General features: G+C 49.9%; 48 protein-coding genes, 2 tRNA genes and 1 other annotated feature. Of the genes, 43 read left to right on the top strand and 7 right to left on the bottom strand.

Translation table 11 applies throughout. The features are described from left to right. The 20 genes from ftsZ to AC1DWB_RS20115 all read left to right on the top strand — a co-directional run. On the top strand, positions 1-989 hold a 989-nt coding region (gene ftsZ / locus AC1DWB_RS20210; protein WP_477542895.1), incomplete at its 5' end, for a cell division protein FtsZ. 330 nt (positions 990-1,319) lie between these two features. Further along, entirely contained in the window at positions 1,320-2,243 is a 924-nt protein-coding gene (gene spoIIGA / locus AC1DWB_RS20205; RefSeq protein ID WP_477542894.1) for a sigma-E processing peptidase SpoIIGA, read from the top strand. A gap of 45 nt (positions 2,244-2,288) precedes the next feature. Continuing rightward, positions 2,289-3,011, top strand: coding sequence for an RNA polymerase sporulation sigma factor SigE (sigE, locus tag AC1DWB_RS20200; RefSeq protein ID WP_477542893.1), 723 nt, complete (start codon positions 2,289-2,291; stop codon positions 3,009-3,011). A 130-nt stretch (positions 3,012-3,141) separates the two neighbouring features. Next, positions 3,142-3,924 (top strand): RNA polymerase sporulation sigma factor SigG, encoded by a 783-nt coding sequence (gene sigG, locus AC1DWB_RS20195; protein WP_477542892.1) that lies wholly within the window; start codon positions 3,142-3,144, stop codon positions 3,922-3,924. Between the two features lie 178 nt (positions 3,925-4,102). Further along, positions 4,103-4,402 carry a YlmC/YmxH family sporulation protein gene (locus AC1DWB_RS20190; RefSeq protein ID WP_477542891.1) on the top strand — a complete coding sequence of 100 codons (300 nt, stop codon included), beginning with the start codon at positions 4,103-4,105 and terminating at the stop codon, positions 4,400-4,402. Between the two features lie 206 nt (positions 4,403-4,608). Then, positions 4,609-5,865 carry a glycosyltransferase family 39 protein gene (locus AC1DWB_RS20185; RefSeq protein ID WP_477542890.1) on the top strand — a complete coding sequence of 419 codons (1,257 nt, stop codon included), beginning with the start codon at positions 4,609-4,611 and terminating at the stop codon, positions 5,863-5,865. Then, positions 5,844-6,551 carry a glycosyltransferase family 2 protein gene (locus tag AC1DWB_RS20180; RefSeq protein ID WP_477542889.1) on the top strand — a complete coding sequence of 236 codons (708 nt, stop codon included), beginning with the start codon at positions 5,844-5,846 and terminating at the stop codon, positions 6,549-6,551. The genes AC1DWB_RS20185 and AC1DWB_RS20180 overlap by 22 nt, the downstream gene beginning before the upstream one ends. Positions 6,552-6,558: 7 nt before the next feature. Further along, on the top strand, positions 6,559-6,939 hold the full coding sequence (locus AC1DWB_RS20175) for a DUF2304 domain-containing protein (RefSeq protein WP_477542888.1): 381 nt from the start codon (positions 6,559-6,561) through the stop codon (positions 6,937-6,939). Between the two features lie 35 nt (positions 6,940-6,974). Further along, on the top strand, positions 6,975-7,292 hold the full coding sequence (locus AC1DWB_RS20170) for an EamA family transporter (protein ID WP_477542887.1): 318 nt from the start codon (positions 6,975-6,977) through the stop codon (positions 7,290-7,292). Positions 7,293-7,299: 7 nt separating this feature from the next. Continuing rightward, positions 7,300-8,343, top strand: coding sequence for a GNAT family N-acetyltransferase (locus tag AC1DWB_RS20165; RefSeq protein WP_477542886.1), 1,044 nt, complete (start codon positions 7,300-7,302; stop codon positions 8,341-8,343). Positions 8,344-8,373: 30 nt separating this feature from the next. Further along, positions 8,374-9,036, top strand: a complete 663-nt coding sequence (locus AC1DWB_RS20160) for a class I SAM-dependent methyltransferase (RefSeq protein WP_477542885.1) — start codon at positions 8,374-8,376, stop codon at positions 9,034-9,036. Then, on the top strand, positions 9,033-9,905 hold the full coding sequence (locus AC1DWB_RS20155; protein ID WP_477542884.1) for a DUF3473 domain-containing protein: 873 nt from the start codon (positions 9,033-9,035) through the stop codon (positions 9,903-9,905). Before AC1DWB_RS20160 ends, AC1DWB_RS20155 begins: the two co-directional genes overlap by 4 nt. Positions 9,906-10,036: 131 nt before the next feature. Next, positions 10,037-10,903 (top strand): peptidoglycan editing factor PgeF, encoded by an 867-nt coding sequence (gene pgeF, locus AC1DWB_RS20150; RefSeq protein ID WP_477542883.1) that lies wholly within the window; start codon positions 10,037-10,039, stop codon positions 10,901-10,903. A 25-nt stretch (positions 10,904-10,928) separates the two neighbouring features. Beyond that, positions 10,929-11,618, top strand: coding sequence for a YggS family pyridoxal phosphate-dependent enzyme (locus AC1DWB_RS20145; protein WP_477542882.1), 690 nt, complete (start codon positions 10,929-10,931; stop codon positions 11,616-11,618). 30 nt (positions 11,619-11,648) lie between these two features. After that, complete coding sequence (locus tag AC1DWB_RS20140) at positions 11,649-12,092, top strand: cell division protein SepF (RefSeq protein WP_477542881.1); 444 nt, start codon at positions 11,649-11,651, stop codon at positions 12,090-12,092. Positions 12,093-12,115: 23 nt separating this feature from the next. Continuing rightward, positions 12,116-12,388 carry a YggT family protein gene (locus AC1DWB_RS20135; protein WP_477542898.1) on the top strand — a complete coding sequence of 91 codons (273 nt, stop codon included), beginning with the start codon at positions 12,116-12,118 and terminating at the stop codon, positions 12,386-12,388. A 15-nt stretch (positions 12,389-12,403) separates the two neighbouring features. After that, complete coding sequence (locus AC1DWB_RS20130) at positions 12,404-13,186, top strand: YlmH family RNA-binding protein (protein WP_477542880.1); 783 nt, start codon at positions 12,404-12,406, stop codon at positions 13,184-13,186. 96 nt (positions 13,187-13,282) lie between these two features. Beyond that, positions 13,283-13,771: a DivIVA domain-containing protein gene (locus AC1DWB_RS20125; RefSeq protein ID WP_477542879.1), complete on the top strand. Its 489-nt coding sequence runs from the start codon at positions 13,283-13,285 to the stop codon at positions 13,769-13,771. Between the two features lie 142 nt (positions 13,772-13,913). Further along, positions 13,914-14,177: a binding site (T-box leader), on the top strand. Positions 14,178-14,248: 71 nt separating this feature from the next. Beyond that, a complete protein-coding gene (gene ileS / locus AC1DWB_RS20120) occupies positions 14,249-17,008 on the top strand; it encodes an isoleucine--tRNA ligase (protein WP_477542897.1) in 2,760 nt (919 codons plus the stop codon). An 81-nt stretch (positions 17,009-17,089) separates the two neighbouring features. Then, positions 17,090-17,425 carry a DUF5665 domain-containing protein gene (locus AC1DWB_RS20115; protein WP_477542878.1) on the top strand — a complete coding sequence of 112 codons (336 nt, stop codon included), beginning with the start codon at positions 17,090-17,092 and terminating at the stop codon, positions 17,423-17,425. Positions 17,426-17,453: 28 nt separating this feature from the next. Here AC1DWB_RS20115 and AC1DWB_RS20110 read toward each other — a convergent pair whose 3' ends face one another. Further along, positions 17,454-18,182 (bottom strand): TraR/DksA C4-type zinc finger protein, encoded by a 729-nt coding sequence (locus AC1DWB_RS20110; RefSeq protein ID WP_477542877.1) that lies wholly within the window; start codon positions 18,180-18,182, stop codon positions 17,454-17,456. Between the two features lie 128 nt (positions 18,183-18,310). Here AC1DWB_RS20110 and lspA point away from each other — a divergent pair, with 128 nt between their 5' ends. The 3 genes from lspA to AC1DWB_RS20095 are packed head-to-tail and all read left to right on the top strand — an operon-like array spanning position 18,311 to position 20,965. Then, positions 18,311-18,832 carry a signal peptidase II gene (gene lspA, locus AC1DWB_RS20105; protein ID WP_477542876.1) on the top strand — a complete coding sequence of 174 codons (522 nt, stop codon included), beginning with the start codon at positions 18,311-18,313 and terminating at the stop codon, positions 18,830-18,832. Beyond that, positions 18,807-19,757: an RluA family pseudouridine synthase gene (locus AC1DWB_RS20100; RefSeq protein ID WP_477542875.1), complete on the top strand. Its 951-nt coding sequence runs from the start codon at positions 18,807-18,809 to the stop codon at positions 19,755-19,757. The genes lspA and AC1DWB_RS20100 overlap by 26 nt, the downstream gene beginning before the upstream one ends. A 50-nt stretch (positions 19,758-19,807) precedes the next feature. Then, positions 19,808-20,965, top strand: a complete 1,158-nt coding sequence (locus AC1DWB_RS20095; RefSeq protein WP_477542896.1) for an aminotransferase A — start codon at positions 19,808-19,810, stop codon at positions 20,963-20,965. Positions 20,966-21,124: 159 nt separating this feature from the next. On the opposite strand, the gene AC1DWB_RS20090 is transcribed toward AC1DWB_RS20095, so the two are convergent. Together AC1DWB_RS20090 and dapD are read right to left on the bottom strand one after the other, a co-directional pair. Further along, the gene (locus AC1DWB_RS20090) at positions 21,125-22,267 is read right to left on the bottom strand and encodes an N-acetyldiaminopimelate deacetylase (protein WP_477542874.1); all 1,143 of its coding nucleotides are present in this window, start codon (positions 22,265-22,267) and stop codon (positions 21,125-21,127) included. A 93-nt stretch (positions 22,268-22,360) separates the two neighbouring features. Next, complete coding sequence (gene dapD / locus AC1DWB_RS20085; RefSeq protein ID WP_477542873.1) at positions 22,361-23,071, bottom strand: 2,3,4,5-tetrahydropyridine-2,6-dicarboxylate N-acetyltransferase; 711 nt, start codon at positions 23,069-23,071, stop codon at positions 22,361-22,363. Between the two features lie 387 nt (positions 23,072-23,458). Between dapD and pyrR the strand changes: the two genes are divergently transcribed. From pyrR to pyrE, 7 genes are all read left to right on the top strand, one after another. After that, on the top strand, positions 23,459-24,010 hold the full coding sequence (pyrR, locus tag AC1DWB_RS20080; protein WP_477542872.1) for a bifunctional pyr operon transcriptional regulator/uracil phosphoribosyltransferase PyrR: 552 nt from the start codon (positions 23,459-23,461) through the stop codon (positions 24,008-24,010). Continuing rightward, on the top strand, positions 24,007-24,918 hold the full coding sequence (locus AC1DWB_RS20075) for an aspartate carbamoyltransferase catalytic subunit (protein WP_477542871.1): 912 nt from the start codon (positions 24,007-24,009) through the stop codon (positions 24,916-24,918). Before pyrR ends, AC1DWB_RS20075 begins: the two co-directional genes overlap by 4 nt. A 42-nt stretch (positions 24,919-24,960) precedes the next feature. Further along, a complete protein-coding gene (locus AC1DWB_RS20070; RefSeq protein WP_477542870.1) occupies positions 24,961-26,244 on the top strand; it encodes a dihydroorotase in 1,284 nt (427 codons plus the stop codon). Positions 26,245-26,264: 20 nt separating this feature from the next. Continuing rightward, positions 26,265-27,434, top strand: coding sequence for a carbamoyl phosphate synthase small subunit (locus AC1DWB_RS20065; protein WP_477542869.1), 1,170 nt, complete (start codon positions 26,265-26,267; stop codon positions 27,432-27,434). Beyond that, entirely contained in the window at positions 27,421-30,636 is a 3,216-nt protein-coding gene (carB, locus tag AC1DWB_RS20060; protein WP_477542868.1) for a carbamoyl-phosphate synthase large subunit, read from the top strand. Before AC1DWB_RS20065 ends, carB begins: the two co-directional genes overlap by 14 nt. Before the next feature lie 87 nt (positions 30,637-30,723). Continuing rightward, positions 30,724-31,473, top strand: coding sequence for an orotidine-5'-phosphate decarboxylase (gene pyrF / locus AC1DWB_RS20055; protein WP_477542867.1), 750 nt, complete (start codon positions 30,724-30,726; stop codon positions 31,471-31,473). 19 nt (positions 31,474-31,492) lie between these two features. Continuing rightward, positions 31,493-32,131 carry an orotate phosphoribosyltransferase gene (pyrE, locus tag AC1DWB_RS20050; RefSeq protein WP_477542866.1) on the top strand — a complete coding sequence of 213 codons (639 nt, stop codon included), beginning with the start codon at positions 31,493-31,495 and terminating at the stop codon, positions 32,129-32,131. 157 nt (positions 32,132-32,288) lie between these two features. On the opposite strand, the gene AC1DWB_RS20045 is transcribed toward pyrE, so the two are convergent. Both AC1DWB_RS20045 and AC1DWB_RS20040 read right to left on the bottom strand, forming a co-directional pair. After that, complete coding sequence (locus AC1DWB_RS20045) at positions 32,289-32,501, bottom strand: hypothetical protein (protein WP_477542865.1); 213 nt, start codon at positions 32,499-32,501, stop codon at positions 32,289-32,291. Positions 32,502-32,851: 350 nt separating this feature from the next. Next, the gene (locus AC1DWB_RS20040; protein WP_477542864.1) at positions 32,852-33,028 is read right to left on the bottom strand and encodes a hypothetical protein; all 177 of its coding nucleotides are present in this window, start codon (positions 33,026-33,028) and stop codon (positions 32,852-32,854) included. 267 nt (positions 33,029-33,295) lie between these two features. Between AC1DWB_RS20040 and AC1DWB_RS20035 the strand changes: the two genes are divergently transcribed. The 11 genes from AC1DWB_RS20035 (at position 33,296) to AC1DWB_RS19985 (ending at position 43,812) form a co-directional block, all read left to right on the top strand. Further along, entirely contained in the window at positions 33,296-34,144 is an 849-nt protein-coding gene (locus AC1DWB_RS20035) for an ABC transporter ATP-binding protein (RefSeq protein WP_477542863.1), read from the top strand. Next, entirely contained in the window at positions 34,104-35,219 is a 1,116-nt protein-coding gene (locus AC1DWB_RS20030) for an efflux RND transporter periplasmic adaptor subunit (RefSeq protein WP_477542862.1), read from the top strand. The genes AC1DWB_RS20035 and AC1DWB_RS20030 overlap by 41 nt, the downstream gene beginning before the upstream one ends. A gap of 3 nt (positions 35,220-35,222) precedes the next feature. Further along, the gene (locus AC1DWB_RS20025) at positions 35,223-38,174 is read left to right on the top strand and encodes an ABC transporter permease (protein WP_477542861.1); all 2,952 of its coding nucleotides are present in this window, start codon (positions 35,223-35,225) and stop codon (positions 38,172-38,174) included. A gap of 3 nt (positions 38,175-38,177) precedes the next feature. Beyond that, a complete protein-coding gene (locus tag AC1DWB_RS20020) occupies positions 38,178-39,059 on the top strand; it encodes an ABC transporter ATP-binding protein (RefSeq protein ID WP_477542860.1) in 882 nt (293 codons plus the stop codon). Positions 39,060-39,063: 4 nt separating this feature from the next. After that, positions 39,064-40,572 carry an ABC transporter substrate-binding protein gene (locus AC1DWB_RS20015; RefSeq protein ID WP_477542859.1) on the top strand — a complete coding sequence of 503 codons (1,509 nt, stop codon included), beginning with the start codon at positions 39,064-39,066 and terminating at the stop codon, positions 40,570-40,572. 27 nt (positions 40,573-40,599) lie between these two features. Next, positions 40,600-41,061 (top strand): NUDIX domain-containing protein, encoded by a 462-nt coding sequence (locus tag AC1DWB_RS20010; protein ID WP_477542858.1) that lies wholly within the window; start codon positions 40,600-40,602, stop codon positions 41,059-41,061. 139 nt (positions 41,062-41,200) lie between these two features. Next, entirely contained in the window at positions 41,201-41,365 is a 165-nt protein-coding gene (locus AC1DWB_RS20005) for a hypothetical protein (RefSeq protein WP_477542857.1), read from the top strand. Positions 41,366-41,477: 112 nt separating this feature from the next. Further along, positions 41,478-42,332, top strand: coding sequence for an AraC family transcriptional regulator (locus tag AC1DWB_RS20000; RefSeq protein ID WP_477542856.1), 855 nt, complete (start codon positions 41,478-41,480; stop codon positions 42,330-42,332). A 100-nt stretch (positions 42,333-42,432) separates the two neighbouring features. Continuing rightward, a complete protein-coding gene (locus AC1DWB_RS19995; protein WP_477542855.1) occupies positions 42,433-43,554 on the top strand; it encodes a Gfo/Idh/MocA family protein in 1,122 nt (373 codons plus the stop codon). Between the two features lie 88 nt (positions 43,555-43,642). Beyond that, positions 43,643-43,719: transfer RNA gene (locus AC1DWB_RS19990), tRNA-Met, on the top strand. 16 nt (positions 43,720-43,735) lie between these two features. Beyond that, positions 43,736-43,812: transfer RNA gene (locus AC1DWB_RS19985), tRNA-Ile, on the top strand. A gap of 168 nt (positions 43,813-43,980) precedes the next feature. On the opposite strand, the gene AC1DWB_RS19980 is transcribed toward AC1DWB_RS19985, so the two are convergent. Together AC1DWB_RS19980 and AC1DWB_RS19975 are read right to left on the bottom strand one after the other, a co-directional pair. Beyond that, a complete protein-coding gene (locus tag AC1DWB_RS19980; RefSeq protein ID WP_477542854.1) occupies positions 43,981-44,901 on the bottom strand; it encodes an S-layer homology domain-containing protein in 921 nt (306 codons plus the stop codon). Between the two features lie 276 nt (positions 44,902-45,177). Next, a complete protein-coding gene (locus tag AC1DWB_RS19975; protein WP_477542853.1) occupies positions 45,178-45,390 on the bottom strand; it encodes a hypothetical protein in 213 nt (70 codons plus the stop codon). A gap of 303 nt (positions 45,391-45,693) precedes the next feature. Between AC1DWB_RS19975 and AC1DWB_RS19970 the strand changes: the two genes are divergently transcribed. Then, positions 45,694-46,383 carry a metal-dependent hydrolase gene (locus tag AC1DWB_RS19970; RefSeq protein WP_477542852.1) on the top strand — a complete coding sequence of 230 codons (690 nt, stop codon included), beginning with the start codon at positions 45,694-45,696 and terminating at the stop codon, positions 46,381-46,383. Positions 46,384-46,486: 103 nt separating this feature from the next. Beyond that, on the top strand, positions 46,487-46,872 hold a 386-nt coding region (ssuE, locus tag AC1DWB_RS19965), incomplete at its 3' end, for an NADPH-dependent FMN reductase (protein WP_477542851.1).

The following is a 46,872-nucleotide window of genomic DNA, read 5'->3' as shown; positions in this document are numbered from 1 at the left end:
CGGATGCTCAAGCGCTGCAGACAGCCAAGTCGCAGATCAAGCTTCAACTGGGTGAGAAATTGACTCGTGGGCTTGGAGCGGGCGCGAATCCGGATGTAGGTAAGAAAGCAGCGGAGGAATCACGCCAACAAATCATCGATGCCTTGAAAGATTCTGATATGGTATTCATAACCGCAGGAATGGGTGGAGGAACAGRCACTGGCGCTGCTCCCATAATCGCTGAGATTGCCAAGGAATGTGGTGCCTTGACAGTGGGAGTCGTAACGCGTCCCTTCACATTCGAAGGTCGCAAGCGTGCATCACAAGCCGATGCTGGCATCCAGGCACTGAAGGAAAAGGTAGATACGCTTATCGTCATTCCTAATGACCGTCTATTAGAAATTATAGATAAGAAGACACCAATGCTCGAAGCGTTCCGTGAAGCGGACAATGTGCTGCGTCAAGGCGTGAAGGGGATTTCTGACCTGATTGCTGTTCCAAGCTTAATCAATCTGGACTTTGCCGACGTCAAGACAATTATGACCGAGCAGCGTGGATCTGCATTAATGGGGATCGGCGTTGCCAAGGGTGAGAATCGTGCCGCAGAAGCTGCGAAGATGGCGATCATGAGCCCGTTGCTGGAAACGTCGATTGACGGAGCACGTGGTGTCTTGATGAACATCACAGGTGGAGTGAACTTGAGCTTGTATGAAGTTAATGAAGCTGCCGATATTGTGGCAACTGCCGCTGATGCTGACGTGCAAATGATCTTCGGAGCTGGTATTGACCCGAACTTGACTGACGAGATCGTAGTTACCGTTATCGCGACTGGATTCGAACATCGTGCGGCAGCGGCACTTCCACCGTCACGCCGTTCGCCGAGCGTTACGGATCAGCCGGAGAAATATGCGAATCCACTGAAACCGTTCGGAGCTCCTCCGTCAAGCGATCAGCTGGACATCCCAACATTTCTGCGTAATCGGGGCAAGAACAACCCTGGTGGACGCTAATCAACACTTCAATCATACCCAATCATGTCACCAAACGCCGCAGCGTCTTGTACGCTTGCGGCGTTTTTTTGTCGATTCAGAAGGTATATCTTCGCTGATTGTTCATCGTCTCGGCAAACGCACGGCGTCAAAGGACGCCGTCGGGCGTTTATCCTTGTCGTGCAGGGAATCTCATTATCAATAGCTAGTCCAACAAAAGGGGAAGCAAATTTCGCTAAAATTAGATGCAAAACACTGACAAGTTTAGACAGACTTCGGAATAGGCTTACTATATACTGAATTCAATCGAGATTCCGACACATATGGCATGAAGAAGCGGAGGAGCCGGCTGTGGTCGTATACTTGGATCTCATCTTCCTCATCAATTTGTTCGTAGATGGCGTTGTGCTGTATTTGACCTCTTGGACGCGCAAACTTCCAGTGAAGCCTTGGAGAATGTCACTCTCGGCCTTCCTGGGCGCCTCCTACGTGCTGATGATGTGGGTTCCCTCCTTATCATTTATGTTTACGATCGTCGTGAAATGCTTACTTTCTTTTGCCATGATTGCCATAGCCTTCGGGTTTGGGGGAATCCAATCCTTTATCCGCAATCTGGGAGCATTCTACCTGATTAACTTCGCGGTAGCTGGCGGAATATTCGCTCTCTATTACTTCACACAATCGTCCAGTGAAGTTATGAACGGAATTCTGGTGACCCGTACCGGGGGTGTCGCGTATCGGATGCAGATCGGCTTCTGGTTTATCGCGATTGGCTTCACCTTCATGATCTGGTTCTACCGCATGGTGTTGACCTCGCTTCGCAGAAGACAGACGATGACACAGTATTTGGCCGAAGTGCGCATTCATATCGGTGACTTCGAATCACAGTGTACAGGCTTGGTAGATACAGGCAACCAACTATACGATCCGTTGACGCGTACACCCGTTATGGTACTAGAAGCCGAACAATGGAGTGAGATGCTCCCGCCGGATTGGATGAAGCGCATTCGTCAGTCGGAAGTGGATCAATTAATCGCTACGATCGGCGCTGATGAATGGATATGGCAAGACAGACTTCGTCTCGTGCCTTATCGAGGAGTTAATCGTGGGACGCAGTTCATGTTAGCCGTGAAGCCGGATAAGGTGGTGGTCATATTCTCCGACAACGAAATCGTGAATGCCAAAGTTCTTGTAGGCCTCGATGGGGGTAAACTTTGCGCAGACGGTTCCTACCACGCCATTATTCACCCGACGCTCGTGCAAGTAGAAGCTTAGCTTCGAACGCCTTAATACCTAGAAAAGTAATCAGGAGGTAACCCCATGCTCTTGAAATGGAAACTGTTGTTGCATTTGTATTATTATCGTCTGTTATTCTTGATCGGATTGAAGAGTGAGGAAATATACTATATTGGTGGCAGCGAAGCGCTACCGCCTCCTCTCACACGAGAGGAAGAGGAATACTTGCTGGAGAAGCTTCCGTCCGGCGATTCGGCTATACGGGCTATGCTGATCGAGCGGAACTTGCGACTCGTCGTCTATATCGCGAGGAAATTCGAGAACACTGGCATTAACATCGAGGACCTTGTATCGATTGGAGCGATCGGTCTGATCAAGGCGGTCAACACCTTCGATCCCGAGAAGAAGATCAAGCTGGCCACCTATGCGTCCCGATGCATCGAGAATGAGATTCTCATGTACCTGCGCCGCAATAGCAAGCTCAGGACTGAGGTGTCGTTCGATGAGCCGCTGAACATCGATTGGGACGGGAACGAGCTGCTGCTGTCGGACGTACTGGGTACAGAGAATGATACGATCTACCGGAACATTGAAGAGCAGGTGGATCGCAAATTGCTACATAAAGCGTTAGATAAGCTTTCAGAGCGCGAGCGGATCATTATGGAGCTGAGATTCGGCCTGCAGGACGGTGAAGAGAAGACGCAGAAAGATGTTGCCGATATGCTCGGTATATCGCAATCTTACATATCCCGGTTGGAGAAAAGAATCATAAAGCGCTTACGCAAGGAATTTAATAAGATGGTGTGACCCTAGCGCCACGCTTAAGACACCGTTTTCATAGCCTCTCTGGAGGCTTGGGCTGAGCTCTGCCAGCGCATAAAAAAATGTTCCAAGGAGATAATGTACATTAATGTTTCTCCTTGGGAGGTTGTACACGATGACCCGAAATAAAGTCGAGATCTGTGGTGTTGATACTTCAAAATTGCCTGTACTAACGAACGTTGAGATGCGTGAATTGTTCGTACGGCTTCAAAATAACAAGGAGCGGGCGGCAAGAGAAAAACTGGTAAACGGTAATTTGAGACTGGTATTGAGCGTCATCCAGAGATTCAATAACCGTGGTGAATTCGTGGACGACTTGTTTCAAGTCGGGTGCATCGGGCTGATGAAGGCGATCGATAATTTCGACTTAAGCCAGAACGTCAAATTCTCGACTTATGCGGTGCCGATGATTATCGGGGAGATTCGCCGGTATTTGCGGGACAACAATCCGATTCGGGTATCCCGCTCCCTGCGGGACATTGCCTATAAGGCGCTGCAAGTTCGCGACAGCTTGACGAACTCGAATTCACGAGAACCGTCCATCTACGAAATATCGGAAGTGTTGAATGTGCCGAAGGAAGATGTCGTGTTCGCTCTGGATGCCATCCAGGATCCAGTATCGTTATTCGAGCCGATCTACCATGATGGCGGTGACCCGATCTATGTGATGGATCAGATCAGCGACGAGCGGAATAAGGACATTTCCTGGATCGAAGGTATAGCGCTTAGAGAAGCAATGCGTAAGCTGAACGATCGGGAGAAGATGATTTTGTCCATGCGCTTCTTCGAAGGGAAGACCCAGATGGAAGTAGCTGACGAAATCGGCATCTCCCAAGCCCAAGTGTCGCGTCTGGAGAAATCGGCGATTACACAAATGCAGAAACATGTGAAATCATAAACGCGATCAAGAAGCAGCTCTTTTCGAAGGGCTGCTTTTTCGCTTCTTGCAAAAAAAGTACGCCGTTCGTCCAGGGGAGAGGACATTTCCGAACGTCCCGACATATAATGGACTGTAGGCATGGGCGCGGGAAGTTGCCTGCTTGGCCTAACTTCTGGCGATTCGCGGGTGATGCTTCGTGAAAATATCAGATTTTCAATCCAAGGACGTCATCAATATCGTGGATGGGAAAAAACTGGGCCAAATAAGCGATCTTGAACTGGACCTTCGACAAGGGAGAATCGATTCGATCGTAGTGCCGAATCACAGCAAATTTTTCGGATTATTCGGAAGTGGAACCGATGTCGTCATTCCTTGGCGCAACATCGTCAAGATTGGTATGGATGTCGTGCTGGTGAAGTTGGATGATGCCCGGTCTTACAGGGCACAGGATGAATCAGATGTACCTCAGGAGTATAACCGTTCCTATAATAGGTAACGGGTCCCGATTAGGCATGCGTCCATAAGCTGGGCGGAGGCCTTTTTTGGTTTTATGGAGGGGCAAAAATAGTAAGTTTAAAGTAAGCTTAAAGGAAGCTTAAAATAAGCTGAAGAAAAGGACTTGCGAAAAATGCGGAATATGTGCAAAATGGTAGAAGAGAATGCGATTTCAAACTAACTTTGTCATACGGAGCCGTGTCAAAATTGTACAAACTCTTTCTTAAATTCAAGGATATGGACATTATTTACATTCTTCCTCTTATTGCCTTTTCGCTTACGGTTCGCTTACGGTTTTACTTCTGGATGACTTCCACTAATTACAAACTGCCCCCGTCCCCGGACTCCCAATGGTATCTTGATTATGCGCATGCCCTGTTGAATAATTTCAAAATCGGTACGAGTATGAACGATATATTGTATTTGGGCTACAATTTACTGCTTACTCTCCTGTTAGCTGTGTTCAAAACAACGAATGCAGTCATCTTTATTCAGACTGTTACGGCTAGCGTTTGTGTGGTGCTAGTATATAAAATTGCCTTAATGTTGTTCAATCGGGGTACCGCAATAATAGCTTCCATCTTTTATTCGTTATCGTTCCACATTACGTTTTGGTCCATGTATATATTATCGGACAGTTTCTTTATTAGCCTGCAACTGCTCTGTATTTACTTGCTGCTCAAGGCGTTCGACTCCGATAAGAAGCGATATAAGATCTTGTTCATCCTGTCAGCCTTACTGATGCTAGTATTCAGACCGACAGGTGTACTGACGTTACTATTCGTGGGTATCTACGTGTTGATCCGCTTGAACAAGAAGGCGGCCTGGGTGTTCATCCGCAAACATCGATTGGCGATTGGCGGAGCATCTGCAGCGATACTTGTCGCAGCGGTCTACATCATCTCGGGGGACAAGTTGGCCCCGCTCATCGCTTCGATGCAATTAAATGCGAAGATGGTACTGTACAATGTGTACGCAAAGGGATGGATCTATGATCACCCGTCGCCTCACGATTATGTGTACAAGCCAGAGTATAAGATTAATATATTGAATAGCCTTATCTTAAGTTTTATAATTAACAACTGGGATCATATATTGGCGCTGTATGCCAGACGAGGTTTCGCTTTCTTGGGCTTCTGGGTGTGGCGGATCAACGTCATCACTGTTCATGGTCTGATCAAATTTTTCTGGAATATGCTCCCGATCGGTCTGTTCTTTATTGGCTCCTACGCCGCCATCCGGAACAAGAAATTCGTGAAGTCTTCCATCTTGTGGTTGATCAGTCTTGCCGTATTCGTATTCTGCCTCATTACGTTCATTGATGGACTGTACAGGTACAAAGCCCCCGCAATGCCGCTCTTGGCGATTATTTGCGCCTATGGATTAGAACGAATTTTGAACAGAGTGTTTATATTTGCAAAAACTTATGCGGGGAAGCTGCTATGGAACAAGCAAAATTACTGATTGTCGTCCCGGCCTTTAATGAACAGCACAACATATTGAAAGTAGTTCGGGATATTAGGGAGCACATACCAGTCTGTGATATTCTGATTGTGAACGATTGTTCGTTGGACAGCACATCCATAGTGGCCCGCAAGGCGGATGGCGTCAAAGTTGTCGACCTGCCATTCAACCTGGGTATTGGAGGCGCTGTGCAGACCGGCTTCAAGTACGCGCACGACAACGGTTATGCCTACATGGTACAGATTGATGGCGACGGTCAACACATGGCTAAGGAAGTGGACAAGCTATACGATACGATGCTGCGTCGAGGCAGTGATATGGTGATCGGTTCCCGGTTTCTGGACATCAAGTCGTTCCGCACTTCGTGGTCCAGACGGATGGGGATCAAAGTGTTCTACCTCTTGTTCCGCTTGTTGGTTCAGACGAAAGTGACTGATGGCACTTCGGGCTTCCGTCTGTATAACCACAAAAGTATTGAGCTGTTAAGCAAATATTACCCGGATGATTATCCGGAGCCGGATGCTGTCATCTTGCTGAAGAAGCAAGGGTTGAACATCGATGAAGTCGGCGTCGAGATGAGAGCGCGGGAACACGGATCTTCCTCGATCACGTTTCTCAAGAGTCCTTATTACATGGTGAAAGTTATCATTTCAATCTTCTTCTCCTACGTCAGAACAAGGTGGTGAATGGACTATGGAGATCGGTAATTTATACGGCGTGCAGTTGATGGGTGTCGCGTTCAGCCTCATTCTCATCGTCTCTGTGTTCGTAATGGTCCGGGCAAGAATGATCCGGGAGAAATATTCGCTTGTATGGTTCGTAATTGGCTTATTTACGCTTGTGATGTCTGTGTTCAAAGGATTAATGGACTGGTTCTCCAACTTGATCGGCATTTATTATGCACCGTCCGCCTTTTTCGCTATCCTGATTGCCTGCGCGTATTTGCTGTTATTGAATATGAGCATCAGCATTTCCGGATTGAAGATGCATAATAAAGCGTTGACGCAAGAACTGGGGCTAACGAAGCTGAGGCTGGAGGAGCTCGAGAAGAAAGTGAACGAGGGGGACTTATAATAATCAAATATTGGATACTTGCTGCAAATATTATCATGACCGTTGCCGGCAGTACATTGCTTAAGCTCGGCAGCCGATCGGTTGCATTCGAAGGTTCGATGGTTAGTATTGTGCTTGGATATTTAACTTCACCCGTCATTCTTGCGGGCTTTCTCACTTACGGCTTGGCTGCGTTTCTATGGGTATATTGTTTGTCGCAATTCGAGCTCAGCTATGTAACGTTTGTGACCAGTCTTCAGTATATATTGCTGCTGCTCGTATCGATTATGCTGTTCAAGGAGCATATCAGTGCCATGCAATGGACTGGAAGCGCGTTTATCATGATTGGCGTTATTTTCTGGATGAAAGGATAACCAATTGATGTTACGATGTGTTCCGTATTCCGAGTCCATGGAGAAGGAGTGGGATCGAATCGCGTCAGCGTATGGCACGATCTATCATACTGCTTCGTTCAGACAACTATTGCTTCGCTCGTTCGGATACCAATGCATCTATCATGCGATTGTTGATGAACATGATCGGATTCATGCATTGGTCCCACTCGTCGCAGGACGTAACCTAGGGCTGAAGAAGGCAGCGGTTTCCCTCCCATTCGTCAACTATGTCGACATCTGCGCAGTAAGCGAAGAAGCGTTGCAGGTTGCACAGGCTGCCATCGAGCAACTCAAGCTCAAGTTCAGTTTGGATTACATAGAGCTAAGATTGAATAAGATGAGCCATGACCGACCCGGCTGGAATGCCAATCTGCACAATCATACGTTCGTGCTTCCCCTTCAGGACGAGGAAGAGAAGGTGCTCGCACTCTCATCGGGAAGCAATCGTAATCATGTGCGGAAGGTGTACAAGAACAACTGGTTTACGGTTTCTTTCGATCCCGGGCATTTAAATCAGTTTTATAAAGTATATGTGAGAAGGATGAAGCAGCTTGGTTCTCCTGCACCGGACATTCAGTTTTTCCGGCGTTTCTTCGAGCTAATGCCGGAGCACAGCAACCTGCTGACCGTATTGGATGCGGAGACGGGCGAAGTTGTAGGCGGTATGCTGTTGCTGACGAGCCCAGGGAATTCTACGCTGTACTACCCGGTTGGGGCGAACTTGACCGAGTACAACAATAAGTACTTGAACAACTTCATGTATTGGGAAGCGGTCCGATTCGGTATTCGAAACGGTCTCAAGTATTTGGACCTGGGTCGGTCGCAGACCGGGTCGGGAACATACAAGTTCAAGGAACAGTGGGGGGCCATCCCGCAGCAGCTTCATTACTTGGTCTATGCCGGAGAGGGCAAGGTACAAGGGGCGCCGGATAAGGAAAAATTAAGTGTATTCGTGGAATTGTGGAAGAAAATGCCTAGCTTCGTTACCGAGCAGATCGGGAAGCGGCTGATCAAGTATTTATTGCCTTAAAAATGATGAATCTATCGGAGGAACATATAAATGAGCAATTCCAACTGGAAGATGTACTTTGATAAAAAAGCCGAAACGCACGGTGCATCCGTGCAATCATCAGATTACTTTAACGAAGAAAGCTTTTTTATGCAAAGAGACAACACGCTGCGCTGGTTGGGAGAGTTGAAGGGCAAGGACATTCTTGACGCCGGCTGTGGGGTAGGTGCATTCAGTGAGCCATTAGTTGCACACAATTCAGTGTATGGTGTGGATTTCTCGGTGAAGAGTCTGGAGTATGCGGCGGAACGCGGTCTCATCACCATGTCTGAGGACTTGACGGCGCTTCCGTTCGAGGATGGCAAGTTCGATGCAGTCATGTGTATTGGAGTCATCCAATTGATCGAGCAGCACGAGGCGGTCATTCAAGAGCTTGCCAGGGTGACGAAGAAGGGCGGTACACTGCTCGTACAGACATTGAACCGAGGCTCTGTACAGCGTAAGCTGTTAGGTTTATTCGAGAAGAGCAAGAAATTCGAGAAGATGTATGCGATGGACGAGCTTAAGGGTGTATACGAACGACTCGGTTTCGAGCAGATCGAGTTTCTGAAGATGTATCATCCGTTCCGTTTCGTGACGAGAGGAAGCGAGCAGGGTGCGTTCGCAGGTATGTTCAGCACATCGTTCGCGATAAAAGGGAGAAAGAAGATTTGATCCACTCCGACAGTAAGTCCGGCATAAGCAATATGCTCACTTTCGATATTGAAGAATGGTTTCACGCCAATTATGATGGGTTAGAAGACTTTGCGGCCAGCAAACGTAGAGGCTCGAACTTCAGAGCACACATGGATACCTTGCTAGAGATGTGCCGGGAGTCAGGCAGCAAAGCGACTTTCTTCACATTGGGCTGTATCGGTGAAGACTATCCTGACGTTGTGAAGGCGATCGTTCGCGAAGGTCATGATCTGGCTTCGCATGGGTACGGACATCAATTGGCTTACAAGCAGACGTATGATGAGTTTTATGCGGATGTGAAAAAGTCGGTCGATATATTGGAACAACTGACCGGGCAGAAGGTACTAGGCTACCGAGCCCCCTCCTGGTCGATCGTGGAGAGCAATCTGCACTACTTGGAAGCCCTGGAGGATATGGGGCTAAAATACGATGCCAGCATATTCCCAGTCAAGACGTTTCTGTACGGTATCCCTACAGCTCCGCGAGACATTCATAGGCCTGTGGTGAACGGTCGGGAGTTAGATTTGTTCGAGGTGCCGATGTCTGTCATGCGCATGGCAGGTCGGAATATCGGATATTCAGGAGGCTTTTACTTCCGTTTCTTTCCAAGGTTTCTGATCAAACAAGCGATTCGTTCGGCTAATCGGCAAGGGAAGAATGCAATTGTATACTTGCATCCAAGAGAGATCGATGCCCATGAACACAAGCTTCAGCTACCGGCCAAGGAAGCATTCATCCACTACTACAGTGTGGGGCGGACGAAGGCCAAGCTCGCGGACATTATGGCAAGCTTCAACTTCACGTCTATTTCCGAGCATTTGAAGCATAATTATACCATGCAAGTCTGATCCATAGTCTTAGTGATTACACGAGTGGCAAGACGAGTGAGATGTCTCCGGTGACCTGTTAGATCCAGGCTCACATACTTGGGAGGCATCTTTTTTCGAGATACTGGGATCGAAGGAGGCGAATGAGGGACATGACGAAAGAGCCGTTCATAGAAACTTACATAGCCGGCAAACCTGCCGGATTCCATATCAAGGAGTGGGAAGCGCGGTATCCCTTCGTTAGCGCGGGGATGACTTCACGGCATGGGGGTGTAAGTACGGGGCATCTGCAATCGATGAACTGTGCGCTGCATGTACAGGATGATCCTGGACATGTCATCGCGAATCGGGCGGCTTTCGCCGACACGCTCGGTGTCCCGATCGAGGCGTGGACGTGTGCGGAGCAAGTACATGGCAACCGAGTGGCCGTGGTAACAGCGAACGACCGGGGCAAGGGTCGGCTGAGCCGGGAAGATGCATTCCAAGCGACCGATGCACTCATTACACGTGAGGCTGGGGTATGGTTGACGGCGTTCTTCGCCGATTGCGTGCCGCTGTACTTCTTCGATCCCATTCAGCGAGCCGTCGGTCTCGCGCATGCCGGCTGGAAGGGCACCGTGCTGCGTGTGGCGGAAGAGACGGTCAAGGCGATGGCGGATTCATTCGGCAGCCGTCCGGACGATCTACACGCGGCCATAGGGCCGTCCATTGGTTCATGCTGTTATGAGGTCGATGAGAGGGTGGCAGGTCCGGTTCGAGAAGCGTTGCAGCTTATGGGACTGACGGAAGAAACAGACCAATTCCTGCAACCTAGACAGGAACGGGAAGGGAAATTCTTGTTGAACTTGCAACAATTAAACAGACAAATTATGATAAAAGCAGGAATTTTGCCGAGCAGTATCGAATTATGTGGCATGTGCACAAGCTGCAGATCAGACTCGTTCTATTCTCACCGGAAAGAACAAGGATTGACTGGGCGAATGGCAGCATGGATTGGCATAGACCTGAAGCGCCCTTGAACGGCGCGGGAGGCGAGGATCGCACATGAGCATGGAACAACGCATACAGCACGTGGAAGAACGGATTACCGAAGTGTGTCGACGCAGCGGCCGAAGACGAAGTGACGTACAAGTCATTGCAGTGACGAAGTATGTTTCCCTTGAAACGACCCGACTGGCGATGCAACATGGACTTTTACATATCGGAGAGAACCGCTGGCAGGACGTTCAGCCGAAGTGGGAGGCACTTGCTTCTGCTGGGGTTTGGCATTTCATTGGTCATCTGCAGACGAACAAGGTGAAGGATGTGATCGGCAAGTTCGATTACATTCATTCGCTAGACCGGTTGTCACTGGCTGAGGAATTACACAAGCAGGCCGTTAAAAGAAATATTGATGAGGTGAATTGCCTGATTCAACTGAATGTTTCGGGTGAGGAATCGAAGATGGGCTTGGAGCCGGAACGGTTGTTCGAGTTCGCTGAGCAACTGCGTTCGATGCCAAGATTGCGTATTGTGGGATTGATGACGATGGCTCCGTATGAGATGGAGGCTGAAGCAACTCGCCCGGTGTTCCGCAGCTTACGGGAATGGCGGGATAAGCTGAATGCGAGTGAACTGCTCGGATATGAGGCACCGCATTTGTCAATGGGGATGTCCAATGATTACGAAGTTGCCATAGAGGAAGGGGCCACCTTGGTGCGGCTCGGAACCGTATTGGTCGGTAAAGAAAGTTAAAATCCAACGCGAAATGAGGAGGATTATAAGATGAGTGTCATGAACCGTATACTGAATTTTGTCGGACTCCAGGACGAAGAAGAGGTCATAGAACGGGAAAGAATAACGGATGATAATATCGATGAGAATGAAACTTCGTCTGCCGATCCCCGTAAAACAAAGGGAAACATCGTGAGTATTCATTCGCAGCGCAACACGAGGGTGATTCTGGCGGAGCCCCGGTCCTACGAGGAGACGCAGGAGATTGCCGATCATTTGAGGTCGCGACGCCCAACCGTTGTGAACTTGCAACGGGTGCGTCCCGATCAGGCGATACGGATCGTGGACTTCTTGAGCGGGACTGTGTATGCGCTGAATGGCGGTATTTCAAAGATCGGCCCGAACATTTTTTTGTGCACACCCGATTCGGTTGAAATTCAAGGGGCAATTTCGGACATGATGGATGAAGAGGAAGATTACAGAAAATCGAGGTGAACACATTGTCACAAGTAACAATTATGAATATCCAGAGCTATATTTCGCAATTAGGCGTTATTTACCAATATTTAGTTATCGCATATGTGCTCCTCTCTTGGCTTCCTAGCGCTAGAGCGAGCTTTGTCGGAGAAATATTAGCCAAATTGGTCGAGCCATACTTGAGCCCATTCCGGAGATTAATTCCCCCGATTGCCGGGATGATTGACATATCGCCGATTGTCGCCTTGATCGCGCTTCGATTCGTCATTGCCGGGATTAATACGGTTGTTGGTTACTTGCTTGGATTGTTCTAGTAGAGGGTGAAAGACGTGCAGACTGAACTATTCAAGCATTTTCACCCGGATGAACATCACTTTGTCGATAAAGCCTGGGATTGGCTCAATCGGGCAAGTGATCAACATACCGTCAAGCTGACCGATTTCCTCGACCCACGGCAAGCCTATATATTAAGCACACTCGTTGGCCGTCATCCAGATGCTCAAGTCCAACTTTTCGGTGGGTTCGAGGGAGCGGAGCGCAAGCGGGCATGGATCGCACCGGATTACCGGGATCACGATGAGGCGGAGTATAATCTGTCGGTCTTGTCCATCACGTCCGAGGATACACAATTCGCTTCATTGGAGCATGGCGACTTTCTGGGTTCCCTGCTTGGACTAGGGTTGAAGAGAGATAAGCTCGGTGATCTCCATGTTTCGGCTGAGCAGTGTCATTGTGTGGTCGCTACCGAGATTGCCGATTATTTCCGACTTCAGCTTCAACAGGTGCATCGCGTTCACGTCCGAACGGAGTTATTGCCTATAGATCAACTGAAGCCGACTCGTCAGACGCTGGAAGAGATGAACCTTTCCGTTGCCTCTATGCGATTGGATGGTATCGTTAGTGATGTGTATCGACTGAGCCGGGCTAAAGTACTGGCACCTATCAAGAACGGACGTTGTCGGATTAACTGGAAAGTAGAAGAAGATCCGAGTAAGCCGCTTAAGACGGGAGACGTCGTTTCTTTCCAAGGCTTCGGTCGGTTTCGGGTGATCGAGGTCGAAGGAGAGACGAAAAAAGGGAGGATTCGACTGCTAATTGGCAAATTCGTGTAAGGAAGTTGCAGGAATTTAGAACATAGCGTCGAATTTACAGTGAAGGAGAACGGTTCGCTTCGTGTGAAGGCTCCCAAATTTTCAGGAGGTGCACCAATGCCTTTAACGCCATTGGACATACATAATAAGGAATTCGGCCGACGTGTACGCGGATATGACGTAGACGAGGTTAATGAATTTTTAGATCAAGTCATAAAAGATTATGAAGCGCTTATTCGTGAGAACAAGGACTACCAGAATCAAGTGCATGGCTTGCAGGAGCGGCTGAATCATTTCTCGAATATCGAGGAGACACTCAGCAAGACGATTATCGTAGCCCAGGAAGCAGCGGATGAAGTGCGCAGCAACTCCAAGAAAGAGGCACAGCTTATCGTCAAGGAAGCAGAGAAGAACGCCGATCGCATCATCAATGAGTCGCTCTCGAAGTCCCGCAAAGTCTCGATGGAGATCGAGGAGTTGAAGAAGCAAGCATCGATCTACAGAACGCGATTCCGGACATTGGTCGAAGCCCAACTCGAAATGCTGAAGGGTGATCAATGGGATACGCTGAACAGTGTCAAAGAGAAGGAATCGATTATGGAGTAAGGGTCGGTCAAGTTGACGGACTGCCTTCCATTCGCTATACTTCTTCATATAATGCTGTAGGAAACAGACCGCGCATGCGGTTGTTTTTCTGAGATCGTATATAGAAGCTACGAAGGCCGACTTCACTTTGTGGAGTTCATATAAGAAAGCGATGACTGGGACGAGTAAATCCGATCGTTCGGCAGCAGCGAGTTAGGGACAGTGGAAGCCTGACAGCCGGAGCGGATTGAATATCACCCAGGAGCGTCTCTCGAAGGATGACTGGAGTATAGGGTCAACTAGAGATCACCGGGTGATTCCCGTTATGCAATCGTCGAGTGAACGAATCATAAGCGGCTGTTGGATTATCGACATCGTATTGTTCGTTTATGAGGGTGGTACCGCGAGATAACTTCTCGTCCCTTGTTGGGATGAGGAGTTTTTTTTATGGAGCGGAACGTGCAGCCTTACATCTATTTGAAGGAGAGATTATGCCAAATGGATTACAGTAAAACATTGAATTTGTTGCAAACGGAATTCCCGATGCGCGGCAACTTGCCTCAAGCCGAACCGAATATGCAGTCGTGGTGGGATGAGATCGACATTTATGCGAAGGTGCAGGAGCGTAATCAGGGCAAGGCCAAGTTCATTCTGCATGACGGTCCTCCCTATGCCAATGGTGATATTCATATTGGACACGCACTGAACAAGCTGTTGAAGGACTTTATCGTCCGCTACAAATCGATGGAGGGTTATGACGCGCCCTATGTGCCGGGTTGGGATACACATGGACTGCCGATAGAACAGGCCATTGCCAACGGAGGCAAGGTCGATCGCAAAAAAATGACGGTAGATGAATTCCGCCGTTACTGCGAGGAATATGCCTTGCAATGGGTCGAGCGTCAAAAAGGGCAATTCAGAAGACTAGGGGTACGTGGGGACTGGAACAATCCTTATGTAACCCTCCACCCTCAATATGAAGCGCAACAAATTCGCGTCTTCGGAGATATGGTGAAGAAGGGCTATATATACAAAGGGTTAAGACCTGTCTACTGGTCACCTTCTTCGGAGAGTGCTCTGGCCGAAGCGGAGATTGAGTACCGGGAGAAGACGTCAGCGTCCATCTATGTTTCGTTCGACGTGAAGGATGGTAAAGGTGTAGTACCGCAGGATGCAGCGATTGTAATCTGGACGACAACACCGTGGACGCTGCCGGCGAACCTGGCGATATCCGTTCACCCGGAATACGAATACGTTGTTGTGGGGGAAGGGGGTCGCAAGTTCGTTGTAGCTCAAGGCATGCTCGCTTCAGTCGCGAAGGAGCTGGGTTGGAACGAATGGCAGACGCTCGCTACAATTAAGGGGGCTGAGCTTGAATATGTAACGTGCAGTCACCCGTTCTATGATCGGGAGTCCCTGGTTATTGTTGGTGAGCACGTTACTCTGGAAGCGGGTACGGGTTGTGTTCATACGGCTCCAGGACACGGGGAAGATGACTTCTATGTCGCGCAGAAATACAACCTGGGCGTACTGTGCCCGGTCGATGATCAAGGGCATCTGACAGCTGAAGCACCTGGATTCGAAGGCGTATTCTACGATAAAGCGAATAAACTCATTACAGACAAGCTGGAGCAGTCCGGGCATCTGCTGAAACTGAGCTTCATTCAGCATCAATATGCACATGACTGGAGAACGAAGAAGCCAGTCATCTACCGTGCTATGGAGCAGTGGTTCGCTTCGGTCGATAAATTCCGCAATGAGATGCTGGAACAGATTAAGAGGATCAACTGGACGCCTTCGTGGGGCGAGATCCGCCTGCACAACATGATTGCGGACCGGGGAGACTGGTGCATTTCCCGGCAGCGCGTATGGGGAGTGCCTATCCCGATCGTGTATTGCCGAAGCTGCAATACTCCGCTTGTGAATGATTCGACCGTCGAGCATATTGCCGGCATCTTCGAAAAAGAAGGATCCAACGCTTGGTTCATCCGCGAAGCAAGTGAGCTGCTGCCGGAAGGGATCGTCTGTCCGCAGTGTGGGCATGAACATTTCCGTAAGGAAACGGACATTATGGACGTCTGGTTCGACTCTGGCTCGAGCCACGTAGCCGTATTAGAATCGCGTCCCGAGCTCCAGTGGCCGGCGGATCTGTATCTGGAAGGCTCCGACCAATATCGCGGCTGGTACAATTCCTCATTGATTACAGGTGTAGCTGTACGAGGGCAATCACCGTATAAAGGCATTCTGAGCCATGGCTTCACATTGGATGGCGAAGGGCGCAAGATGTCGAAGTCCTTAGGCAACACGATCGACCCGAATGTAGTGTGCGGCAAGCTGGGGGCGGATATTTTGCGTCTATGGGTATCTTCCGTAGATTATCAATCGGATGTGCGCATTTCGGACAATATATTGACCCAGATCACGGAAGTGTACCGCAAAATCCGCAACACCCTGCGTTTCTTGCTTGGCAATCTGACGAACTTCGAACCCGCGACCGACAAAGTGGCGTTCAATGAACTGAACGAGCTGGATCAGATCGCGATTATCCGATTGAATCGGATGGCTGACAAAGTGCTGAAAGCGTACGAGAACTACGAGTTCCATATCGTATATCAAGCTGTTCATCATTACTGTGCCGTGGAGATGAGCGCGTTCTACCTCGATATTGTGAAAGATCGCTTATATGTAAGCGGGGCGGATGATTCTGAGCGGAAAGCGAGCCAATCCGTATTATTCGAAGCGTTGACGGTTATAACTAAGTTAATCGCGCCAATCGTTCCTCATACTGCTGATGAAGTGTGGAAATACATTCCAGGTGTTGAAACTACCAGTGTACAGCTAACGGATATGCCCGTTATCGATGCCTCCATCTACAACGAGGAGCTAGAGCAGAAGTGGGATCAATTGAACGAAGTTCGGGATGATGTATTGAAGGCACTGGAAACGGCTAGGAAAGACAAAGTGATCGGGAATTCATTAAGTGCAAGCGTGAGCCTGTATCCGAACGAACAGATGGAGAAGCTGTTGCGGCAGTTCTCTAATCTGGATACGTTGTTCATCGTATCGAATGTAAAGGTATATGATGCATCGGATGAGGTTCCAGACGTTGCTATGAAGCTGAATGGGATTGCGGTTCAAGTGTTATCGGCAGAAGGTGAGAAATGCGAGCGATGCTGGATCGTCACACCTGAAGTTGGAACGGACGAAACCCATCCTACGCTTTGTCCTCGTTGCGCATCCGTAGTCAACCTACTATAAGAAATGACCCAACTGCTTGCGGAACCCAGCTGATATAACCTGGTTTTCCGCGAGCAATAGGGTCATGAGAAGGGAAGGGTAATGATGGACGGATCAACTGGCGATCACAGCAGTTCTTTGGATCAGAAACAATTGACGGGCTTGAACAAAAGATTGGACTCAATCGCCACTCAGATGGAGAAGACTCAAATCGCCGACTACGTGATGCTGTTGAACAAACCCAAGCGATTAATCCTAATCAACTTGATGTCCGGTATTGCCCGTGGAGTAGGAATTGCCATCGGATTCACTGTATTTGCTGCCGTAATCTTATATGTGCTTCGACTGTTAGGCGCATTGAACTTGCCCATTATTGGAGATTTCATTGCAGATATCGTTAAGATCGTTCAAGTGCAGTTGGAAGGACGAGCCTTCTAATCCAAATGCGAGCAACCCTTATGCTGGATCACACATCTTCATAGGAATCTGGTTCCAGCAAAGGTTCGCCCTCATTATGATCCATATATTGTTTATAGGTCCGGTTTCGAATGACGGTGACGTTCTGTCCATACATATCGGTGGCAAGAAAGCTTTCCAAAGCTTCTACGTAGCCTTCGTTCTCGTCCGATTCGATGTACATTTCACTGTAATCCGTAACGTTGGGATTTTCCGCCATGGCAGGAGAATTGGACGTTCCCCAGCTCTCTACGATTTGCCAAGCGTCTTCGCCGTCGAACTCGGTTTCGTTGTTCGACTCATCGAAGCTGGTGCGGCCGAAAGGCGGACTCAAGAATTGCTCTTCAACCGGCCGATTATGAGTGACGAACGTATCCGATGCATGCTGTTTGCAGGTTGTCGCGGTAGGCACAGCCTGTAACCGTTCGAAAGGGATCGCACCCCCACAAACGGTACAATGTCCGTATTCGCCCGCCTGCATCCGATTGAGCGCATTTCGCGTTTGCTCCAGAAGATGCTCGGCATTCTCATTTAAGGCAATATCTTTGCCACGTTCGAACATCTCCGATCCGAGATCGGCAGGGTGGTTATCGTACGCAGACAACTCACCCGTGGAAATACTCAAGGAATCATCAAGTCCGAATTGTTCATTAAGCTCGAAATGCCGTTCGAGATCTGCTTGTTCTTGTTGTAAGGAACGACGAAGCTCATCCATTTGCTGTTGATCCAAATGACTCATTTTACTCGACTCCTTTCTTGTGCACATGTTCGCATGCGTATAGGGTTTACGGAGACACCTTATTTTAGTGAAGGAATTATCAGGTATGTCCGAGGTTGAATCGATCCCTATTGCAGGAGGATGAATACATGATTTATTATTTATTAGCTGTATTGGTGCTCGTACTTGATCAAATTACGAAGTGGGTCATTGTGCATACGATGGAGTTGTATGAGACTCGATCGGTTATTGGGGAGTTCCTACAGATCACGTCTCATAGAAACCGTGGCGCTGCTTTTAGCATCTTACAAGATCAGCGCTGGTTCTTCGTAACGACTACTATATTCATTGTAGCGGGCATCATATGGTACTTAATGAAAATCCGCAAAGATTCAACGAAAAAACTGCTCTGTGTGGCGTTAAGCTTACTGTTGGGTGGAGCTGTTGGTAATTTTGTAGACCGGGCTTTGTTCGGGGAAGTGGTCGATTTCATTCAATTTCACTTTCAATTCTCGATCTTCGGCTTAGACATCGATTACATTTATCCGATCTTCAATGTGGCTGATTCAGGCATTGTCATCGGGGTCATCTTAATATTCGTGGATTCCGTTCTCACTTGGCGGAAGGAAAGAAGAGGTCAGACGCATGAACTGGACGGATCAGGAAACTGAAGGTAATGAACCGCTGGAATGGAGAACAGAACCAGAGCAAGCGGGGGAACGAATCGATAAATTCATAACTGAATCGTTGGATGAAGACGTATCACGGTCACAAATTCAGCTGTGGATTAAAAGTGGTCATGTTCAGGTGAATGGCGCGCAAGTCAAGCCTAACTATAAGCTGTCAGTCGGTGAAGTGATTACATTGGAAATCCCAGCGCCGGTCGATAAAGATATTGTGCCCGAGAATATTCCGCTCGAAGTTGTCTATGAAGATTCAGACATGATTGTAGTGAACAAAAGCAGGGGGATGGTTGTGCATCCCGCTCCTGGTCACAGTTCAGGTACATTGGTTAATGCCTTGATGTATCATTGTCATGATTTGTCGGGTATTAACGGTGAACTGCGTCCTGGTATTGTGCATCGCATTGACAAGGATACGTCAGGATTGTTAATGGCGGCCAAGAATGATAAAGCACATGTCTCGCTGGCTCAGCAGTTGAAAGAGCATACCGTAACACGGGTGTATACGGCTGTTGTACACGGCCGGGTCGCTCATGATCACGGTACGATTGATGCACCGCTTGGTCGAGATGCGGTGGATCGCAAAATGTTTACGGTGACGAATCGAAACAGCAAGCAGGCGATTACGCACTTTCTCGTCTTGGAGCGAATCGGGGACTACACGGTGTTGCAATTGAAGTTGGAGACTGGTCGGACACATCAGATCCGTGTGCATTTGAAATTCATCGGGCATCCGCTTGTTGGCGATCCGGTATATGGTATCAAGGGGCACCGGGACAAGTGGATGAACGGTCAGGCCCTGCACGCGGGTGTGCTCGGGTTCAAGCATCCTCGGACCGAAGCGTATATGGAATACGTAGCGCCGCTGCCGGATGATATGAATAAGCTGCTGGAAGTGCTTAGAACGGAATAAGCTGCGAAGGGTTACGTCACTTTGTGGGGTGTAGGAAGGGGAATTTCATGTTGGAGCATCTCGTTAATTCGAGCGTACAGGGGATTCAGATCTCAGGTATCCGTAAAATATCGAATATGGTGGCAACTTACAAGGATGCTTTAACACTTACGGTTGGACAACCGGACTTCCCAACTCCTGCTCATATTGTCGAGGCAGGAAAACGCGCGCTGGACAGCAATCGGACGATATATACGCCGAATGCAGGGTTGCCTGAGCTTAGACAGGCTGCTGCTGCATTCGTTCGGGTCAAGTATGGGTTGGACTATAACCCGGACAGTGAAGTCATTGTGACCGCCGGAGCGAGTCAGGCATTAGACATCACCCTGCGCACCATTCTTGAAGAAGGTGCAGAGGTTATTTTGCCGGGGCCGCTATATCCGGGTTATGAACCGATCATCCGCTTATGTGGAGGAGTACCGGTTTATGCGGATACGACGGGGACTGGATTCAAGCTGACGGCTTCGCTCGTGCAGCAGCATTTGACTGAACGTACGCGCGCTGTTGTATTGTGCTACCCGTCCAATCCGACGGGCAGAGTGATGACAGCCGATGAGTTAGCTGAAATTGCGGAACTGCTGAAGGATCGCGATGTATTCATCATCTCGGATGAAATCTACAGCGAGCTGATCTATGACGGTGTTCATCATTCCATTGCAACGATCGATACGATGCGCGAGAAGACGATTGTGATCAACGGGGTGTCGAAGTCGCACGCGATGACAGGCTGGCGTATCGGGTTCACATTCGCGCCGGCCTACCTTACTCAACATATGGTAAAGGTACATCAGTATAACGTCACATGTGCTAGCTCGATTAGCCAATATGCTGCGATAGAAGCGTTGACGAATGGGTTGAATGATGCGGAGCCAATGAAGGTGGAGTATGTCAAGCGACGGGACTATGTGCACGGTCGTTTGCTGGCGATGGGTTTGCAGGTGGAGAAGCCGGAGGGCGCATTCTACTTGTTCCCGTCCATCCAACCGTTCGGGTTGAGCTCTATGGACTTCGTAATGAAGCTGTTGGAGGAGGAGCGGGTTGCTGTTGTACCGGGTGACGCATTCTCAGGCTTCGGAGAAGGTTATGTAAGGCTCTCATACGCATATTCGATGGAAGTGCTTCAGAAGGCGTTGGATCGAATGGAGCGCTTCGTGCAACGGATTGGGTAACAAGGAAAAACGCCCATCGGCGTCCTTTGACGCCGTGCGTTTGCCGAGACGATGAACAATCAGCGAAGATATACTTTCTGAATCGTTAATAAAAACTACCGCTAATGTCTTCGGATGAGACCCAAAGGGCTCGATTCGTTGACATTAGCGGTAGTATTATTATTGGGCTGATTTCCACCTGAAGTAACGGGTGACCGTGTCGATCGCTACGTCTAATGCGGCTTCGTTGGGCTCCAACTTGGCGTGATGCAGGCCGTACGGCGTGTTCACACCAAGCCAGAACAAAAAGCCGGGGATGTGTTCCAGGAAGTAACCAAAGTCTTCGCCGGTCATCGCTTCTGTGCAATCGATAAAGCGAATAGCCTTATTGTCTTCACTTGTCTGAAGCCATTCGCGGAATTCCAACGTCAATGTTTCGTTATTATACACTTGCAAATAATTCGAACCGTAATCGATGTCCACCTTGCATTCAAAGGCCGCTTCAGTACCACGTGCCAACGCCTCGATTCGCGACTTGATCAGCTGCATTGAGCTGTCAGATAATGTCCGGATCGTACCTTCCAGTCGAGCTTTCTCCGCGATGATGTTCTGGCGCGTGCCAGCCTCGATCTTGCCTACGGTGACTACTGCGGAATCCAACGGATTGATGTTGCGCGAGACAATACTCTGCAATTGCGTCAAGAAGTGGGCACCAGCCACCACCATATCGTTCGCGAGATGTGGGTATGCCGCATGACCGCCCTTGCCGGTTAAGTCGATGAACAGCTCCGAAGTATTCGCGAACAGAATGCCAGGCTTGGTCGCGATCGTACCGACCGGATATTCAGGAGCGACGTGCAGCGCGACGATCTGTTCGGGCAGCCAAGCCTTGAATTCCTCGCTGTCACGCATCGGTAGCGCGCCACCAGGACCTTCTTCGGCTGGCTGAAAGACGAGGATGAGATCATCCTCCATAGGATTCTCAGCGAAGCTTGCTAACACGCCCAGACCAATCGTCATATGGAGATCATGACCGCAAGCGTGCATGAACCCTGGATGCTCCGACTTGAAGTCATAGCTCGTGTCTTCCTGTATCGGCAGCCCGTCCATATCGGCACGAAATCCGAAGCGCCGCTTCGGATTCGTACCGTTTACTTTGACCAGAATGCCAGTACGCCAAGTCCGGACTTCGATCCGATCCTGTGGAAGTGACGCGATAATTTGTAACAACAGCTGTTGGGTTTTGAATTCTTGGAATCCCGGTTCGGGAATCCGATGAAGCTGTCTACGGATGTCGGCGTATGAGCCTATTGCCGATGTCATAAGCTTGTCCCTCCTGAGTGTGCATACATGTCCCGGGGTTCCCGCAAAGTACTAGGAATAGGCTGCGAAGGCCCACATCACTTTTGTGGGGTTCTAGAGGGTGCGAAGCTCTTGCAAAATTTCCGTCTTGGATTTCGTTTTGTCGTCCACTTGCTTGATGACGCGAGCAGGAGCTCCTGCTACAACGGAGAATGCGGGTACATCGGTCGTTACAATAGCCCCGGCAGCAACGACGGCACCTTGTCCAACGCGTACACCTTCCAGAATAACGGCATTCGCGCCTACAAGTACATCGTCTTCAATGACACACGGCTGTGCGGATGGGGGCTCGATGACGCCAGCTACTACTGCACCTGCGCCGATGTGACACATTTTGCCTACTTTCGCCCGACCGCCCAGGACAGCATTCATGTCGATCATGGTACCTTCGCCAACGGATGCGCCGATGTTGATCAGGGCGCCCATCATGATAACGGCATTGTCGCCGATGGAGACCATATCGCGAATGACAGCGCCTGGCTCAATGCGAGCATTGATGTACTTCAGATCCAGCATAGGGATCGCGGAATTACGGCGGTCATTCTCTACGACATAATCGGCAATGTTGGATTTGTTGTTCTCCAACACGGATTCGATTACTTTCCATTCTCCGAAAATGACGCCTGTGTTGCCTGTGATGAAGGTTTGGATGTCGGAGCCAAAATCGACGGTGTCCAGATTTCCCTTCAAATATACTTTCACCGGTGTTTTTTTCGTGCTGTTTTTAATGAAATTAATAACTTCCATCGTATTCATTTCAGTCATGAGAATTGTCTCCTTTATAAGTGGTCTACCCTCTTTTATAGCACAAAAAGGGTAGGTCGATCAATGTTGAGCATAGCTTAAGTAATGCGTGTATTGACTTAATTTGTCGAACGTGAGATAATGTCTTTCAGCTGAATAGCACCTTTAAGTCGGTCCTGTGAGACTGGCAAGGTATTCGAATGGAAGTAAAGAAGGGATTCTCTGCTCGGGCGCGTCATGTCCAAGCTGGAGGACACTCCCGGAGTGAGGTTTCTCAGCCCTTGCTCTGGTGTGCCTCAGGTCGCCTTTTTTCGAACTCCTTGCCTACGGGTGAGGAGTTTTTTTATTGGACCCTTTTTGTGGGGGGGTTATTGAACCCGGGATGACAAAGAAATGGAGGCGCACACGATGGCTCCTGACAAACACGTCATTATGGACGAAATTGCAATTCGACGAGCGTTAACGCGGATTGCCCATGAGATCTTGGAAAAAAATAAGGGTGTGGAAAACTGCCGGCTGATCGGAGTACGCACGAGAGGCATTTACTTGGCAAGACGAATCGCCGAACGAATATCTGAGATCGAGAATGTCCCTGTACCCGTGGACGAGCTGGATGTGCGTGGATACCGCGACGATGTCGCACGGGTACATTCCGGAGCGATGGCTCCGGCAGGCAGCCAACTGGAGATCAAGGACAAGACGATCATCCTGTTCGATGATGTGCTGTTCACCGGACGAACGGTTCGGGCTGCCATGGACGCTCTAATGGACTTGGGCCGCCCTAGAATGATCCAACTGGCCGTCCTGGTCGACAGGGGACATCGTGAGTTGCCCATCCGCCCAGATTACGTAGGCAAGAATGTGCCTACCTCGAAGTTAGAACAAATCGAAGTCCGCTTGGACGAAGTAGACCGGATTGATGAGGTCATCATACTACAACAAAGGGGACATGCGGAATGACACAAACTTATGTGGGAATCGACCGTCACTTACTCGGGCTGAAGGACTTGGGAGCAGAAGAAATCCGCAGCATCCTAGATCGCGCAGCATATTGGGAGCAGCAGCCGAACAAGGTCACACATATGCTGGACGGCCAATTCGTCGCCAACATGTTTTTCGAGAATAGCACGCGTACTCGGTTCTCCTTCGAAGTAGCCGAGAAACGGCTGGGGGCTGAAGTGCTGAACTTCGCAGCAGCGGCATCGAGCGTAGAGAAGGGCGAATCGATCTACGACACGGTCCGAACGTTGGAATCGATGGGGATCGATGCCGGGGTCATTCGGTTGAAGCCGATCGGCATGCTTGCTGAGCTCGCAAGCAAGATCAATGTTCCATTAATTAATGCCGGGGACGGCAATAACGAGCATCCCACTCAGGCCTTGCTCGACTTCTATACAATGCGCAAGCATTTCGGCGACATTCGCGGACTAACCGTCTCGATCATCGGTGACATCTTGCACAGCCGGGTAGCCCGCTCGAATTTGTGGGGATTGCAGAAGCTGGGAGCACGTGTACAGTTTTGCGCTCCAGCTAACATGCAGGCACCTGAACTGGGCAGCTTCGCCCCCTACGTCGACATGGAAGAAGCGTTGCAAGCCGACGTGGTCATGATGCTGAGGGTACAGCTGGAGCGCCATGAGAAGGGGATGCTGAGTTCGGCTGAGGAATACCGCGCGCAGTACGGCTTGACCGTCGAGCGTGCAGCAACGATGCAACCCCATGCGATTATCATGCATCCGGCTCCGATCAATCGGAATGTGGAGATTGATGATGAACTGGTGGAATGCGAGAAGTCGAAGATATTCACCCAAATGCAGCATGGCGTTCCGATTCGGATGGCGGTCGTGGAACGCGCATTGCGAGGATAAGTTCTAGACTGGATATATAATCAAAAGCTTTGGGAGGGACTTATGGGAACTTGGATACTTAACGGCCTTGTTGTTGAAGCAGGCAGCACGGAGTCAATCAACAAGCATGTGTACATCGAGAATAACCGTATTGCGGATATAAGAACAGGCGAAGTTCCAGATACTACGGGGCATGAGGTGATCGATGCGACGGGCAAGTTGCTCTCCGCGGGATTGATCGACATGCACGTACATCTTCGCGAGCCGGGCTTCGAGCACAAAGAAACGATCGCAACGGGAACGGCATCGGCCGCACGCGGAGGATTTACGACGATCGCCTGTATGCCGAATACGCGTCCAGTCATTGATACGGTAGATACCGTAAACTATGTATTGGATAAAGCTCAGACCGAGGGTTTAGTAAGAGTGTTGCCGTACGCGTGCATTTCCAAGAACCAACTTGGTCGTGAGCTAACGGACTTCGCTGCGTTGAAACAAGCCGGTGCGATCGGCTTCACGGACGACGGAGTAGGGGTGCAGAGTGCGCAGATGATGAAAGACGCGATGGCGCTCGCCGCTTCCATGGACATGCCCGTCATCGCTCACTGCGAAGACAACACGCTGGTAGAAGGCCGTTCGGTGTCGGAAGGGGCATTTGCTCGCAAGCACGGGCTGAAGGGCATTCCGAATGAATCCGAAGCGATTCATGTTGGCCGCGATATTCTTCTTGCCGAAGCGACAGGCGTGCACTATCACGTCTGCCACGTCAGTACAGAACAATCCGTACGTCTGATTCGGCAGGCGAAGCAGCTGGGCTTCCGAGTAACAGCTGAAGTGTGCCCGCATCACCTGCTGCTTTCTGACGAGGATATGCCTGACAGCATGGACGCCAACTGGAAGATGAATCCGCCACTACGGACGCCAAGAGACGTGCAGGCTGTGCTGGAGGGACTGGAAGACGGGACGATCGATATTGTCGTCACCGACCACGCTCCGCATAGCGAAGCAGAGAAAGCACGCGGCATGCAGCTTGCGCCATTCGGTATCGTCGGCTTCGAGACAGCGTTCCCGCTGCTCTACACGAAGTTCGTCATGACAGGACGATGGACGCTTGAGTTTCTGATCGACCGGATGACAGCCAAGCCGGCTGAAGTGTTCGGCTTACAGAGCGGCAAGCTGGTCATTGGCGCGGAAGCAGACATTACATTAATTGATTTGGACACCGAGCAGGCCGTGAACCCGGAGACATTCGCGAGCAAGGGTCGCAATACACCGTTCACCGGTTGGAAGCTTAAAGGCTGGCCGGTATTGACTATGGTAGCCGGCAAGGTTGTTTGGACAGCATAACGATAGGGGAGTGAATGGGAATGCAAGCAAGATTAGTGTTGGAAGATGGCACGGTATTCACCGGTAAAGCGTTCGGCAGCGAGGGCGAATCGGTAGGGGAAGTCGTGTTCAATACAGGAATTACTGGTTATCAGGAAGTGCTATCCGATCCATCATACTGTGGACAAATCGTGACCATGACGTACCCGCTTATCGGGAACTACGGCATTGCCCGAGACGACTTCGAATCAATCCGCCCGTTCATCCACGGCTTCGTCGTGCGCCAGCACGAAGAAGTACCGAGCAACTGGCGTGCCCAATATACGGTAGACAGCTTGTTGAAGGAGTACGGCATTGTCGGAATTAGCGACATCGACACCCGAATGCTGACCCGCATTATTCGCCATCACGGCGTTATGAAGGCCATGCTCACAACGTCTAACCGCAAGGTAGAAGACATGATGGAGCAATTGAAAGCTAGTGTCCTGATGACGGACCAAGTATCGCGGGTTTCGACGAAGAGCGTATTCAGCTGCCCGGGTACACGCGAGCGTGTCGTTCTGGTCGATTTTGGTGCGAAGAGTGGTATTATCCGCGATTTATCGAAGCGCGGCTGCGATGTAGTTGTCGTGCCTCAAGACGCAACGGCCGAACAGATTCGCCGCTTGGCACCTGATGGTATTCTGCTGTCGAACGGTCCTGGGGACCCGAAGGACGTACCTCACGCGGCGAGAATGATCGCAGAATTGCTTGGGGAATTCCCGATCTTCGGAATTTGCCTCGGCCATCAGCTGTTCGCGCTTGCTTGCGGAGCGGATACCGAGAAGATGAAGTTTGGCCATCGAGGTGGAAACCATCCAGTTAAAGACCTGGAATCCAACCGTTGCTATATCACTTCGCAGAACCACGGTTATGCCGTGAATGATCAATCGATCGCAGGTACGGATCTGATCGTCACACATATCAACAACAACGATAAAACGATCGAAGGCTTGAAGCATGCCAAGCATGCTGCATTCTCTGTACAATACCACCCAGAGGCTGCACCAGGACCATTCGATTCCAGCTACTTGTTCGATAACTTCATCGAGATGATTCGCCAGTTCAAGCTGGACCGTCCTGGACTGCCTCGACAAGCGGAGATCATCGCCGCCAGACCTAACCGCCATTCGGCTGCTGTGAAAGGGGAGCTCGCATATGCCAAAAAATAATAGCCTCAAGAAAATACTTGTGATTGGCTCCGGTCCGATCGTTATTGGACAAGCTGCCGAGTTCGACTACGCCGGAACACAAGCATGCCAAGCGTTGAAGGAAGAGGGCATGGAAGTTGTTTTGATCAACAGCAACCCTGCCACCATTATGACTGACACGAACATGGCTGACAAAGTATACATTGAACCGATTACGCTTGATTTCGTCTCGCAAATTATTCGCCAAGAGAAGCCGGACGGTTTACTCCCGACATTGGGTGGACAAACCGGGTTGAACATGGCGGTGGAACTCGCTCGCGCAGGCGTTCTAGAACGTGAGAACGTCAAGCTGCTCGGTACACAGCTGACAGCGATTGAGAAGGCGGAAGACCGTGATTTGTTCCGCGATCTGATGCGTGAATTGGAACAGCCGGTTCCAGCCAGTGTTATCGTGACGACAGTTGCTGAAGCAGTTGACTTCGCGAATGAGATCAGGTTCCCGATCATCATCCGTCCAGCATATACGCTTGGTGGAACAGGGGGCGGGATATGCAACTCCGAAGAAGAACTGATCGAGACCGTATCTTCAGGTATCCGGTATAGCCCCATTGGTCAATGCTTGGTTGAACGTAGCATTGCAGGGATGAAAGAAGTGGAATACGAAGTAATGCGTGATGCGAACGACAACTGTATCGTCGTCTGTAACATGGAGAACTTCGATCCGGTAGGCGTGCACACAGGCGACAGTATCGTCGTGGCGCCAAGCCAGACGTTGTCTGACCGTGAATATCAAATGCTTCGTTCAGCATCACTGAAAATTATTCGTGCGCTGAATATCGAAGGCGGCTGCAACGTGCAGTTCGCGCTCGATCCGCACAGCTTCCAATATTATGTCATTGAAGTGAACCCGCGTGTAAGCCGCTCTTCGGCACTTGCTTCCAAGGCGACTGGATACCCGATCGCCAAGATGGCCGCGAAGATTGCAATCGGCTACACATTGGATGAGATTGTGAACCCAGTAACTGGACAAACGTATGCATGTTTCGAGCCTACACTCGACTACATCGTATCGAAAATTCCGCGTTGGCCGTTCGATAAATTCACGAGCGCTAATCGGAAGCTAGGTACGCAAATGAAAGCGACGGGCGAAGTCATGGCTATCGGCCGGACGTTCGAAGAGTCGATTCATAAAGCGATTCGTTCCCTTGAAATCGGCGTTCACCGTCTTTATCTGAAAGGGGCCGAGCTGCTAGACACCGATATGCTGGAAACTCGACTGGCCAAGCCGGATGACGAGCGGATGTTCCTGATCGCCGAAGCATATCGTCGTGGTTATACCCTGCAACAAATTCAAGATTTGACGAAGATCGACTGGTGGTTCCTGAACAAGCTTGAAGGGTTGATCCGCTTCGAGGCTAACTTGCAGCAACCCGAATTGTCCGATGAGCTTCTGTTGGATGCGAAGCGCAAAGGGTTCACGGATCGTGCAATCGCCGAGCTTCGTGCTGAAGCAGGATTGTCGACACTTACGAAGGAAGCTGACATTCGGGCGCACCGAATCAGTCGCAGCATGAAGCCAGTCTACAAGATGGTTGACACCTGTGCAGCGGAATTCGAAGCTACGACACCTTACTATTACTCCACTTATGAGACAGAAGACGAAGTGCTGAAGACGACCAAAGAGAAAGTCATGGTGCTCGGATCTGGGCCGATTCGGATCGGACAAGGAATCGAGTTCGATTATTCCACCGTTCATGCGGTATGGGCGATTCAAGCGGCGGGATACGAAGCGATTATCGTGAACAACAACCCGGAAACCGTTTCGACTGATTTCAGCACTTCCGATCGACTGTATTTCGAACCGTTATTTTATGAAGATGTAATGAACATCATTGAGCACGAGAAGCCAATTGGAGTTATCGTTCAGTTCGGTGGTCAAACCGCCATCAACTTGGCAGCACCATTGACACGCGCAGGCGTACGTATACTGGGCAGCAGCCTGGAAAGCATCGACGCAGCCGAAGATCGCAAGAAGTTCGAAGCTTTGCTTACCCAACTTAATGTAGCACAACCTCCGGGCGGTACCGTTACATCCGTAGACCAAGCAGTAGGCACAGCAGCCCAATTCGGGTATCCGGTTCTTGTTCGTCCGTCATACGTACTGGGCGGTCGCGCGATGGAGATCGTCTATTCCGACCAAGAGCTGCTCAGCTACATGGAATACGCCGTGAAGATTAATCCGGAGCATCCGGTTCTGATCGACCGTTACATGCTGGGTAAAGAAGTGGAAGTTGACGCCATCTGTGATAGAGAAACTGTCCTTATACCTGGTATCATGGAGCATGTTGAACGAGCAGGAGTTCACTCCGGTGACTCGATCTCAGTGTATCCGCCGCAATCGATATCCGATGAAATTAAGCAACAAATTGTTGACATTACGATTAAAATTTCCAAAGCGCTTGATGTAGTCGGGTTGGTCAACATCCAGTTCGTCATCTACAAAGAACAAGTCTATGTCATTGAAGTGAACCCGCGTTCATCCCGTACCGTACCGTTCTTGAGCAAAGTGACGAACGTACCGATGGCCAACGTGGCAACCCGCGTCATTCTAGGTGAGAAACTGACAGATATGGGCTATGTGAACGGCTTGTGGCCGGAAGATCAAGAGAACGTCTCGGTTAAAGTACCGGTATTCTCCTTCGCCAAGCTGCGCCGTGTAGATACAACGCTCGGGCCTGAGATGAAGTCGACTGGCGAAGTCATGGGACGCGATCGGAATTTCGCCAAGGCTCTGTACAAAGGCTTTATCGGTTCTGGTATGAAAATACCGCCGACTGGCGCAATCATTGCGACTGTAGCGGACAAGGACAAAGATGAAGCGATTGAAATCCTGCGTGGATTCTATGAACTTGGTTACAAAATCGTTGCAACTGGCGGTACAGCGACTGCGCTTGAGAAGGCGGGGTTGCGCGTGACGACCGTGAATAAGCTGAGCGAAGGCTCACCTAACATTCTTGATCTGATTCGCAATGGTGAAGCTCACTTCATCGTGAACACTTTAACCAAAGGGAAGAAGCCGGAACGCGATGGCTTCCGTATTCGCCGCGAAGCGGTGGAGAATGGCGTCGTCTGTATGACTTCGCTCGATACGGTACGTGCCTTGTTGCATGTGCTGAACACGATCAATTTCTCTTCGCGCTCCATGCCTGTAGCACAACTATAATTCATCGGAATGCGTCACCCGAACATCCTTGTTCGAGTGGCGCATTGCTTTGACATATTCGATCTGAAGAAGAGGGAGGCGATGTCAATGTTGGAAAGCGGTACGCAGGTTGACGCTGGGAACAGTTCGCCATTAGTAGAGCGCATCATGGTGGCACTGGATTACCCGAATGAGGCTGGGGCCGAACTTCTGTTGCAGCAGTTACAGGGCATTCCTTGTTACATGAAGGTAGGGATGGAGCTGTTCTATGCGGCAGGTCCGCAATTCGTGCTCCGGTTGAAGGAACAAGGGTACAAAGTATTCCTTGATCTGAAGCTGCATGACATCCCGAATACGGTGAAGGGCGGGTCCGCCAGCGTAACCCGACTTGGTGTGGACATGTTCAACGTCCACGCGGGCGGCGGCCTTGCAATGATGCAGGCTGCGTGCGAGGGCGTCGAGTCCGCGCTCACGTCTGGCAGCAGTCGGCCGATCGTCATCGGCGTGACGCAGCTGACGAGCACGAGCCGCGCGACGCTGAACGACGAGATCGGCATCGCCGGCCCGGTCGAGGACGCCGTGCTGCGCTACGCGTCACTCGCCCGCGAGGCGGGCCTCGACGGCGTCGTGGCGTCGCCCTTGGAAGTGCCTGGCGTCAAAGCCCGCTGCGGCACTTCCTTCGTGACGGTGACGCCGGGCATCCGCCCGGCCGGTGCCGCGCTGGGCGATCAATCCCGCGTCATGACGCCGCGAGAAGCATTCGCCCAAGGCACCGACTACATCGTCATCGGCCGGCCAATCACGGCCGCCCCTGACCCGCGTCAAGCATTAGAGCAAATCGTAGCCTCTCTATCCTAAGAAGGAGTTGTTGACCACTATGACGATTCGTTATTTATCCGAACAAATAGCTGAAGCATTACTAGAGATTGGAGCTGTTGCCCTGCGTCCGAAGGAGCCGTTCACATGGACGTCTGGCATCAAGTCGCCGATCTATTGCGACAACCGCTTGACGATCTCATATCCGCACATTCGCGACCTGATCACTTTAGGCTTCTCAGAGATGATCCGTGATTTGTACCCTGAAGCACAAGTCGTTGCGGGAATCGCGACGGGCGGCATTCCGCATGGCGCATTCGTAGCGCAGAAGCTGAACCTGCCGATGATTTATGTACGCGACAAGGCGAAGGGACACGGGAAAGAAAATGTAATCGAAGGCGTTATTAAGCCGGGGCAGAAAGTCGTTATGATCGAAGATCTGATCTCAACGGGAGGCAGCTCCATCAAAGCGGCGAACGCGGTTCGCGACGCAGGAGCTGAAGTGCTCGGTATCATTGCCATATTCAATTATCAGTTGGATGCCGCAACGAACGGCTTCAAGGAATCCGGCTTCGCTTATGATTCCCTGTCCAACTACACAGCCATGATCGACGTAGCCGTCAAGCTGGGCCGAATCCCACAAGAAGATGTAGCGCTGTTGCAATCATGGAGAACGAATCCGGTGTCATATGGCGCTTAAACCTAACGTTACAACAGGAAATCCCGTATCGCGTGGAATGCGCGGCGGGATTTTTCCTATTAAGGTTATCATTGAAATGTAAAATACCTGCTCATAGGAATGAACAGGTATTTTATGAGCGAAATGTAATGATTAAGACAAATAGAGGAAGAGGGGACTACTCTGCAGGATCTGAACTAGAGTCGGTTGATTCAGGAGATTCGCTTACTTCGTCGCTTACTTCATCGGTGGCTTCATCACTGGCTTCGCCGCTTTCTTCCGATTGTTCGATTGCGGCTTCGTCTACGGATTCTTCAACAGCTACGGCTACTTCTTCTACTGTTTCTTCCGCTGCAGTTTCTTGCACGACTTGATCTTCAGCATCTGCCATCTTAATCCCTCCCATAATCACTTAGATTATCTAAGTGTATAGTTAGTATAGGGCATTAGTCTTGGAACATGTTGTCGATTGGTGTAACGCTAATATTAATTTTTGATTACAATTGCGGCTACCGACAGTATAATGCCCCACAAAGGTAGAGCCAACAAGATTCCATTCACAAGCCCTATCATGAAGCGATTCTCCTCTTCCATTTCGATTCCTCCGTCCAACACCGATACCATATGGTATTCAGTATGTCCGGCTTATGGAAGCCTTAAACAATGCATTATGATCGGTTGTTTCTGTACAATCGCGGACATTAAAAAAGACTGAGCCAGTAGCCCAGTCCTTCACATGATTCAATGGCATACCGCCACATTGTCAAAGTATTGTATCGTAGAGCCGTCGAACTTCATAAGCGGCACTGGTTTGTATTCTGCTGTTTCCTGAGCGCTGCTGCTGATCCGTTCACTGACAGCGGAGGCGATGATAGCTATTGCAACTACGATTCCGAAGATCCACACTTTTTTGTTCAAGTTAACCAGCCTCCCGAGCATTACCATTCTTGTATCCTTATTTTACAACAAAACATAGTAAATGACTAGGGATTTACGGAATTATTTTGCCAAGCAACTTCTTAAGAAATAATTAAGAATCCTTTACGTTCTCCTTAACAACTGAGCTATATAATGAAACGGTATGTTGAAAAAAGAGAAAAATATGTAAAACAAATTGTAACTTTTTAACCATTTGTTTCGTCTATAATTCTGTATAATATTAGAAATTGAGAGGAGAACGAATCGATGGGGTGGCTACAACGTCTGAGAAAGTCGGATTCAACGGGAATCGATTCCCCCGGTGCGACCGGTGGCGCGAATCTCGAAGCCGCAGAAGAGACAGACGTGAGAGACGGCGAAGCGCCGAAGATAGCGGGGGAAGGCACAATTAGCGCCCTAGTGGAACACGTATCTCCAACCGAGCCGATTGTAATCGTTCGCGGGGTAGAGCGTTCTTTCCACACGGGCAGCCGGACGTTACATGTGCTGAAGGGCATCGAGATGGAGCTGATGCCGAAGCGACTTATTATGCTCAGAGGGCGATCCGGTTCCGGCAAGACGACTCTATTGAATTTAATTGGGGGTCTCGATCAGCCGAATAAAGGTGAAATTTTTTTCCAAGGCTGTCCATTCCATGAATGGAATGACAGTCAACGAACGGAGGTTAGGCGCAAGCAATTCGGATTCATCTTTCAATCTTTCGCGTTAATGCCACTCTTATCCGCATGGGAGAATGTGGAGCTCTCACTTCGTATGGCTGGGACGCCACGTTCGCAATGGAAGGGGAGGGTGCAGCATTGTCTGGAGCTGGTAGGCTTAGGCAAGCGAATGCATCATCGGCCGTTCGAGCTCTCGGGCGGAGAGCAGCAGCGGGTTGCAATTGCCAAGGCGATAGCACACCGACCCACCTTGCTGCTGGCTGACGAACCTACGGCAGAGCTGGATTCGCAGATGGGAGCTCAGGTTATGACTGTATTCCGGGACATTATCGAGACGGAACAGGTCACAATCTGCATGACAACGCACGATCCTACGATTTTGGAGGTAGCCGACCATGTCTATCAAATGGTGGATGGGAAATTCATCGATACATAACCGACAGCGCACCATCAAGCGTGGTGCCGTACTTATTTTATCACTTAGTTTATTGTTATCCACCGGATGTTCCCTGCTTCCCAAGGAAGGTGAGGAAGAGGTGCTGCCTACGATTAATCCGCCTAAGCTGTCGAAGAAGCCGGAGTACACGGCGAAGACAGAAACCTTGGAGACGAAGGTTCGCGGTTCCGGCAAATTAATGGCAACGAAGGAAGAGTCTCTTTATTTCACAGACAGTAATAAGAGGATTAAGGATGTATACGTGAAATCCGGCGAACCAGTCAAAGCAGGACAGCTCATCGCAGAGTTAGATGTGAGCGATCTGGAGAGCTCATTGCGTCAGAAGCGGCTGCAATCGCGCAGTGACGAGCTGAAGATGATCGAGCTGTTGCGTCAGAGCGATGACAAGACTGCTGAGCAGATGGAGCAGGCCAAGATTGACTTCGAGCTGAAGCGGGATGAGTTGGTGAAGTTGGAGGAGTCGATCAGCAAGGCCAAGCTGAAAGCTCCGTTCGATGGGATCGCCGTCTCGGTCTACATCAAGAAGGGTGACAGCGTAACTGCCTATGATGAAGTAGCCGTCGTGTCGGATCTGAATCAGTTGACGGTTGCGGCGGATCTAAGCGCTGATGATCTGAAGAAGGTTGCGGTCGGGATGGAAGTGACGGTCGATATCAACGCAGCAGGTCAACATAAAGGCAAGGTCAAGCAACTGCCTAATCCGAAGTCGACGGATACGAGCGGCCAACGTCCAGGCGGCGGGATGGGTGGAACGGGACAGCAGCCGCGACAGCCGGATACTATAGACAAATATTTGCTAGTCGAGCTGGATGCGTTCCCTAAGGGAGTGCAGCGCGGTACCCCGTTAAGCGTCTCTATCATTACGCAGCGCAAGGTGAATGCCACTACGATTCCTTCCGCCGCACTGCGTTCTTACTCTGGACGTAATTACGTTCAAGTCGTGGATGCGCAAGGCAACAAGAAGGAAGTCGATGTGGAGATCGGCCAGCAAACGTCTACCGATGTGGAGATTGTGAAGGGGCTGTCGCCCGGACAAAAAGTGGTGGGGAAATAACTTATGCCGATGCTGAGGTTTCTTTACCGGAAAATGTGGAATACCCGCTGGCTGACGCTCAGCTCCCTGATTGGATTGATTGTCGCGGTCTCCTTTACGACCAGCATTCCGATGTATGCCGACGGATCCTTGAAGCGTGTTGTAGCGAAATCACTGCTGGAGAAAAGCGACGGAATGCCTCCTGGTTCAACGCTTATTCGGTATCAGGCAGTGGGCAGCGACAGAGCTGATCTGGAAGCACTGAACGATGTTGATACGTTCATCCGCGACGATATCCCGAAGCAGATCGGGTTTGCGAATCAAGCCTACGTGCGCGCGATGTCGATCCGTAACGCTCAGATTACACCTGTAGACCCGACCAAGGTGGATCCGAGCAAGCGCAGGCAAATGTCGATTGCCTCTTGGACCGAGCTTTCAGATCACGTGGAACTGACAGGTGGTAAGCTATATGCCAATCAGAGTCAATCCGGTGTCATCGAAGCTCTCGTGTACGAGGAAGCGATGTCCAAGAATGACTTCCGAGTCGGCGACGAGTTCATGTATCCGATAGCTGGAGGACTCGGTATTGCCCCGTTGAAAATTCGTGTTGTAGGAAGCTTCCAACCGAAAGTAGAAGGCGACCCGTATTGGTTCCAAGGCTTCGAAGGATTAGCGGGAACGTTCCTTGTCAGCGATGATGTCTTTCAGAAGGAACTGCTTCAACAGAAAAAAATACCGCTCAATCTAGCTAATTGGTACTACGCCTTCGACCTTAGCGAGATCAAGACGAGCCAACTCGGACCGCTGTCGAGGACGCTGGACCGGATGGACGTTACCTTGTATCAGAAGCTCAAGGAAACTCGCGTGGACATCTCATTCAAGGATATGTTGAATGAGTTCAAGAAACAGAGTCTGCAGATGCAGATGCTGCTATTCACATTGGCTGCACCGATGCTGGCCATGGTGTTCTACTATATCGTGATGAACGCGAGGCAAGCGCTCGACCGACAACGCAGCGATATCGCTGTTCTTCGCAGTCGGGGGGGAAGTACTCGTCAGATTATCGGCGTGTATTTGCTGGAAGGGCTGCTGCTAGGTGTGATCGCCCTTATCATAGGTCCGATGCTAGGCTGGTTCATGGCTAAGAGCATAGGCTCGTCCAACGGATTTCTTACATTCGTCGACCGCAAGTCTGTTCCTGTGGGCGTCTCGCAAGAGTCATTGTTGTACGGAGCAGGTGCGGTACTGCTAGCCATTCTAGCGAGCGTGATCCCGGCTGTGATGTACGCCAAATCGTCGATTGTCAGCTATAAGCAAGCGCTCGCCAGGTCAGATCGCAAACCGTTGTGGCAGCGATGGTATCTTGATATTGTGTTAGTCGCATTAGCCGGCTATGGATATTATTCGTTCCAGACGTATCAAATTCTGTCCGTCAAGACCGGAATGACGAACGATCAGCTGCAAGTGCATCCACTTCTGTTCTTCGTTCCGGCGTTATCGATATTCGCAGTAGGGCTGTTCTTCCTACGGATATTTCCTTGGCTGCTGCGCTTGTTCAACTGGCTCGGCAAACGGTTCCTTCCCGTGTCGATCTACTTGACGCTCACGCAGCTGTCACGGTCGTCCAAGGCCTATTATCCACTTATGCTGTTACTCATTCTGACTCTTGGGTTAGGCGTATACAATTCATCGGCAGCTCGTACGATTGATCTGAATTCTACAGAACGAACACTGTATGAATATGGCACAGACGTTGTGATTCAGACCGTATGGGAAGGCTCCTCGGATATGACTCTGCCGGAGCAGGGTGGAGATCCGGGCCAAGGCGGGCAAGGTGGTGGAGGAAGCCAAGGTGGCGGACAGGGCCAAGGCGGCCAAGGTGGAGGTCAAGGAGGTCAAGGCGGCGGACAGGGTCAAGGAGGTCAAGGTGGAGGTCAGGGAGGTCAAGGCGGTGGTCAGGGCAGTGGTGACTCCAAGATGCGTTTCGTCGAGCCCCCATTCGAGCTGTTCCGCAGTTTGGAAGGCGTTGCTCACGCGGCACGCGTCTTGCAGACGAAAGGCAGTGTGGTCGTCTCAGGACGGACGGCAGGCCAAGGCATGGTCATGGGCATCGATAACGTCGATTTCGCAGATGTTGCCTGGTTCCGTAATGATTTGTTCCCAGCGAATCCAAGAGCATACTTGAATCTGCTCGGTTCTTTCGAACAAGCGGTCATCGTACCGTCCGGCTTCGCTGAGAAGCACCAGCTGAAGACAGGTGATCTGATCAATATTGCGATTCAGCAGCAGTCCATAGAATTCGTCATCGTAGGCATTCTGCCTTACTGGCCGAGTCAATATCCAGACCAAATGCCGTTCTTCATCACGAATCTGGACTACATCTATGATCAGGCTCCAATTGTGCCTTATGAAGTATGGTTGAAGATGCAGCCGGGCGCGAAGCTGGCCCCTGTCATTGAATCACTGCAAGCCAACAAAGTACAAATAGCGAGTTATAAGGATGTCCGCAACGAACTAATTACTCAAAGCAAGCACCCTTCGCGGGGAGGTGTGTTCGGTATCTTGAGCCTGGGCTTTCTTGTATCAGTTCTCGTCTCGCTAATCGGTTACATCTTATATTGGTTTTTCAACTTATCCAGCCGGGTTGTACAGTTCGGCGTGCTGCGAGCGATGGGGCTGTCCCGCCGTCAACTGACCGGGATGCTGCTGCTAGAGCAAGGTTTCACAGCAGGCTTGTCAATTGGGCTAGGCATTCTTATAGGGAAGTTGACTAGCGTGCTGTTCCTTCCGTTTCTACAAACGGCTGAGTCAGCCAAGACGCAGGTTCCACCATTCCGGGTTGTCTTCGAATCGAAGGATGCGAATCAGTTGTATATCGTCGTAGCCTTCATGATGCTGACCGGGGCAACGTTATTGTTCCTGCATATCCGCAGGCTGCGAGTACATCAAGCGGTTAAGCTGGGAGAGGAGCGGTAACTTGTGATTACTTGCGATGGACTAGTCAAAATATACAAAACCGACGAAATCGAAGTCGTTGCTCTGCAAGGCTTGAACATTGCAGTTGAAGCTGGAGAGATGATGGCGATTATCGGGAACAGCGGCAGCGGCAAATCTACATTGCTGAACATTCTGGGCGGCCTCGACCGCCCCTCCGCAGGTCAAGTTCATGTTGGAGAATGGGATTTGCTGAAGATTACAGACGACCAGCTCGTAGAGTACAAACGGCGTACGGTCGGCTTCATCTGGCAGAACAATGCGCGCAACCTGCTTCCCTATCTCACAGCGTTAGAGAATGTCGAGATGCCGATGATGCTGGGCGGCAAGATCGACCGTGCCTATGCGAGACAGCTGCTGGAATGGGTGGGTCTCAAGGATCGAATGAAGAATAAGCTCTTCCAACTGTCCGGTGGAGAACAGCAGCGTGTAGCGATCGCCATCTCGCTCTCGAATCGACCATCGCTGCTGCTCGCTGATGAACCTACTGGCTCGGTAGACTCTCAAACTTCCGATCTCATTATGGATATATTCCGACGGTTGAACCGGGAGTTGGGTGTTACGATCGTAATTGTCACGCATGACTTGTCGCTGGCGAGCAAGGTAGATCGAGTTGTCGCGATTCGTGATGGCATGACGAGCACCGAGTTCATTAAGCGGAATCCGAACTTGATTGTGGACAATGGAGATGGAGTGGGACGCAAATCGATTCAGGATGTGCACGAGGAATACGTCGTGCTGGATCGAGCGGGTCGCTTGCAAATACCGAAAGCGTACTTGCAAGCTTTGCAAATATCGAACAAAGCTTCGATGGAATTTGACGGAGAGAAGATTATGATTCGAGCTCCGAAATCACTGGAGGGATAAACCAATGACGAACAGTAAGACGAAGAGAAAATGGCTGAGAACGCTCACGAGCGCTACCTTGACACTGTCCTTAGTTGTGCCGCTATTAGCCGCTTGCGGTACGAATTCCAATGCCGACGACAAGACAGAGCGCGTATTAAGAATTGCCTCGAGCTATGGAGGATCAGATGATGAATACTTCCGCCAGCAGTTCACGGAAATATTCGAATACTCGCACCAGAACATCAAAATCGAGATCGTTCCGATCATGGACTATAATCAGTACCGGTATGCACAGCCAAAGCCAGGAGAGAAGCAGCCTGATCCGCTAGAGAAGCTGAAGGAGCTCATGACTGGAGCGAATCCGCCTGACATCGCGCTGCTCAATCTGGAACAGCTTCCCGATCTTGTAGCCAACAACATGTTGCTGCAGCTGGACCCGATGATTACCAAGGACAAATTCGACACGACCGATATTGTACCATCGGTAATAGACGGATTGAAGAGCATGGGGGATGGCAAGCTGTACGCCCTTGCACCGACCTTCTCCTCTAGTGCACTCATGTACAACAAGAAGTTGTTCGATGACGCAGGTGTTGCGTATCCGAAGGACAACATGACTTGGGATGAGATGTTCGATCTGGCAAGACGAGTATCCAAAGGGGAAGGGGCAGACCGTAAATATGGGTTCTCCTTCAGCAACTACTCGTTTAATGACAACCTCTTTTATGAAATGAACAATTATTATACGAGCCCGCTCCAACTGCGGATGTTTAACGATACCGGGGACAAGATGACCGTTGATTCCGACAAGTGGGAGACGGTTTGGAAGACCATGCAGGGCTTGGTTAAGGAAAAGATATTCCCTGAGTCTCCAGACCGTAATCAAATGGCCAAACCTATGAACCAGGAAGACTTTAATCCATTCCAGAACGATATGTTCAAATCAGGAAAACTCGCCATGACCTTCGTCCAGAATTACCAGATCAATGATATGATTATGGCGAATAAGAGCGCTACAAATGTAAAAGGATTTACGCCGATCGATTGGGATATCGTTACGGTTCCCACACATCCAGAAGCTAAGGGAATGGGCGGCAACATCTACATGAATGGAATTATGGGCATCAATGCGAAGGCGCAAAATCAGAAAGATGCTTGGGAATTCCTGAAGTTCGTCAACGGTGAGGAATGGGCCAAATTGAAAGGCCGCAGTGTGAATCAGATGGTATCCCGTAAGAAGTTTATTCAGCCGCGAGACGGATTGACCTACAACATTAAGGCGTTATACTCTCTTACCCCGGCACCTGCTAACGAAATGAACAAACTGTATCGCGAGAAGCCATATATCGGGCAAGTGCAGAGCATGGGCTTCAATTACTTCAAGCAGGCCATGGATGGTACGAAGGGCGTTCGTGATGCGCTCAAGGAATGGCAGACAGCGGGCGATGCCAGGTTGCAGCAATTGAAAGACGACCCGAATGCCCAGATGAACATGGGCAAGATGGGAATGAGCTCTACCATAGCCTATTAATATAGACTTAACCAGGTAGGAGATCTTATGCCAACATACGAGATTCGAGCCAGAGTGACGGGTGTATTGGTCGAGGATGGGCGACTGCTGCTTGTGAAACATAAGAAGCAGATTGCCGACAATCGATACTGGTCACTGCCAGGCGGTAAGTTAGAGCAGGGTGAGACACTGGAAGCCGCGATGATCCGTGAGATGTTGGAGGAGACCGGACTGCATGTACGGATCGAACGGCTGCTGTATGTGTGTGATAAGCCGGAGGAAGACGTTTCCCGAATCCACTTCCTGTTTCTATTGAACAGAGAGTCGGGTGCGCTCAAGCTGCCATCGAATGATTTCGACGACAACTCCATTCTGGATGTGCAGATGATCCCGATTGGACAGTTATCAGATCCTGAATACCACTTCTCACCTCAGTTCTCGGAGTTAGCACGCAATGGCTTTCCCGGTGCAGGTCATTATGTCGGCCACAAATCGCGAATTGGACTCTAATAGCTGCTTCTACGAACCGTCAGGGCTTAAGCCTTGGCGGTTCGTGTTGTTATCGACAAATGAAACGTACGGGTTAAATAATTCCCAACTTTGGATATGCTAACTTGTATGCGATTAATTCGTCAGGGAGGCGGTTCAGATGGATTGGGTGTATTGGGTCAAGTTATATGAGAGTAAATTTCAAGCGGGATGTTTAGCTAAGCGGATGGAAGAAGATTGGTGGGTCTACGGTTACGAATGTCCACAGACGGTAGAAGTGTTCCGTTCGAAGAAGGGGAAGTTCGGCGTCCGGTATATTTTGTAGTACCAAGCCGTGTGCCGTTCCCTCCATATCGGGTTCAGCTTGTCGCTCCTCCCTACGTGGATTACAATAGGATTAGAAGAAGAGCATCACTTCACTTAGTGGGGGACAAGGCATGAAACCGACTCATACGATCAATAGACCTATAACCGTTACCTATAGTGATCATTATCAACCGAACACCATCGGATTCCATTCCCATCTCCATCATGAGATCTATTACTTCAACGGTGGGACGTGCAATTATTTGATAGGGGACAAGCTGTACGAGCTGTTGCCAGGTGATCTGATCCTCATGCATGGTATGACCTTGCACAGTCCTCATGTGGGGCCAGAGGGGATTTATGAGCGCACGACGATTCACTTCGATCCCGATTATGTACAAGGTCTAGCCGGGCCTTCATTCGGGATTAACCTGCTGCTGCCGTTTCAGGAGTTACGCAACCATCGACTGCGTCTGAATGGTGAGGAGCGGGAGGAGATTGAAGATCTTCTCCAGCGGATGATCACTCTCGATGCAGTCAAGGATACGAACGCCTTTCGGCGCCTACAGGCTGTGTTCTTGGAACTACTGCTCATGATTTATGGGCTCTGTGAACAACCGATGGAAGCTTTAAGTGAAGTGGTCTCCGATAAAACGCTGCATGTACAGAATATGATTTCTTTTCTGGAGAAGCATTATATGGAGGATTTGCATTTGGAGCAACTGGAGGACGCCCTGCATCTGAGCAAATATTACTTGTCCAAAATATTCAAGGAAGTTACCGGGGTTACCATCTTCGATTTCCTTTATCAGCGTCGAATTAATCAAGCGAAAATATGGCTGTTGTTGGACAAGAAGCTGTCTATTACCGATATCGGCTACCAGGCCGGGTTCAAACATCCTTCTCATTTCAGTCGGATGTTCAAAGGTCTAGTAGGCAGTACGCCAGAACAATACCGCAGACATCATTCATCTTCTTTCTCCTAGTGCTGCAATGAGAGTCAAATGAGCCCATTCATTTGTACAACAGTAAACAAGTATTTCTCCTCGGTAGTGTGCTACGATGTTCGTGGAGGCTGATCATAATATGGAACAAGTTCGCATTGGAATAGTAGGAATCGGTAACATGGGTACGTCCCATGCCACTTATTTGGCTCGTGGGGATGTCGACGGTGCAGTGTTGTCGGCTGTTTGTGATGTCAGCAAGGAACGGCTGCAATGGGCTGCAGACCAATGGGGGGATCGGGTTCGCACATTCGAGAGCGTCGAAGCGATGCTTGCCTCAGGTAGTGTTGATGCAGTGTTGATTGCGAACCGTCATTTCGATCATCCTGGTACGGCCAAGCTGGCATTCGAGCACGGCGTACACGTACTTTGTGAGAAGCCTGCTGGTGTATACGCGCTGCATGTCCGCGAGATGAACGAAGCTGCGGAGAAGAGCGGTCTGGTGTTCTCCATGATGTACAATCAACGTACGAATCCCTTGTATATTAAGCTGAGAGACTTAATCACATCGGGTGAACTGGGACAGATCCGCCGCACGAATTGGATCATTACGACGTGGTACCGTCCACAGAGTTACTACGATTCAGGCGGTTGGCGCGCGACTTGGGCAGGCGAAGGCGGCGGCGTTCTTCTGAATCAATGCCCGCACCAGCTTGATCTGTGGCAATGGGTGACGGGGCTGGCTCCCAAGCGGATTCGGGCATTCTGTTCATTCGGCAAATACCGCGATATCGAAGTCGAGGACGATGTAACGGCTTATGTTGAATACGAGAATGGAGCGACTGGCGTATTCATCACGACTACAGGAGAAACACCAGGCACGAACCGTTTCGAGATTACAGGCGACAACGGGAAAGTAGTGGTCGAGGACGGGAAACTTACATTTTGGCGGCTGCGTGTGCCAGAACCTCAATTCAATCAGACGTTCAAAGGTCCATTCGGGCAGCCGGAGAGTTGGAAGGTTGAAATTCCGGTGCAAGGTCAAGAGACCGGGCATAAGGGGATTACGCAAAATTTCGTCGATGCCATTCGCAAAGGAACGCCTCTGATTGCTCCAGGTGTGGAAGGAATCAATGGACTTTTGTTGTCCAATGCAATGTTAATGTCCAGTTGGCAGGACGATTGGGTCGAACTTCCTATGGATGAGCAACTCTTCCATGAGAAGATTCAAGAGAAAATCAACGGTTCGGTGTTTCGTTCCTAATTTCCGAAAAATTTGTCTTGACAGTTGATGTGAGGCTGGTGTATATTATTATTTGTCGCTGTCAGAAATGGTCGACAGTAACGAATGGCGCGGGGTGGAGCAGCCCGGTAGCTCGTCGGGCTCATAACCCGAAGGCCGCAGGTTCAAATCCTGCCCCCGCAACCAACCTCAAACATCAGAAGGGCCCTTAGCTCAGTTGGTTAGAGCGGTCGGCTCATAACCGATTGGTCGGGGGTTCGAGTCCCTCAGGGCCCACCATAAGATTACCATTACATAACCAATGAATAAGCCAGCCAGTATCCTCGTGAGAGTGACACTGGCTGGCTTTAGTTAACGATTCAGAAAGTGTAACTTCGCTGATTGTTCATCGTCTCGGCAAACGTACGGCGTCAAAGGACGCCGTTAGGCGTTAACCTTGTGGTCGGTCTAGCGAGTGCTTTCAACTGCTGCCTTAAGTACGGAGTTATAGGTCGACGCTAGGAATGTGTCGGCTTTGGGCTCAACGATTACTTGAGGGTACATTTTGTTGGGATCAGGCAGATGAGTGGTGTAGAACACCCAAGCTTCTCCATTGTCCTGAAACTCGATGCGTGTGATGCTTATTCCGTACCCGGGATTCGGCTTGCTGCCCCAGGAGACGGTTACTTGATTCACGTCTTCCGTCACTTTTGTCGTTTGCATCGTAACGGAGGAGTCTTCTGGCGGGATTGGATTCATCGGCTTATGTTCCTTCACGAATTGAATCGCTCGATGCAACATTTGAACAGATTCTCCACGAGTGATTTCCCTTTTCGGATAAAAGTTATTGTTGTCCAGCTTGGCCACTTTCATGATTAACAGATTTTGAATGGCGGTCATATAACCTTCGGAAACGTCCTTCTCGTCTTGAACGATCATCCAGATACTGATCAATGGGAAGTCACCCTTACGAGTCATACCTTCATACAGTAGCTTGGCGAACTGTTCACGAGTCATTACCTGAGTCGGATCGACATCCTTGGCAAGCGTCAAGCCGTTCAATTGAGCGATGATGAATGCTTGGGCATACCAGCTGTCATTGGGAATGCGGGAAAAATAATCGCTAGCCTTCGGTTCCTTAATAAATCGGATGTGATCGATATTCAAGTCAAAGCCTTTCACAATTAACTGAACGCCTTGGGCGAATGTTACCTTTCCTTTCGGTGCGAACGTCTCCGGATTGATTCCACTTACGATTCCAGCATCGCGAAGCGCAACAATGTCTGCCTCGGCATCATCACCTTGAATGTCCGAGAAGGCCCACACATTCGATTGAATGGACAATAGCAGGACAAGGGCCAACAGAACAGCAGCCCAACGCTTGATCATGAGAGTCACCAGCTTTCTGTAGTTTGTTGGATGAGTCACCCTTTCAAACGCCTCGCAATTGGAAAAGGTTGCATGGCTTGACCGATCATTTTCGGAAACCCTTATAGCCACAATGCCGAATTCGCCGAGGAAGTACTAGTCAAAAATGTAAAGCATCCGACTCGAAATAACCCTGGTGAAAGTGTTAACAAATAATAGGACAACGCCGAGCGCAGATCAGATCTGCGCTCGGCGTTTTTAAGTTCTCATTTGAATGTATGGGGCCAAAAATGTGATCTATTGCTTGGTTTGCGATTTCGCCTCTTTGGAAGCGAAAGCAATCAGGGTAATCGTTTCTCCCAGCTCTTGCTTGAATTTTCTTTCCAACTGTTCAATTTCTTGTACCATTTCTGGATGAATGCTAAGATTAGCGAATTGGTAAGTATCCATTCCCACAGTTGCCATCTCCTTATTTGTTGATGAACGATTATTTGGTAATAGTTTACCCATTTCGTCTTGATTTTACTCCTGACGTTTTGATATTGAGATGAACTCGGTGTAGTATGGAGTGTAGGAGACCATCGATTCATTCGTTGCTGAAGCAGATACGGCCGTTCCAAGCGAAAAAGGACCCTTTCTGCTCAAACATCTTGTTTGAACCTCCCTGATTGTATAAGGGATTCAGTGGATGGGAGGTTCAAGCCAAAACTCGCCAAGGTCCTCTTTTTCACTTTCCACTCCTAGGCCCAAAATGTATCGACAGTCTCTATATGTAGAGGAAATGAATTTTTCAATGGAAAGAAGGCGAATTAGATGGAAGTTACATATCATGGTCATTCCTGCGTTCAGCTTACTTCAGGAGGACATTCGATCATTATTGACCCGTTTATATCGGGTAATCCCCAAGCCGTAACCGATATCGAGAACATCAAGGTGGACTACGTTTTGCTGACCCACGGTCATACGGATCACACATTGGACGCGGTTCCGATCGCGACACGTAACGGCGCGACCATAGTAGCTACGTTCGAACTCGCGGCCTATATGGGTTGGCAAGGCGCGAAGACATCGGCCATGAACATTGGGGGCAGCATTTCTCTTGGTTTTGCCGAAATCCAGATGATCCAGGCGTTCCACAGCTCTTCGATCATCGTGGAGGAAGAAAAGAAGATCATCTATGCGGGGATGCCAGCCGGGTTCATCATTCGCTGGAATGGGTACACGCTACTCCATAGTGGTGACACCTCGTTGTTCTCCGATATGAAGATGATCGGGGAACGGAATTCCATCGACATCGCATTCCTGCCAATCGGCAATGTATTCACAATGGGACCCGACGATGCAGCAACTGCTGCACAATGGTTGGGGGCAAAGAAAGTGGTGCCGCTGCATTTCAATACGTTCCCATCAATTGTTCAGGATGGAGAGAGATTTGCTAGTGGCTTGTCCGAATATGGCATACAAGGTATTTCCTTAGAGCCAGGGGAAACCTTGTCGCTGTAAGTCTGCAGGAAATTCCAATTGACGGTAAACTTTCAACCGTGTACAATAACCCCGAGTGAAATGGTATGAATTAAAAATCAGATCGAGTGGAGCGTGGACCATTATGGCAAAAGTAGTCATCATCTCGGGCAGTCCTACCCCGACATCCCGAATTCATGGAGTTATTGATCATGCCAAGGCGCAGCTCGAACGTGCAGGCATACATACGGATTGGATCAAAGTAAGAGATATTCCGGCTGAAGATTTGCTGTACGCGAAGTTCGATAGCGAAGCGATTGTGTCAGCGAACGCACTTGTGGAACAGGCAGATGCGGTGTTCGTAGCCACTCCGGTGTATAAGGCCGCCTATACAGGCGTATTGAAAGCATACTTAGACTTGCTCCCTCAGAAGGGGCTGACCGGAAAAGTCGTACTTCCGTTAGCTGTAGGTGGAACAATCTCACATTTACTTGCGATCGATTATGCACTCAAGCCCGTGTTGTCCTCGCT

The sequence above is a fragment of the Paenibacillus sp. P4_E11 genome (assembly GCF_056401635.1).
Note: the sequence above shows the minus strand (reverse complement) of the source record. Positions and strands in the feature narration are given on the sequence as shown.

Coding starts and splice junctions, on each gene's coding strand:
- AC1DWB_RS20100 (WP_477542875.1), top strand. CDS start 18,807: ATGAACTGGACGGATCAGGAAACTGAAGGTAATGAACCGCTGGAATGG.
- lspA (WP_477542876.1), top strand. CDS start 18,311: ATGATTTATTATTTATTAGCTGTATTGGTGCTCGTACTTGATCAAATT.
- AC1DWB_RS20075 (WP_477542871.1), top strand. CDS start 24,007: ATGACACAAACTTATGTGGGAATCGACCGTCACTTACTCGGGCTGAAG.
- carB (WP_477542868.1), top strand. CDS start 27,421: ATGCCAAAAAATAATAGCCTCAAGAAAATACTTGTGATTGGCTCCGGT.
- AC1DWB_RS20160 (WP_477542885.1), top strand. CDS start 8,374: ATGAGCAATTCCAACTGGAAGATGTACTTTGATAAAAAAGCCGAAACG.
- AC1DWB_RS20140 (WP_477542881.1), top strand. CDS start 11,649: ATGAGTGTCATGAACCGTATACTGAATTTTGTCGGACTCCAGGACGAA.
- AC1DWB_RS20070 (WP_477542870.1), top strand. CDS start 24,961: ATGGGAACTTGGATACTTAACGGCCTTGTTGTTGAAGCAGGCAGCACG.
- AC1DWB_RS20030 (WP_477542862.1), top strand. CDS start 34,104: ATGTCTATCAAATGGTGGATGGGAAATTCATCGATACATAACCGACAG.
- AC1DWB_RS20005 (WP_477542857.1), top strand. CDS start 41,201: ATGGATTGGGTGTATTGGGTCAAGTTATATGAGAGTAAATTTCAAGCG.
- AC1DWB_RS19995 (WP_477542855.1), top strand. CDS start 42,433: ATGGAACAAGTTCGCATTGGAATAGTAGGAATCGGTAACATGGGTACG.
- AC1DWB_RS20115 (WP_477542878.1), top strand. CDS start 17,090: ATGATGGACGGATCAACTGGCGATCACAGCAGTTCTTTGGATCAGAAA.
- AC1DWB_RS20135 (WP_477542898.1), top strand. CDS start 12,116: ATGAATATCCAGAGCTATATTTCGCAATTAGGCGTTATTTACCAATAT.
- AC1DWB_RS20090 (WP_477542874.1), bottom strand. CDS start 22,267: ATGACATCGGCAATAGGCTCATACGCCGACATCCGTAGACAGCTTCAT.
- AC1DWB_RS20180 (WP_477542889.1), top strand. CDS start 5,844: ATGGAACAAGCAAAATTACTGATTGTCGTCCCGGCCTTTAATGAACAG.
- AC1DWB_RS20125 (WP_477542879.1), top strand. CDS start 13,283: ATGCCTTTAACGCCATTGGACATACATAATAAGGAATTCGGCCGACGT.
- AC1DWB_RS20165 (WP_477542886.1), top strand. CDS start 7,300: ATGTTACGATGTGTTCCGTATTCCGAGTCCATGGAGAAGGAGTGGGAT.
- AC1DWB_RS20000 (WP_477542856.1), top strand. CDS start 41,478: ATGAAACCGACTCATACGATCAATAGACCTATAACCGTTACCTATAGT.
- pyrR (WP_477542872.1), top strand. CDS start 23,459: ATGGCTCCTGACAAACACGTCATTATGGACGAAATTGCAATTCGACGA.
- pgeF (WP_477542883.1), top strand. CDS start 10,037: ATGACGAAAGAGCCGTTCATAGAAACTTACATAGCCGGCAAACCTGCC.
- AC1DWB_RS20170 (WP_477542887.1), top strand. CDS start 6,975: ATGACCGTTGCCGGCAGTACATTGCTTAAGCTCGGCAGCCGATCGGTT.
- AC1DWB_RS20065 (WP_477542869.1), top strand. CDS start 26,265: ATGCAAGCAAGATTAGTGTTGGAAGATGGCACGGTATTCACCGGTAAA.
- ileS (WP_477542897.1), top strand. CDS start 14,249: ATGGATTACAGTAAAACATTGAATTTGTTGCAAACGGAATTCCCGATG.
- AC1DWB_RS20145 (WP_477542882.1), top strand. CDS start 10,929: ATGAGCATGGAACAACGCATACAGCACGTGGAAGAACGGATTACCGAA.
- AC1DWB_RS19980 (WP_477542854.1), bottom strand. CDS start 44,901: ATGATCAAGCGTTGGGCTGCTGTTCTGTTGGCCCTTGTCCTGCTATTG.
- AC1DWB_RS19970 (WP_477542852.1), top strand. CDS start 45,694: ATGGAAGTTACATATCATGGTCATTCCTGCGTTCAGCTTACTTCAGGA.
- AC1DWB_RS19975 (WP_477542853.1), bottom strand. CDS start 45,390: ATGGGTAAACTATTACCAAATAATCGTTCATCAACAAATAAGGAGATG.
- AC1DWB_RS20035 (WP_477542863.1), top strand. CDS start 33,296: ATGGGGTGGCTACAACGTCTGAGAAAGTCGGATTCAACGGGAATCGAT.
- sigE (WP_477542893.1), top strand. CDS start 2,289: ATGCTCTTGAAATGGAAACTGTTGTTGCATTTGTATTATTATCGTCTG.
- AC1DWB_RS20015 (WP_477542859.1), top strand. CDS start 39,064: ATGACGAACAGTAAGACGAAGAGAAAATGGCTGAGAACGCTCACGAGC.
- AC1DWB_RS20175 (WP_477542888.1), top strand. CDS start 6,559: ATGGAGATCGGTAATTTATACGGCGTGCAGTTGATGGGTGTCGCGTTC.
- AC1DWB_RS20045 (WP_477542865.1), bottom strand. CDS start 32,501: ATGGCAGATGCTGAAGATCAAGTCGTGCAAGAAACTGCAGCGGAAGAA.
- AC1DWB_RS20010 (WP_477542858.1), top strand. CDS start 40,600: ATGCCAACATACGAGATTCGAGCCAGAGTGACGGGTGTATTGGTCGAG.
- dapD (WP_477542873.1), bottom strand. CDS start 23,071: ATGACTGAAATGAATACGATGGAAGTTATTAATTTCATTAAAAACAGC.
- sigG (WP_477542892.1), top strand. CDS start 3,142: ATGACCCGAAATAAAGTCGAGATCTGTGGTGTTGATACTTCAAAATTG.
- pyrE (WP_477542866.1), top strand. CDS start 31,493: ATGACGATTCGTTATTTATCCGAACAAATAGCTGAAGCATTACTAGAG.
- AC1DWB_RS20025 (WP_477542861.1), top strand. CDS start 35,223: ATGCCGATGCTGAGGTTTCTTTACCGGAAAATGTGGAATACCCGCTGG.
- AC1DWB_RS20110 (WP_477542877.1), bottom strand. CDS start 18,182: ATGAGTCATTTGGATCAACAGCAAATGGATGAGCTTCGTCGTTCCTTA.
- pyrF (WP_477542867.1), top strand. CDS start 30,724: ATGTTGGAAAGCGGTACGCAGGTTGACGCTGGGAACAGTTCGCCATTA.